Source organism: uncultured Faecalibacterium sp. (assembly GCF_900066275.1).
GTDB classification, from domain to species: Bacteria; Bacillota; Clostridia; order Oscillospirales; family Ruminococcaceae; genus Faecalibacterium; species Faecalibacterium taiwanense.
Genome location: NZ_FMFG01000005.1, coordinates 21,190 through 69,481, shown reverse-complemented (window position 1 = coordinate 69,481; position 48,292 = coordinate 21,190). Strand labels below are relative to the sequence as shown.

Sequence of the window (48,292 nt, the reverse complement as noted above, 5' to 3'; positions counted from 1 at the left end):
ACCTGCGCCTGTGCCGGGGCCTGCCCATGAGCGGCAGCTTTGGCCTGAACATCACGAACCAGCTGGCCGCGCAGTTCTACGCGGACAACGGCCTTGGCTCCATGCTCATCCTGCCCGAGGTGAAGGACAGCGACATCAGCACCATTGCGCCCACCCATAACGGCAGGCCGGTGCCCACCGGCGTGCTGGTGTACGGCCATATGCCGCTGATGATCACCCGTGCCTGCCCGCTGCAGAACGTCCACGACTGCGCCCACTGCGACAAGACCGGCGTGCTGACCGACCGCAAGGCCAAGAAGTTCCCAGTGCGGTGCGGCCTTGGTGTGCGCACCATCTATAACCCTGTACCTATTTATATGGGGGATAAGCCGGGCGCTTTGACGGTGGACTACGGTGTGGCTTACTTCACGCTGGAAAGCCGGGAGGAAGCGGCCAAAATTCTGGAGATGATCCGCACCCATGCACCCTTTGAAGGTGATTTTACCCGTGGGTTGTATTTTAAAGGTACGAACTGAAACTCCTTCCGTCATTGCTGACGCAATGCCACCTCCCTGAGGGAGCTGTCGAGCGTATGCGAGACGGAAGGAGTTGCTATAAAATCAAAACGAGGTATACTATGGAACCCATCACAGTAAAATATAAGGTATTGGACACCCGTGCCAAGGTGCCCTCTTACGCAACCCCCGGCTCTGCTGCCGCCGACCTGTGCGCCGTACTGGACGCGCCGCTCACCCTTGCCCCCATGGAGCGGGCACTGGTGCCCACCGGCCTTGCCATCGAGCTGCCCGGCCCCCACAGCGTGGCACTGGTGTACGCACGCAGCGGCCTTTCCATCAAGCACGGCCTGTGCATGGCCAACGGCGTGGGTGTGGTGGACAGCGATTACCGCGGCGAGCTGAAGGTGCCCATGGTCAATCTGGGCAGGGAAGCCTACACCATTCAGCCCGGTGAGCGTGTGGCCCAGCTGTGCATCGCACCGGTGTACACCGCTGCCTTTGTGCCTGCCGAAGAGCTGGGCGATACCCAGCGCGGCGAGGGCGGCTTTGGCTCTACCGGAAAGTGAGATGGAATCATGAACCTGATCTTAGCTTCCGGCAGCCCGCGCAGGCGGGAGCTGCTCTCCTTATATACCACCAATTTCACCGTCTGCGTCAGTGACTTTGACGAAAGTGCGGTGCAGGCCGCTACGCCTGCCCATCTGGTGGAACAGCTGGCCCGGGGCAAGTGCCTTGCTGTTTCGGCCCAGCACCCGGGCGCTGTGGTCATCGGCTGTGATACGGTGGTGGATGTGAACGGCGAGGTGTTCGGCAAGCCACACAGCGAAGAGGACGCAAAGCGGATGCTGCGCGCCCTTTCCGGTGCCACCCACGAGGTGCACACCGGCGTGTGCATCTCGGACGGTGCGCGCACTGAAAGCTTTGTGGACAGCTGCCGCGTTACCTTCTTCCCGCTGGGTGAAGAGGAGATCGACTTCTACGCTTCCACCGCCGAACCCTACGATAAAGCCGGTGCCTATGCCATTCAGGGACGGGCGGCCCTCTGGCTGGACCGTATTGAGGGCGACTACTACACCATCATGGGTCTGCCGGTGAGCCGCACCGTACAGCTGCTGGCACATTTTGTGTGATAAAACTGGAAAAAACGAAGAAAACTTGCGCAAACGCTTGAGAAATCATTGCCTTGCGGCTATAATAGAACCGTGTTATTCTGCGCAAAGGCGGCACAAAAGGGCTGCCGGATGTTCTGGCGCTATAGATAAAATGGGAAGCATAAGGAGAATTTTTACAATGGGCCTGTTTTCTAAAGATGTAGGTATCGATCTGGGTACCGCAAATACTCTGGTATATATGAAGGGCAAGGGCATCATCATGCGGGAGCCTTCGGTCGTGGCTGTGGATACCAAGACCGACGAGGTACGCTGTGTGGGTGCCGAGGCAAAGGCTGTCATTGGCCGTACCCCCGGCAGCATCGTGGCTGTGCGTCCGCTGAAGGATGGCGTGATCGCTGACTTTGACATCACCACCAACATGCTGGAAAATTTCCTCAAGAAGGCATGCGGCAACAGCATGTTCTCCCGCCCCCGCGTGGTCATCTGCATCCCGTCCGGCGTTACCGAGGTGGAGCGCCGCGCTGTGCGCGAGGCTACCCTGAAGGCCGGTGCCCGTCAGGTGTCCGTCATTGAGGAACCCATGGCAGCAGCCATCGGTGCGGGCCTGCCCATCAGCGAGCCTACCGGCAGCATGATCGTGGATATCGGCGGCGGCACGGCTGAGATCGCTGTGATCTCTCTGGGCGGCATCGTGGCCTCCCGCAGCGTGCGCATGGCAGGCGATATGTTCGATCAGGCCATCATCGCCTTCATCAAGCGCAAGTACAACCTGCTGATCGGTGAGCGCACCGCAGAGCAGATCAAGATCGAGATCGGCTCCGCCTATGCGCTGGACCCCGAAATGACCATGGAGATCAAGGGCCGTAACCTCGTGGACGGCCTGCCCAAGAACATCGTCGTCCACTCGGAGGATGTGCGCGAAGCTCTGCTGGAATGTCTGGTCAAGATCACCAGCGCCATCAAGGAAACGCTGGAGCGCACCCCGCCGGAGCTGAGTGCGGATATCATCGACCGCGGCATCACCCTGACCGGCGGCGGCGCACTGCTGCGCGGTCTGGATCAGCTGATCCAAAGCGAGACCGGCATCGACGTACACATTGCGGAAGACCCGCTGGACTGCGTGGCCAAGGGTGCCGGTGCGGTGCTGGATCATGTGGATGTCCTGCATGACGTGCTGGACACCGACGGCGGCCACATGTAACACGGGCAAGGCCCACACTTGCGGAAAAGGCTCTTTTGCGCAGCGTCTGCGCTGATTTCCGCTGCAAACAATGTCTCTTGCGCGGATGGCAGGGCTGTCCGCGCTTTTCTTATGGCATGGCATCCACCCGAAACAGGAGGGTACTCCCTTGAAGGATTTTTTTGACACATGGAAATTTAAGATACTGGTAGCCGTGGCGGTGTTTCTGGTGGGCATTATGGCCTATGCCGGTGCCAACGGACGGCTGACTGCTGCCCCGCAGGAACTGCTGGGCGTGGTGCTGATGCCGCTCCAGAAGGTCACATCGGCACTGAGCGGCGGCATTGGATCGGTGTGGGAAAAATACACCAGCATCGATGAGGTCATGGAACAGAACGAACAGCTGGAAGCGGAGAATGCTGAGCTGCGCCAGCAGATCGTGGACTACGACCGCATCAAGGCGGAGAACGAAGCCTACAAGGCACTGGCCCGCATTCAGGATTCCAACACCGAAGCAAGCTATATTTCTGCCTTTGTGATCGGCCGCGACCCGCTGGATGAGTTCGGAGGCTTTACGCTGGACTGCGGCACGGTGAACGGCGCAGCCGTGAACGATGCTGTGATCAGCGATAAGGGCTATCTGATCGGCATGGTGGTGGAAGCCGACACCACCAGCTGCAAGGTGATGACCATTCTGCACCCCAGCTTCAGCGCTGCGGGCGTGGTATCCCGCACGCGGGAAAACGGCATTATCAATGGCAGCACCGATTATGCCGGTGACGGCCTGTGCGTGCTGACCAATCTGGAACGCGCCACTGAGACGAAGATGGGCGATCAGGTGATCACCACCGGTCTTGGCGGAGTGTTCCCGCCGGATCTGCTGGTGGGAACCGTGCAGAAGGTGGAGCCGGAAGTCAGCGGCAAATCTTCCATTGCAGTGGTGCGCCCGGGTGCAGACCCGCGCACGGTCAAGCACGTATTCGTTATTACCGACTATTAAGGGGGCGCATTTGTATGGAATCACGCCGCATGCGCAGCCGCAGCCAGATCCTGAAATGGGTCTGCTACGCGGTGGCACTGTTTGTGTGCGCGGCACTGCAGACGACCCCCGGCCTGCTCCAGCTGGGGCAGGCAAAGCCGCTGTTCATTCTGCCGCTGTGTCTGGCTGTGGCCGTGTATGAAGGCGAGTTTGCAGGTGCGCTGTTTGGTGCCGTGAGCGGCCTTTTGTGGGACTACACCGCCGGGCGCACCGTGGGTATGCTGGCGCTGGAACTGCTGTTGCTCTGCTTTGCGCTTTCGGTGCTGGTGCAGGTGTATCTGCAGGGCAGCACATGGAACTTTGCGCTCATCAGCACCGGCACGGCCCTTGTGGTGCTCTCGCTGGACTGGCTGTTCTTCTACTACATGCCCGGCTACAGCTGGGCGCTGAGCCGCTGGCTGACCTTTGTGCTGCCTTCGGCCATGATGACGCTGGTGCCGTCGCTGATGCTGTTCAGTCTGGTGCGGCACATTTACAGCGCATTCAAAATCGACAACGGCGTAGTCTGAACCGCCGGAGGAAACGCGGATGAACCAAAACGAACGAAAAAACGTTGTGCGCCGGATGATCCTGCTCATTGCAGTGGCATGTGTTATCATGGGCCTGTACGTGATGCGGCTGATCTTTCTGCAGCTGGTCAACGGCGACGACTTCAAGGCCAAGGCCACCAATACCACCGACTATAACTTTACGGTCACGGCGGCCCGCGGCGATATCGTGGACAGCGCCGGGCGGCGCATTGCCACCACAACCACCAGCTACAATGTGATCCTCAACAAACTGCTGATGGGCGACCGGGATCTGGATACCATGCTGCAGCAGATCGTGGAGCTGCTGCGTGCGAATGGCGAGAGCTGGAATGATACGCTGCTGATCGGTCAGGCGGACGCAGCAGGCAATTACGCCTTTACGGACGATGACACGTCCACCAGCGACCAGAAGCAGCTGGCAGACATGAAGGAAACGCTTGGTCTGCAGCAGTACGCCACCGCCAACGATGTAATGGAAATGCTGGTGGAAAAGAACGATCTGCAGGATTTTTCGCCGGAATGGCAGCGTGTGCTGGCCGGCATCCACTACGAGATGGATCGGCAGGCGTTCTCCAATGTGAACAATTTTGTCATGGCGGAGAACGTGAGCACCCTCGCGGTGGCCACCATCAAGGAGCACAGCCTGCAGCTGCCAGGTGTGGAGATCGTGGAAACCAGCGCCCGCAGCTACGACCAGAGCGATATCGTCCCGGCGGTGCTGGGCCGTGTGGGCAAGATCACGGCGGAAAAGTGGAAGGTGACCGATTCCAACGGTCAGGTGACCTATCCGCTGCGGGAAAAAGGCTATAACATGAACGATGTTCTGGGCATTTCTGGTCTGGAATCCGTTTATGAGGACGAGCTGCGCGGCAAGGACGGCGTGGAGACCATCACCCGCAATTCGGACGGCGTGATCGTGGATACAAAGCTCACCACTGTGCCGGAGCCGGGCCATACCGTGCAGCTGACCATTGACAGCAACTTCCAGCGTGCCGTGGACAAGGCACTGGCGGACAACATTGATATGATCAACCGCGTATACAATACCGGCACCATGAAAGCTGCCGCCGGTGCGGTGGTGGTGCTGGACGTGAAGGACGGCAGTGTGCTGGCTGCTTCCAACTATCCCAGCTATGACCAGAACCTGTATGCCGCCAACTACAGCGAGTACAGCTCCGACCCGAGCCTGCCGCTGTTCAACCGCGCATTGCAGGGCCTGTATACGCCGGGTTCTACCTTCAAGCCCGCCGTGGCGGTGGCTGCACTGGACAGCGGCCTCATCAACCAGTATTCTACCGTTTACTGCAACGGCGTGTACAACTACTTCAAGGATTACCACCCCCGCTGTACCCGCCATGGCCACAGCGGCAACATCGATGTGGTAACGGCCATCAAGTGGAGCTGCAACATCTTCTTCTATGATGTTGGCCGCCGCCTGACCAGCGATGTGTACGATGCCTATGCCTACAAGCTGGGTCTTGGCCAGCGCACCGGTGTGGAGGTGAGCGAGGCCGTGGGCCGTCTGACCACCAAGAACGACTCCAACTATACGGCATCGCTGGATGTGCAGGCCGCCATCGGTCAGGGCAACACGGTGGTCTCGCCCATCCAGCTGGCTACCTACGCGGCAACGCTGGCCAACAACGGCACCCGTTACCGCACCCATTTCGTCAAGGCCATTCTGGACACCAACACCGGCGAGGTGCTCAGCGAGACCAAGCCCGAGGTCATGGATGTGATCGAAGGCACCGGCAACACCTTTGAGCTGGTGCGGCAGGGCATGAAGCAGGTGCCCAGCACCATCAGCGGCAAAATTTCCAGCTATCCGGTGCCGATCGCCTGCAAGACCGGTACACCTCAGCGCAGTGAGACCTATGCGCCCGGTAAGCACTATCTGAACGCCATGATGGTGGCTTACCTCCCGGCGGATGATCCGCAGATCGCCATTGGCATTAGCATTGAGTACGGAGGCTATGGTGCCCGTACCGGTGATCTGGTGGTGGACATTGCAAATGCCTATTTTGCCCTGAAGGATGGCAGCCTTGCCCAGCAGGCCGAAGCGGAAAAGGAAGCCGAGCAGGCCCAGCAGGAAGATCAGGCGCAGACCACTGACCCAGCACAGGCCGCTGCAGGCCAGACCACCGGCAATGCCGCAGCCCAGCCTGCACAGATGACACCCGCCGCAGACACCGCTGCGCCGGAAACGGCAGCAGAAGGGGAAGCCCAGCCTGCCGTGCAGGACGAGCAGCAGCCCGCCGCAGACACCGAGCAGAACCCCGATGCCATTGCGCCGGAGAACTGAAAACGGGAGACAAAACCGACACGGGAAAGGGCACTGCAGCGGAGTTTTGAATGGAAACATCCCTGAAAAGAAAACAAAATTGAATATTTTGTATAAAAACCAGTTGTAAAAGATTGGATTTTGTGATATCATTTCAAGCAAAGGACTTTTTTACAAAAGCGTTCCAATCGTTTAGGAAGAGGAGAGGGTAACGGATGACGATTGCACTCATTGCGCATGACTCCAAAAAGGAGCTGATGGTTCAGTTTTGTACGGCGTACTGCCGCATCCTGAGCCAGCATAAACTGGTAGCGACCGGCACCACCGGTAAACTGATCGCAGAAGCTACCGGCTTACAGGTGCAACGCTTTCTGGCCGGTGTGCAGGGCGGCGACCAGCAGATCGCATCCCGCATCGCCTGCAATGAGATCGACCTGTTGCTGTTCTTCCGTGATCCCATCAACGCAAAGCCCAGCGAACCCAACGAAATGACGCTGCTGCGCCTGTGCGATGTGCACAACATCCCCATGGCCACCAACATTGCCACTGCCGAGGTACTGATCCACGGCTTGGAGCGCGGCGATCTGGATTGGCGCGATATCGTGCATCCCCAGAACTGACAAAACGATTTGGAATGGCTCCGCGTGTGCTGCGCCATATTCAGCGGAAATTATATTGATAATGCGAAAATCGGGAACATCTGCGGATGTTCCCGATTTTCATTTTCACGGGAATGGGGTCCGAACCGCAGAATGCATTTCTGCCGCCGTGCGGCTGTTTCCGCAGGAAGCAAAAACAGCAGATGCCGTGTGCCGCAGCGGCCTTGCCTGTAAAAAAAGAATTCCGGAAAATCTGCGGATTTTCCGGAATTCTAATATAAAAATAATGTTTCCGCTGAATATGGCCAGAGTGCAACGGAGGCCATTTGAAACGTACGGTTAAACTTTAAAATCCTCGGCCATCTCCGCCACATCTTCCGGGGCAAAATCGCCCAGCGGCAAGATCAGCCGTGCCAGCGTTTCCTGCGGCAGAGCTGCAAGAATCGTGCTGTCATCACTGCCGGTGCCTGCGGGCGGGCAGACGGTGTGCACGCCGTCTGCACCGGTCTCCACCCGGGCACGGTGAGTGGTTGCCACATATTGCATCCCAAGCTTGTCTGCAGCCGTCAGCAGGGCGGCAAACAGCGGCGTGCCGCCTTCGCCCAGAACGTCTGCGTCCTGCCCGGCCAGTGCTTCGGCGTTCAGCACGATGCACTCGATGCCAAGGGCCTCTGCTGCCTTTTTGGAGTTTTCCGCATCGGCGGTCTGTTCTGCTGCCAGCCGCACGGCAGCGCCCGCCACGGCAAAGCCCTGCTGCTGTAAAATGCGCACAGCTACGGCGCATTCTCTGCTGCCGTCCATCTGCACCAGAACCTTATCCTGACTCTCGTAGGTGTCGAACCCACTGCCGGGCAAAAATGTGTCGCTCATGTTCCCTGCCTCCCGCCATGTGCTTTGCTTTGGGCCACGGCCAGCTGGTCGCAGCGTTCGTTCTCCGGGTGGCCTGCGTGGCCCTTGACCCAGACATAGGTGATCTTGTGCCGGGCTTCCTGCTCCAGTGCCTGTGCCCAGAGGTCCGGGTTCAGGGCAGGGGAGCCATCTGCTTTTTTCCAGCCCCGGCGCTGCCAGTTTTTGGCCCAGCCCTTCTGAAGCCCGTTGATGACATACTGGCTGTCGGAGCACAGCCGTACCTCGCACGGCTCCTTGAGCTGGCGCAGTGCTTCGATAAAGGCTGTCAGCTCCATGCGGTTGTTGGTGGTGCTGTCGTCGCCGCCGCTCAGCTCTTTCTCGTAAACTTTGCCGTTAAAACGGTAGCGCAGCACGGCACCCCAGCCGCCCGGGCCGGGATTGCCGCTGCATGCGCCGTCGGTGTACACTTCGACCTGCTTCATGCGGTTCTCCTTCTAAAATGAGTTGCTTCTATTTAGCGCTATTTTCCGGCTTCTGTCAAGTGCGAATGTATATTCCGTGCCGGAGCTGCCAAACCTTGGAATTGACAAAAACGCCGGGAAATACTATACTTATCCTAACAAAATGCGTATAGGGGCGCACCGCAGGCGTGTGCCCGGGCGTTCCAACAGAAAAGCCACGGTCGCATCGAGCAGATGGACCTATCTGGCACAAAACCTCTTACGGAACAGGCAGCGGTTTGCAAAAAACACGCTGAGAAATAAATTCTATACGGTGCATCCAACGGAAGCCGATGCGATTTTTCAAGGTGCTTCCCATGCACAGCGCGGCTGTTCCCACAAGCGGGGACGGCCTGCGCTGTAATTATTTTGGAGGTCAGAATGGCACAGTCGAAAGAAAATACCAATAATTCCGCACGCAGCAAGGCAGCAGCTGCTGCTCAGAGCACCGGCGCACCCGCCGCGCAGACGGGCGAAAAGCGCCCCCGCACCACCCGCCGCCCTTATTATAACCGTCGGCCCCGCCGCCCGCAGCAGCCCAGAGAGGCCGCTGTGCCCATCCACATCTACCCGCTGGGTGGTCTGGGCGAAGTGGGCAAGAACATGACCGTGTACGAGTGCAACGGCGACATGATCATCGTGGACTGCGGCCTTGTGTTCCCGGACAGCGACATGTACGGCGTGGACATGGTCATCCCGGACTTCACCTTTGTGGTGCAGAACAAGGATAAGATCAAGGGCCTGCTCATCACCCACGGCCACGAAGACCACATCGGCAGCATCCCGTATCTGCTGCAGAAACTTGACCTGCCCATCTATGGCACCCGCCTGACCTGCGGCCTGATCCGCAACAAGCTGGAGGAGTTCGGTCTGGCAGGCAAGACCAAGTTCGTGGAGATCACCCCCAGACAGAAGATCAAGCTGGGCTGCTTTACCATTGAGCCCATCCATGTGAACCACTCCATCCCGGATGCGGTGGCCTTTGCCATCGACAGTCCGGCGGGCACCATCATCCAGACCGGCGACTTCAAGATCGATTACACTCCGCTGGCCTGCGGCGTCACCGACCTGTCCACACTGGCCGAGTACGGTCAGCGCGGCGTGCTGGCCCTGCTGAGCGATTCCACCAACTCCGAGCGCCCGGGCTTTACCGCCACCGAGCAGAAGGTGGCTGCAGGCGTGCGCAATCTGTTCGCCCGTGCCCGCAACAAGCGGATCATCATTGCCACCTTTGCTTCCAACATCTACCGCGTGCAGCAGATCATCGATCTGGCTGTGGAGGATGGCCGCAAGGTGGCATTCAGCGGCCGCAGCATGGTGAACAACACCGCCATGGCGCAGGAGCTGGGCTATATGCACATCCCGGAGGGCACCCTCATCAGCGTGGATGAGCTGAACCAGTATCCCCCGGAGCAGGTAGTGCTCATTACCACCGGCAGTCAGGGCGAACCCTTGAGTGCCCTTTCCCGTATGGCATCCTGCAGTCACCGTCAGGTGCGCGTGGGCCCCGGCGACTTCATTATCATTTCGGCAAATCCCATTCCCGGCAACGAGAAGAGCGTGACCAAAATCGTCAACGGTCTACTGCTGCTGGGTGCAGAGGTCATTTACGAGAGCATGTACGATGTGCATGTTTCCGGCCACGCCTGTCAGGAAGAACAGAAGCTCATGCTCACCCTGACGAAGCCCAAGTATTTCCTTCCGGTGCACGGCGAGTACAAGCAGCTCAAAAAGCATGCCCTCACCGCCGCAAGCCTCGGCATCCCCACCAGCAACATCCTCATTGCGGAGAACGGCTCCAATGTCATTCTCAGCCAGGACGAGATAAAGCTGGGCGAGCCTGTCACCGCCGGTGCAGTGATGGTGGACGGCCTTGGCGTGGGCGACGTGGGCAATGTGGTCCTGCGCGACCGCAAGCACCTGTCCGAGGACGGTCTGGTCATCATTGTGGCCACCGTGGACAGCAAGACCGGCAAGGTGCTGGCCGGCCCGGACCTTGTGAGCCGTGGCTTTGTGTATGTGCGCGAGAACGAGAGCCTGATGGACGGTGCACAGAGCATCGTGGAAAATGCGCTGGACCGCTGCGTGGATGAACATGTGCGCGACTGGAACAGCGTCAAGACCCGCGTGCGCGAGGCACTGAGCAGCTATATCTATCGGCGCACCAAGCGCAGCCCGATGATCCTTCCCATCCTGATGGAGGTCTGATCCGGGCACGCTGCCGCAAACAATGCGGCGGAAGGCAGGAGATTTGATGAAACAAAAACCAAGATGGACATTGGAGATGCTCACCGCCAGTCTGGCCGTGCTGTGCGGCCTGCTGGTGCTGGTGCTGCTGATCCAGCGGCCCACGGCATGGCCGGCGCTGCTGGCACTGGTGGTGCTGTGGGGCGTTGTGGTGGTGCTGTTCCGCTGCCAGCTGCGCAAGTGGGTGGCCCGGTGGATGTGCGGCGGCAGCTTTGAAGGCTCCAAGCTGCAGTTCAGTCTGGAACCGCTCTCTCAGCCGGCCGCGCTGCTTTCCGGTGAGACGGTGCTGTGGTACAATGCACAGTTCCGCACCCGCCTGTTGAACGGGCAGGATGCGCTGGTGAGCCGCGTGCAGAAGGTGCTGCCCGGCCTTGATCTGCAGCAGTGCCGCAAGCAGGAGGGCCAGCTGCTGACCCTCGCGGACGGCATGTGGAGCGTACACAGCTCCACGGTGCCCGGCGATGCGGAGAGCATGACCCTGCTGGTGCTGAACGAGGAGACCGCCCTGCGCAAGGTGGAGGCGGAATACAAAGCCAGCCGTCCGGGCTATCTGGTGTTTCTGGTGGACGGCTACGACGATGTGTTCGGTGACATGCTGGACAGCGAGCGTGCCCGCCTGCTGGAAGGCATCAACCGCACGCTGGAGGATATGATCGGCCGGGGCAGCGGCTTTTTGCGCCGTGTGGCCAGCGGCCGCTATATCGCTGTGGTGGAAGAGCGCCAGATGGAGCAGTTCGCCAACCGCGGCTACGATGTGCTGGACAAGATCCGTGCGCTGGATCCCAGCGTGAACCTTTCGCTGTCCATCGGCATTGGCCGCGGGGCCAAGACCCTGCGGGAAGCCCAGGATATGGCCGTGCAGGCGCTGGATATGGCGCAGGGCCGCGGCGGCGATCAGGCCGCTGAAATGACACCGGACGGTTTTACGTTCTACGGCGGCGTGAGCCACGGCGTGGAAAAGCGCAGCAAGGTGCGCAGCCGCATCGTGGCCGATCAGCTGGTGAAGCTGATCAAGGAAGCAGATCATGTAGTCATTATGGGCCACCGCATGAGCGATCTGGATGCCATCGGCTCCGCCGAGGGCGTGCTGCGCATCTGCAAAATATGCGATGTCCCGGCGGTGATCGCGGTGCGGCGTGACGCTACCCTTGCGGGCAGCCTGATCGATGCATTGTGCCGTGCAGGCCAGAAGGACGACTTTATCGACCCGAAGGACGCACTGCCCATCATCTCCAAGCGCACCTTGTGCATCGTGGTGGATACATATCAGGTTGGCCTTGTGGAAAGCAAGGATATTCTGGAAAAATGCGGCAAGGTAGCCGTGATCGACCACCACCGCAAGGGCGTGGGCTACATCGAGAACCCGGCGCTGGTCTGCCATGAGCCGTATTCTTCCTCGGCCAGTGAGCTGGTCACGGAGCTTTTGCAGTACGTGGGCGAGCGCGACGACAAGCCCAACCGTGTGGAGGCCGAGGGCCTTTTGTCCGGCATCATGCTGGATACCCGCGATTTTACCCTGCACACCGGTGTGCGTACCTTTGAAGCTGCCGCTGCGCTGCGCCGCTATGGCGCGGAGACGGAGCGGGTGCGCCAGCTGTTCGATGTGACCATGGTGGAGTACAATGCCAAGGCAGATCTGGTGGAAAAAGCACGCATGTACAAAAACTGCGCAATCTCCGTCAGCGGCGAGGTGGCACCGGAAGCCCGCGTGGCCATTGCACAGGCGGCAAACGATCTGCTGACCATTCAGGGCGTGGATGCCAGCTTTGTGGCAGTGCAGGTGGGCACAGGCGTGAACATCTCGGCCCGCAGTCTGGGTGCCGTGAACGTGCAGGTGATCATGGAATCTTTGGGCGGCGGCGGCCACCAGACCATGGCAGCAGCACAGCTCAAGCATATCACGCCGGAAGCAGCCCGTGCCCGCATCGAAGGTGCCATCGACAAATACTATGCATCGCAGAAAAAGGGCGATGTAGAAGGAAAATAAATGGAACAGAGAGGATCACACCCATGAAACAGTACGATTACCTGATCGTTGGTGCCGGCCTTTACGGCGCGGTCTTTGCACAGGAAGCAAAAAAGGCAGGCAAGAAGTGCCTTGTGATCGATAAGCGCAGCCACATTGCAGGCAATATCTACACGGAGCCGGTGGAGGGCATCAACGTCCACCGCTACGGTGCACATATCTTCCATACCAACAACAAGGCTGTGTGGCAGTATGTGAACCAGTTTGCAGAGTTCAACCGCTACACCAACAGCCCGGTGGCAAACTACCACGGCGAGATCTACAACCTGCCCTTCAATATGAACACCTTTAATAAGATGTGGGGCGTTGTTACCCCTGCCGAAGCCAAGGCCAAGATCGAAGAGCAGAAGAAGGAAGCAGGCATCACCGACCCGCAGAATCTGGAAGAGCAGGCCATCAGCCTTGTGGGCACCGATATCTACGAAAAGCTTATCAAGGGCTACACCGGCAAGCAGTGGGGCCGCCCCTGCACCGAACTGCCGGCCTTCATCATCAAGCGTCTGCCGGTGCGCTTCACCTACGACGACAACTATTTCAACGCACTGTATCAGGGCATTCCCAATGGCGGCTACACCGCCATGGTGGAAAAGATGCTGGACGGCACCGAGGTGCGCCTGAATGTGGACTATCTGGCCGACCGCGAAAATCTGAACGATCTGGCCGAGAAGGTGGTCTACACCGGCCCGGTGGATGCCTACTTTGGCTACAAGCTGGGTGCTCTGCAGTACCGCAGCGTCCGCTTTGAGACCGAGGTGCTGGACACCGACAACTATCAGGGCAACGCGGTGGTCAACTATACCGATGCGGAAACTCCCTACACCCGCATCATCGAGCACAAGCACTTTGAGTTCGGCACCCAGCCCAAAACGGTCATCAGCCGCGAGTACAGCGCCGAATGGAAAAAGGGCGACGAGCCGTACTACCCCGTCAATGACGAGAAGAACGGTGCCCTGTATGCCGAGTACAAGAAGCTGGCCGATGCGGAGCCGGGCGTCATCTTCGGCGGCCGTCTGGGCGAGTATAAATACTATGACATGGACAAGGTCATTGAGGTAGCTCTGGACGTGGCTGCAAAGGAACTGAAATAAGAAAACTCCTTCCGTCATCACTTGTGTGATGCCAGCTGTTCCCCTTCTGGCACTTTGTGCCACCTCCCCCGGCCGGGGGAGTCTGTCTCAAAGAAGGAGCCTCTGGCGAAAAGGACAAGCCTTCGGTTTTGCCAAAGGCCCCATCTCAGAGGGGGCTGTCTGCGAAGCGGACTGGGGGAGTTCACTTGAGGATAATGCTGCAATGCGCGCTTCCTCTTGCCCAAAAGCGACAAATGCGCTATACTATAAACACAACAACTGCACCGGTTTTCCGGTGAGAAGTGAGGGATAACATCATGAAAGTGATTCTCAAGCAGGATATCAAGGGCATTGGCAAGAAGGACGAGATCCACGAGGTCTCCGACGGCTACGCCCGCAACTATCTGTTCCCGCGCAAGCTGGCCGCTGTGGCAGATGCCAGCGCTGTGAACGTTGCCCGCAGCAAGGAAGCTGCTGCCGATTTCCACGAGGCTGAGACCGTAGCTGCTGCCAAGGATCTGGCCGCAAAGATCGAGGGCAAGACCGTGACCATCAAGGCCAAGGGCGGTGCATCCGGCCGTCTGCACGGCAAAGTCACCGGCAAGGAAGTTGCCGATGCTTTGGCTCAGCTGGCAGGCGCACCCATCGATAAGAAGAAGATCGAGCTGGAGACCAAGGACATCAAGGATGCCGGTGTGTTCAACGGCAAGGTCCGTCTGCACGTTGGTGTGGTCGCTTCTTTCAAAATTATGGTGGAAGTGGAACAGGCCTGATTTTTCTGCCATCTGCGCCCCCTCACAGCAGGGGGCGCTTTTTGGCTTTTCAGCGAAATGATGCAAAAGGATAAACTACCATGCCGAACGAACGACATTATTCCAATGAACTGAATCTGGAAAGCGTGGGCATCAACCTGCCCTACAACATGCAGGCAGAGCAGAGCGTGCTGGGTGCGGTGCTGCTCAAACCGGAAACGCTCACCGACTTGGTGGAGATCATCCGGCCGGAGATGTTCTACACCCGGCAGAATGCGCAGATCTACTCCGAAATGCTGCGCCTGTTCACCGCCGACCAGACCATCGACTTTGTGACGTTGCTGGACGCTGTTATCTCGGACGGCGTGTTCCCCAGTGCCGACGAAGCAAAGGTGTACCTGACCGGCCTTGCCGAGACGGTGCCCAGCATTTCCAACGTGAAGGCCTATGCCCAGATCGTGCAGGAAAAGTATCTGGTGCGCCAGCTGATGGGCGTTGCAAAGGACATCCTGCAGGATGCCGGAGATGAACCGGATGCCGATCTGCTGCTGGAAAACGCGGAGCAGCGCATTTATGAGATCCGCTCCGGCCGCGATTCCAGCGCACTGACACCGCTTTCCTCCAGCATGGTGGAGACCCTGACCAACCTGCAGAAGATCAGCGGCCCGGATGCGGACAAATACAAGGGCATCCCCACAGGCTTCCGCCTGCTGGATACGGTGCTCACCGGCCTTGGCCGCGGCGACCTCATCATCCTTGCGGCCCGCCCCGGTATGGGCAAGACCAGCTTTGCGCTGAACATCGCCACCCGCGTGGCCATGCAGCAGAAGGTGCCGGTGGCCATTTTCAGCTTGGAAATGACCAAGGAACAGCTCACGAACCGCATCCTTTCTGCTGAGGCCGGCATCGACAGTCAGGCATTCCGCACCGGTGCCCTGCGCGCCGAGGACTGGGAATATCTGGCCCTTGCCACCGAAAAGCTGCACGATGCACCCATCTATATGGACGATACCTCCGGCATCACCATCACCGAGATGAAGGCGAAGATCCGCCGGGTGAATCAGGACCCCACCCGCCCGAATGTGGGCCTCATCGTCATCGACTATCTGCAGTTGATGACCACCGGCCAGCGCAGCGAGAACCGCGTGCAGGAGATCAGCTCCATCACCCGAAACCTCAAGATCATGGCAAAGGAAATGAATGTGCCCATCATCGCACTTTCTCAGCTGTCCCGTGCGGTGGAAAAGCAGGGCAACAATTCCAGCCACCGGCCCCAGCTTTCCGACCTGCGCGATTCTGGTTCTATCGAGCAGGATGCCGACTGCGTTCTGTTCCTGTACCGCGATTCCTACTATGCCAGCCAGAACCCGGACGGCGCTGAGGTGGATGCCGATACGGCAGAGTGCATCGTGGCGAAGAACCGTCACGGCGAGACCAGCACGGTGCCGCTGGGCTGGGATGGTGCCCACACCCGCTTTATGGATGTGGACTTTAAACGCTGATGAACAATGAAAAAATTCTGGCGCATGTGCGCATGTTTGTTCTGCGAGAAAAGCTGCTTTGTCCGGGCGAGCCGCTGCACTTGGCCGCGGCAGTGTCCGGCGGGGCGGACAGCATGGCACTGCTGCGCATCCTGCTGGCCCTGCAGCCGGAATTCGGGTTTGTGCTTTCGGCCTGCCATGTGAACCACGGCCTGCGCGGTGAGAGCGCCGACCGGGACGAAGCCTTTGTGCGGGCGGAATGCGCCCGGCTGGGTGTGCCGCTGCGGGTGTTCCATGCTGCAGAGATGGCCGACGAAGTGGGCCTGCCGTCGGAACATGCCGGGGAGGACTGGGCGCGCCGCCTGCGCTATGCCTGCTTTGCGCGTTTGTGCGGGGAGGGGATAGATGACGTTGCAACGGCCCATACTGCAAATGATCAGGCTGAGACCCTGCTGCTGCGGCTGGCCCGGGGCACGGGGCTGCACGGTGCGGCAGGCATCCGGCCAAAGCGCGGGTGCTACCTGCGGCCATTGCTGGCCCTTACCCGGCAGGATACCGAAAGCTTCTGCCGTGCAGCCGGGCAGGCATGGGTCACAGATGAGACGAACGCGACCGATGCCTATGCCCGCAACCGGGTGCGCCGTGCGGCACTGCCTGCACTGCAGAGCACCAACGGCGCAGCGGTGGAAAACCTTGCCCGCTTCTGCGAGAAGGCAGCCCGCGCGGATGCCTATTTTGCCCGGAAGGCCGAAGAGCTGCTTTCTGCTGCACGTCTGGATGCGGCACAGGCTGCCATCAAAAGCCCGGAAGCCTGCACGGTGTGGCGGCTGGGCCCACTTTCCGCTGCGGATGCGCTTATTTTGGAAGCAGCCATGCATTCGCTGACGGCTCCCGTGCGTGACGCAGAGGAAAAATATGTGCAGCTGCTGTGCGGCCTTGTGCGGCGCGGCAGCGGTGCGGTACAGCTGACTGACCGGGTGCGCTTTTGTGCCAAAGACGGATGCTTCTGGCAGGAGATTGTGCCGGAACGGCCCCGGCAGCAGGAAGACAAACGGCCGGAAAGCCAGCCCTTTCAGCCGGAAAAACAGGCAGAATACTGCCTTGCGGGCGGCTGGAAGGTGACTGCAGGGCTTTTTACGGCTGATTTTGAAGAAAAAATACAAGTCGTTCATAAAAAAGACTTAAAAAATCAGGCGGATTATGCTAGAATAACTACGTTGTATGCTGGTCTTGTCCTGCGCACCCGCCAGCCGGGAGATGTCTACCGCCCGGCGGGGCGAAGTGTACACAACCGGCTGCGCAAGTGGATGAACGAAACGGGCATCCCGGCCAGCCAGCGCGATCAGCTGCCGCTGCTGGCGGCGGGCAGCGAAGTACTGTGGGTCTGCGGTGCGGGCTTTGCCGAGGGCCTTGCCCCGGATGCAGACACTGCGCAGGTGCTGCAGATGGAAATGGAACATAGGGAGGAAATAACATGAGTATGCATGATGATATCAAGACCGTTCTGGTCAGTGAAGAAGAGTTAAAGGCAAAGGTTGCTGAGCTGGGTGCCCAGATCAGCAAGGATTACGAGGGCAAGAACCTTGTTCTGGTGTCCATCCTCAAGGGCTCGGTGGTGTTTATGGCCGACCTGATGCGTGCGGTGAGCATTCCCTGCAGCATCGATTTTATGGTGGTGTCCAGCTACGGTGGCAGCAACACTGTTACCAGCGGCCTTGTAAAGATCATCAAGGATCTGGACGGTGATCTGTCCGGCAAGGATGTGCTGATCGTGGAGGATATTCTGGATACCGGCGTCACCCTCTCGAATCTGGTGCCCATGCTCAAGATGCGCAACCCCAACTCGGTAAAGATCTGCACCATTCTGGACAAGCCCAGCCGCCGCAAGGCCGATATCCAGCCCGACTACGAGGGCTTCCAGGTGCCGGACGAGTTCGTGGTGGGCTACGGTCTGGACTACGATGAAAAATACCGCAACCTGCCTTATGTGGGTGTGCTCAAGCCTGAAGTCTACGAGAAGTGATTTCTCACACTATAATTCATCCAAGAACTGGAGTTGATTTTTTTGCAATCCAAAAGACCCCGTTTCAATCCGCTGATCCTTGCTCTGGCGCTGGCGGCGGTGCTGATGGTCTGGTCGGTGCTGGGCGGCACCGGCTCTGCCAACAGCTCTTCCATGGAATATTCCACGGTGGTGCATTATTTTGAAAGCCTGCAGGTCACGCAGTTCTCGCTGGACCTGAACACCGGTGTCATCACCATGAACCTCAAGGAAGGCGGCAAGAACAACCTGCCCCTGCCCGATACCACGTCCCAGAGCACCACGCAGGCCACCGGTGGACTGCTGAGCGGTATGCTGTCCTCCTCGGATGAGGATACTGCTGCGCAGAAGAACAGCGACGGCACTGTGACTGTGCGCTACAAGCTGCCCTATGCATCCATGTTCGTCAAGTATGTGGGCGACTACATTGCCGCCTATGACGAAGCAAACCCGGATGCTCCCATGGTGTACGATTATACCCCTGTCAAGGAAAACATCCCATGGATGGAGATCCTGTTCTATCTGGCAATGCTGGGCTGCACCGGCTTCCTGCTGTTCTCCATGATGCGCGGCGGTGCTGGCGGCGGCGGGATCATGAACGTTGGCAAAGCCAAGGTGAAGGACGAGCACGAGAACCAAAAGACAGCCACCTTTGCCGATGTTGCCGGTGAGGACGAGGAAAAGGAAGAGCTGAAAGAGGTCGTGGAGTTCCTGAAAAGCCCGGAGAAGTTCAACACTCTGGGCGCACGCATTCCCCACGGCGTGCTGCTGGTAGGCCCTCCGGGCACCGGCAAGACCCTGCTGGCCCGCGCCTGCGCAGGCGAGGCCGGTGTGCCTTTCTATTCCATTTCCGGCTCTGACTTTGTGGAAATGTACGTCGGCGTGGGTGCATCCCGCGTGCGTGACCTGTTCGATAAGGCAAAGAAGTCCATGCCCTGCATCATCTTCATTGATGAGATCGATGCTGTGGGCCGTCAGCGCGGTGCCGGTCTGGGCGGCGGCCACGATGAACGCGAGCAGACCCTGAACCAGCTGCTGGTGGAAATGGACGGCTTTGAGGCCAACGACGGCATCATCGTCATGGCGGCCACCAACCGTGCCGACATTCTGGATAAGGCTCTGCTGCGTCCGGGCCGTTTTGACCGTCAGGTCTATGTGGGCCTGCCGGATGTCAAGGGCCGTGAGGAGATCCTCAAGGTCCACACCAAAAAGAAGCCGCTGGCCCCGGATGTCTCTCTCAGGGTCATTGCACAGCGCACCGCAGGCTTTGCGGGCGCAGACCTTGAGAACCTTGTCAACGAAGCGGCTCTGCTGGCTGCACGCCGCAACCGCAAGGCCATTACCATGGAGGATATCGAGGAAGCTTCCATGAAGGTGATGGCTGGCCCGGAGAAGAAGAGCCGCGTTGTGACCCCGGAGGAAAAGAAGCTGACTGCTTACCACGAGGCAGGCCACGCTGTGGCGGGCTTCTACTGCAAGCATCACCCCCGTGTGCACGAGATCACCATTATCCCGCGTGGTCAGGCTGGCGGCTACACCATGTACCTGCCCGAGAAAGACCGCAGCTACGTGACAAAGGGCGAAATGTTCGAGGATATCGTTTCCAGTCTGGGCGGCCGCGTGGCCGAACAGCTGATCCTGGAGGATATCTCCACCGGTGCTTCCAATGATCTGCAGCAGGCCACCAACATTGCCCGCCAGATGATTACCAAGTACGGCTTCTCGGAGCGGCTTGGCCCTGTGGTGTACGGTACCTCGCAGGAGGAGACCTTCCTGGGCCGCGATCTGGGTCAGGGCAAGGGCTACAGCGAGACCACCGCTGCCGAGATCGACGGCGAGATGCGGGACATCATCGATGAAGCCTACGAGACCTGCCGCCGCACCCTGACCGAGCACATCGATCAGCTGCACGCGCTGGCACAGGCCCTGATGGAACGCGAGAAGCTCAACGAGCAGGAGTTCAACACCATTATGGCGGGCGGCACACTGCCCCCGCGTGAAGGCGATGAGCCGAAGCCGGAACAGCCTGCTCAGACCGTGCAGGCTGCCCCTGCAGAGACCGCTCAGCAGGCCGAAACTGCTGAATCTGCAGAGACCGCTGAGCCTGCCGAACAGGCCGAAACGGCCCAGCCGCTGCCGGAGACTGCTGCACCGGAAACGCCGGATGCACAGGACCCGCAGAACTGATTTGATCCAAACGGAAAGGAGCGAGTGTCGTGGAGGAAAATTTTAACCCGGTCGCACGGACCCGCGCAAACTATTACACCCCCGGCAGCCCGGTGCAGTTCGTCTGCGTGGAGCTGCTCAAGGGTGATGTCAGCGGGGAGCACGCGGTCTGCCTGACCTTCAAGAATATTTCCAAGGTGACCCTGACCGCGCTGGAGATCCACTTCAAGTGCAAGGGCGTGGACGGCGTGATCCTGTGCGAGGACCGGTTCGAGTACCGTGACTTGGAAGTAAAGCCCGGCGAACTGTTTGGCATGGACGATGCGGTGTTCGTTACCGCAAAGGCCATCACCAGCGTGGATGTTTCGCTGTGCAACGTGTACAACGGCAAGCGGGTGGTGCATCTGGACGGCATCAAGCGCGTGCGCCTGCCTGCCCCCAAGCGCCTGTCTGCTGAGCTGGAAAAGGCGCTGGAGACCCGCATGAACCGCCCGGAGCTGAAGTATCAGCCGCAGGTGTTTGAAAATGGCTGGTACTGCGCCTGCGGTGCCTTCCACCCGAAGGAGGAGGATACCGTGTACTGCTCGGAGTGCGGCTGCGACCGCATCCTGCTGCAGAACGCGCTGAACACCCTGCTGCAGCCGGAACAGCCTGCCCAGACCGAGCCGGAACTGGAAACGCCTCTTGCCCCGCAGGCTGAAGAGCCTACCCGCATTATGGGCGCAGCGCCCGTGCAGGAGGAGCCGACCCGGATCATGGGTGCACCGTGCCGTGAAGCAGAACCACAGCCGGAAGAACCTGCTGCAGAGCAGACCCGTGTGATGGATGCCGGAATGCGGGCACAGTTCCCGGGCAGGGCATCCCATGCAGCTGCGGACGAAGGCACCCGTGTGATGCCTGCTGCAGCCCGCCGTGCACAGCCGATATCTCAGCAGCCGGAGCCTGCCTATGACGACGAGGAAGAATACGAGGACGAGCGCGACAGCGTGGCCGAAGCGCTGATCCGCTGGGTGCCGCCCATCACTGCCATTGTCTGTGCAGCAGTGGCACTGTGCGGCTTCGTGTATTACCAGTTCGTGCTGTAACACAAACAGCAGCGGAGAGGGCGGTATGCCTTCTCCGCTTTTTTGTATGCCAGAAGAAGGGAGAACCATTATGCCGGAAGAAGCCTTACAGGCTGCCTTTGAGATCAAGACTGCCTGCGATGAGATCAGCCGCCGCCTGCTGCGCTGGCACTGGGAGCACAAACCCGGTGCGCACAGCTTGGGTGCATTGCTGGATCACGTTGCACAGCGCCAGCAGGAAAGCCCGGACTACTACGACCGTATGCCGGATCTTTCCGGCAAAAACAGCTGGCAGCAGCTGGATACCACCATTTGTATGCGGGTTCTGCTGGACCCGGAAAAGGATGCCGCCAAACCGCTGGACCTGCTGGGCAATACCAGCAATCCGGGTGCGGCCCGCCGCGCCTGCAATGCTGTGCGCACCGCCCGCAACGAAGCCGCCCACGCCACCGATCACACCGATGCCGCTCAGGCGGCGATCCTGTTCAACGAGGCGGTGGAGAGCTTGGAAGACGGCTATGTGGGCACGGCTTTCCGCGAGAATGAGCTTGCCCGCTATTACCGCGATGCAGAAAATTATCTGGCACGCTGCGGCGCAAAGGAGCCGATCGCATCCAGCCGTGCGCCGGAAGAAAAAACGGCTGCGCACGAGCCAGCCCGCCAGAGCACAAAGCAGGGCCAGAACCGCAGCGCCCAGAGCCGCAAAACGGCCGGCAGCCGTTCCTCCGGCAGCAGAAGCACCACAGCGCGCAGCAGCTCGGCCAAAAGCCGCAGCACGGCAGGCCGCAAAAAGAAACAGAGAAGAACTGGCAATAAAACCGTGTTTATCGTTCTGCTGGTGGTCCTGCTGCTGGGGCTTGCCGTGCGTGCATGGAGCATGGGCGCAGCCTGACCGCCTGTAATGCCCTGCTTCTCAGAAAAAAGCCGTCTTTTGTACACAGTTGCCAGAAAAACAAAAATGCGTTCGGAATAAACCGGGAAAAGCGCATCTTGCGGGATGGATGAAAGCGGTTTATAATAAGCATGAAAACGTTTACACATAACAATGCATCCCAAAAGAGAGAAGTACTGCAAATGACCATCAGTGATATTGCAAAAATGGCGGGTGTATCCAGTGCGGCGGTCAGCCGCTACCTGAACGGAGGCCCCCTGAGCGAACAGAAGAGGGCTGTCATCCACGAGGTAGTGGAAAAGACCGGCTACCGCCCGGATACCGCCGCCCAGACTCTGCGCACCGGAAAAGTGAATCAGGTTGGGGTGATCGCTCCCAGCATCGGCTCCCAGTCGGTGGGGCAGATCACGGCAGGCATTGCCAGTGAGCTGGATGCAAAGAGCTATCTGATGCTGCTGGGAAACACCGAGCTGGACGCTCAGCGGGAATTGGGCTATCTGACTGCCATGCAGCGCAACCACGTGGCGGGCATCATCCTGCTGGGCAGCTATTATACTCCTCAGCTGGCGCAGGCGCTGAAAAACTGCCGTGTGCCGGTGGTGGTAACAGGCCAGCGTTTTCAGGATGTGGCCTGCGTGTACAACGACGACCGCACTGCAGCCCGGGAACTTGCCCAGCGGATGCTGGACCATGGCCGCAAAAGGATCGTTTATATTGGCGGTACAGAGCGGGACGATGCCACCGGCGTGCAGCGCCGTGAGGGCGTGCAGGATGCGCTGAACGCTGCCGGACTGAACGGCGAACAGATGCCCCGCATCTGCTGCAACGCCTTTACCATGGAGGAGGGCCAGCGCTGTATGCAGGAACTGCTGGTGCGCTGCCCGGATCTGGACGGTGTGGTCTGCGTGACTGACACGGTGGCCTTTGGTGCCATGCGTGCCCTGCGGGAAGCAGGACGGCATGTGGGGCAGGATGTGGGTCTTGCAGGCGTTGGCGACAGCTGGGCTGGCAGCATGATGGAACCGGGGCTGGCCACGGTGCGCTTTTACCAGAAGCAGGTGGGGCAGGAGGCTGCCCGGATCCTGCTGCAGATGCTGGAAGAAAATGGAAGCAGCGGGCCTGTGCGTCAGGTGACGCTGGGCTATCAGATCGTGGAGCGAGGCTCCCTTTGATGATAAAGGATAAAAGTATGGGTCGTAAGCTGATTTTTCTGGATATTGACGGCACGCTGCTGCCGCCGGGTGATATGCTCATCCCGGAAAGCACTCTGGCTGCACTGGATCGCGCCAGAGCAAACGGACACAAGCTGTTTTTGTGCACCGGCCGCAACCACCGCATGACCGAACCGCTGCTGCGGCACGACTGCTTTGCGGGCGCAGTGTGCAGCGCCGGCGGCTATGTGCTGTGCGATGGCAAGACGCTGGTGGACATCCCCATGGAGCCGCAGCAGGCTGAAGGCGTGCGCGCGGCGCTGGAGCGCAATGGCGTGGAGTGCACGCTGGAAGCCCGGGATGCCACCTTTGGCGGAAGCAAGATGGCTGAGAGGTGGAAATTTATCCACAAAAAGAACGATGCACCGCTGAACAGCGAAGCAGAACGCTGGCACAAAGCCATGGAAGAGGGCATGTCCATCCTGCCGCTTTCCGATTACAAAGGGGAACCGCTGTATAAGATCGTGTTCATTGCCGACCACGAGAGCGACCTTGCCGAGGCAAAGCAGCTCTATGCCGACCAGTTCGTGTTCTGCGAAAGCAAGCTGGACCGCCTGACCGATGGCTTTGTGAATGGTGAGCTCATCAACCGCAAATTTAATAAGGGCACCGGAATCAAGGCCATCTGTGATCATCTGGGCTGCACGCTGGCGGATACCATCGGCTTTGGTGACAGCGATAATGACCTGCAGATGACCGATGTTGTCGGCATCAGTGTGTGCATGGCCAATGGCTCCGAAAACCTGAAAAAGCGGTGCGACCGCATTGCTCCCTCGGTATACGAGGACGGCATTGCAAAGGAGTTCAAGGCGCTGGGGCTGATCTGAAAAAAACAACAAAGGCTGCGGCAGGGATAAGACCCGGGCCGCAGCTTTTTGCTGCCACAGGGTTTTATAAAACGGAAAAACGTGGTAGAATAAACCAGAATGCCGGGTTCAAAGCCCGGCAAAAAGGGAGGAATTGAAATGCGTTCCGTTCTGGAAGTATGTGTGGACAGCACTGCCAGTGCACTGGCAGCAAAGCGCGGCGGTGCCAGCAGGCTGGAACTGTGTGCCGACCTGATCGTGGGCGGTACAACGCCCAGCCTTGCGCTGGTGCGTCAGGTCAAGGCGGAGACCGGCCTGCCGGTGCGTGCTCTGCTGCGGCCCCGGTTCGGAGATTTCTGTTACGACAGCTACGAGCTTGCCCAGATGGAACAGCTGGCCGCAGAGCTGGTGGAGGCCGGGGCGGATGGTATCGTGACCGGTGTGCTGACCCCGGAAGGGCAGCTGGATGCGGAGGCCATGCGGCCCATTTATGCGGCGGCGCGCAGGGCAGCGGAAAAGGCAGGCCGTCCGGTGGCGTGTACCCTGCACCGTGCCTTTGATGTCAGCGCCGACCCCTTTGCGGCACTGGAAACGGTCCGGAACATGGGCCTTTGTACCATCCTCACCAGCGGGCAGGCGGCGAGTGCCCCAGAGGGAGCGGAGCTTCTCGGCCGACTGGTGGAGCGGGCAGGGGACAGCGTGGAAATTCTGGTAGGTGCCGGTGTCACGGCACAAAACATCCCGGCACTGGCCGCACAGACCGGGGCACATGCGTTCCACCTTTCCGGCAAGCAGGTGCTGCAAAGCCGCATGACCTTCCGCCGCGAGGGCGTGCCCATGGGGCTGCCGGGCTTTTCAGAGTTTGAGGTATGGCAGACGGATGAAGAAAACATCCGTGCTGCACGGCAGGCACTGGATGCGATCAAGAACAACTAAAACGAAAGCGCTCTCCCACCGGGTTTCCGTTGGGAGAGCGCTTTTTTATGATGATGAATTTGAAGGGTGAAGATAGCTTAGTAATGCAGCTCGTCGCCGGTCAGTGCTTCCAGCACCGGCAGCATGGCAGCGGCCTCGGCCTTGGCGGCGGGCAGATCCATATCGCGGTAGTTGCCGCACTCCACTTCGCTGGCCCCGGGCACAGCGCCCTCAAAGCCAGCCATGAAGCGGAAGGATTCCACCGTCAACTCCAGTGCCTCGGCGGGGGTCAGGCCGCGGGTGAGCAGATAGAAGCCGGTGCGGCAGCCCATGGGGCCAACGTAGATCACGCTGTCCTGAAAGGCGCTGTTGCGTGCATAGGTGGCAAACAGATGCTCCAGCGTGTGGGCGGCACCGGTGGACAGGTAATCGCCGTGATTGGGCCTTTTCATGCGGATGTCCCATGTGAGAACATCGCCGTCCTGACGGCTCAGATACATGCCGCGGTCCAGTTTGGTATGGTCAACACAGAAGCTTGCAATGCGTTCCATGATCTTCTCCTTTGGCTTATGCCTGCAGGCGCTGCACGCTGCCGTGCGCGCAGTCCACAGCGACCATCAGGCCGTCACGGATGTGGCTGGTGGCACCGGCAGCACCCACAACGGTGGGCTTGAGCAGGGCCTTGCCGGCAATGGCGGCATGGCTGTTCAGGCCCGGCTCTTCCACCACCAGAGCGGCGGCGTCGCGCACATAGCTCAGCATTTCGTTGCTGGTGGAGGGCACCACCAGCACCATGCCGGGCTTGAACTTTGCACGCACCTCTTCCAGCGTGCGGCAGACGCAGGCCTTGCCGGTGGCGCTGGTCACGTCGGCATTCTCGCGGCCAACGCCCACACCGGTAGCCAGACAGTTGCCTACCATGTGGATCTTGATCATGTTGGTGGTGCCGGACACGCCCACAGGCACGCCTGCGGTCACAACGGCCAGCTCACCGTTGTGCAGGTAGCCGTTCTCCTTGGCCAGAGAGGTGGACATCTCGATCAGCTCATCGGTGCTGTGTGCCAGAGGCATCATCAGCGGGGTGATGCCCCAGCTCAGGGCCAGCTGACGCTGCACCTGCTCCTTCATCACGCAGGCGATGATGGGCTGCTCCGGGCGGTACTTGCTCAGCAGACGGGCGGTGTTGCCGGACTCGGACACGGTGACGATGGCGGCGGCGTTCACGTCCTTGGCGGTCAGGCAGGCAGCGTGTGCAGTTGCATCGCTCACGCTGATCTTGCCGGTGTTCTCGGTGAGGGGAACAAAGCGGGCGTGGTTCTCCTGCTCGGTGCGCTCAGCAATGGCAGACATGGTCTTGAGAGCATCCACGGGGTAAGCACCGGCAGCAGTCTCGCCGGAAAGCATGATGGCAGAGGTGCCGTCGTAGATGGCATTTGCCACGTCGGAGATCTCGGCGCGGGTGGGGCGGGGGTTCACGATCATGCTGTCCAGCATCTGGGTAGCGGTGACGATGGGCTTGCCAAAGGAGAAGGAGCGCTCGATGATATTCTTCTGAATGCCGGGCAGCTCGGTAAAGTCAATCTCAACGCCCAGATCGCCGCGGGCCACCATGACAGCATCGGCTGCAGCCAGAATGCTGTCGATGTTGTTCACGCCCTCACGGTTCTCGATCTTGGCGATGATGCGGATATCGGAATCATACTCGTTGAGCAGGTTGCGGATATCGTACACATCCTGTGCGGTGCGCACGAAGGAAGCAGCGATGAAGTCAAAGCCCTGCTGTGCGCCAAAGATGATATCGTCGCGGTCGCGCTGGCTCATATACGGCATGGACAGATGCACGCCGGGCACATTGACACCCTTCTTGTTCTTGATCTTGCCGTTGTTCAGCACCTTGCACACGATGTCGGTGTCGTTCACGGTGACGATCTGCAGCTTGATCAGGCCGTCGTCCAGCATGATGGTGCCGCCGGGCTGCACGTCCTGCGGCAGGTCCTTATAGGTGATGGAGCAGATCTCCTTGGTGCCTTCCACCTCACGGGTGGTCAGGGTGAAGGTCTGGCCGGCTTCCAGCATTTCAGTGCCGTTCTTGAAGTCCTTCAGGCGGATCTCAGGGCCTTTGGTGTCCAGCAGGGCGGCGACCGGCTTGCCCAGCTCTTCACGAATGGCTTTCAGCTTTTCAAAGCGGCCCAGATGCTCCTCGTGAGAGCCGTGGGAAAAATTAAAACGGGCAACATTCATGCCGTTGGCGACCAGCTCGCGCAGAACGCCTTCCTGATCGGTGGACGGGCCCAGAGTGCAGATGATCTTTGTTTTTCTCATATACTTTTACTACCTCCAACTACAACTTCACATTCTCTATTTTGCGGCAGGCTGTCCGCTGTCATACAGGCAGCTGCACGCGACCAACGGGAAAAATCCCATGCTGTGGTACAAAAGCAGAAAAGTTCTGCTGTTCAAAACTTTTTCCATTTACTATTATATCCGCTTGGATACAATAGGGCAAGAAAAATTTCAAGCTGCGCTGCAATTTTTTTGGCAGCTAAGATGCCTCTGCCACGAAATAACGCAGCAACGAATAAAAACGCAAAAACGCTTCGTCGGATTGTGAACGAAATGACGAACATTTTGGTGAAAATGACGGATATTTGCGGGAAGGCGAAAAAGCTTGCATCCGGCACAGGATTTGCTTATAATGATAAGTAAAGATAGTATCACTTATCCGGGGCAGGTCCCCGGAAGAAATGGAGAAAAAACGATATGGAAAAGCGTGTTTTTCTGATCGTCCTCGACAGCTTTGGAATCGGTGCAGAGCCGGATGCCGCCGCCTTTGGCGACGAGGGCACCAACACCCTGGGTGCCATTGCAAAACATCCCAACTTCAACTGCCCCAACCTGCAAAAGATGGGCATGTTCAACATTGATGGTGTGACCGCAGGCGAAAAGACCGCAGCGCCCATCGGCTCCTTTGCCCGCCTGCAGGAGCAGAGCATGGGCAAGGATACCACCATTGGTCACTGGGAGATCGCCGGTGTGGTAAGCCCCAAGCCGCTGCCCACCTTCCCGAACGGCTTCCCGGATGAGCTGATCCACGAGTTTGAGGAAAAGACCGGCCACAAGGTGCTGTGCAACAAGCCTTACTCCGGCACGCAGGTACTGAAGGATTACGGCGAGCAGGCCATGAAAGAAAACGCCCTTATCGTTTACACCAGTGCCGACAGTGTATTTCAGGTGGCCGCCAACGAAGAGCTGGTGCCGGTGCATGAGCTGTACCGCTACTGCGAGATCGCCCGCGAGATGCTCAAGGGCGAGTACGGCGTGGGCCGCGTGATCGCACGCCCCTTCCTGGGCCACACTGCGGATACCTTCTACCGCACCACCAACCGCCACGACCTGAGCCTCAAGCCGCCCCGCGCTACCATGCTGGATCTGCTGAAAGATGCTGGCAGGGATGTGATCGCTGTGGGTAAGATCTTTGACATCTTCGACGGTGAGGGCGTGACCGAAAAGATCAAGACCACTGGCAACACCAATGGCATCGCCTTCGCCAAGGCACTGCAGACCCGCGACTTTGAGGGCCTTGCCTTTGTGAATCTGGTGGACTTCGATATGCTCTACGGCCACCGCCGCGATGTAGCAGGCTATGCCGCCGCTGCCACCGAGTTTGACAAGTTCGTGGCCGACTTCATCCCCGGAATGCGGGAGGGCGATCTCCTCATGGTCACCGCTGACCATGGCTGCGACCCGTCCTATACCAAGACCACCGACCACACCCGCGAGTATGTGCCGTACCTGATTTGCGGCAAGGGCGTGAAGCCTGGCGTTGACCTTGGCACCCGTCTGTGCTTTGGCACCATCGCCCAGACCATCTGCGAGTATCTTGATGTGGATGCTTCCTCTCTGGACGGCAAGAGCGTCTGGAACGAGATCAAGGCATAATTATTTTGAATGAGAAAGCCGCCTGCATTGGTTCAAGATGCAGGCGGCATTTTTATGCAGTTTATCGGCACGGACTTTCTGGTGAAAAAGCAAAACAGGAAACGACCGCAGTTGTTTCCTGTTTTGCAAATAAAATAATATTTCCGCGATAGAGTCCGGAGCTTGTGCGGAGGACATTTTAAATCGTCACGCGGCGTCGTTCTGCTGCGAAGCAGCATCCTGAATGGCACCCCAGATGGAGGAAGCCGCATTGTAGATGGACGATGCAGCCTGTTCCACCTCTTCCTGTGTGGGCAGGGAGATGGACGGTGCTTCTCCGGCCGTATCACCGCTGCCGGTCTCACCCTCGGCGGGAGCTTCCGGCTCCTGCGGCTGGGTGTCGGCAGGCTGCTCTGCATCTGCAGGCTGGTCAGCCGGGACGGTCTCTTCCGGCAGGCTGTCGGCGGGCACTTCCTCGGGAACGCTCTCGGCAGGCACCTCCGAAACGGCAGCGTTCGGGTCGGTGGTGGGGGTGAACACATCGGTCTTTTCCGGCTTCTGGGTGGTGTCGGCAACGGTGCCCTCACCGCCCAGCACGGACGCGATCATTTCCCTGGCCTTGCTCACAGAAGCATCGTCCGGTTTCATGACGTAGAGCTTCTGTCCCTTGGCAGAGTAGCACTTGGTGCTGCTGGAGCTTGTGCCGGTGACGGTATAGCTTTTAATATCCCACTCGGCAAAGTCGCTCAGCTGCATCCGTACCAGCGCACTGATCTGATCCTGCGAAAAGCTGGTGACGAAGCAGTCGGCTGCGGCATCCATGATCTTGGAAAAGCCCATCAGCAGGGCAGGGGACTTGATCTTGTTCAGCATGGCATCGATCACCTTCATCTGGTTGATGCCGCGTTGGATATCGCCGGATGCAAAGGCGTGACGCTCACGGGCAAAGGCCAGAGCGGCCTTGCCGTCCAGATGGTTCCAGCCCTCCACAAAGGTGGTGGGGTCATAGTAGCCGGGGCTGCCCACAGAAGTGAACGCCTGATCGGAGTAGACATCCACGCCGCCCAGCGCATCGATGATGCTGATGAAGCCCGCAAAGTTGATGCGGATGTAATGGTCCACATTGACGCCGTACAGATTGCCCAGTGTGGCCATGCTGGTTTCCACGCCGTACAGACCGGCGTGAGTCAGCTTATCCTTGCTGTCAGTGCCGGCAAGGTCTACGTAGTAGTCGCGCGGGGTGTTGATCAGGGCCACCCTCTTGGTGACAGGGTTCACGGCAGCAAGGATATTCACGTCGCTGCGGGCATTTTCGGTCAACTCGCCGCGGGTGTCCACGCCGCTGAGGTAGATCACAAACGGCTCCTTGGTGATCTTGTTGGCCTCGGCACCGGTGAGCAGGCCAGAGGTCATGCTGCCCAGGGCAGAAAGGCCCTGCTGGGCCCAGAAGCAGCCCAGCGCCATGGCAGCGCACAGGAACACCGAGAATACCCGGGCCACCTTGCCGGGAACATTGTACTCCTGACAGCGCTTTACCAGCAGCCACAAAAGCGCCAGCAGCGCGGCCAGAATGACCAGATACAGCACCGGAAGCATCTGGGTGCGCCACAGCTGCACCAGTGCCAGAATGCTTAAAATACCTTGTAAGATCAGCAAAATTTTCCCCCACTTGGAAGGTACTGCCACGGCTCCATCCACGGGCGGATGGGCCTTGGGCGGTACGGGTGTGTTGTGGCCGCTGCGCGGCGGCTTCTGGGGAGGCTGGGCCGGAGGCGGTGTGCTGGGCTGTTCCGGCGGCAGCTCGGAAAAAAACGCCGAGCTGTCTACCTCGATGGGCGCAGTATCCTCAGAGCCTTCCTTGCGGCTGATGTGCCGCAGAGAACGGTAATCTTCGTGGGAACGATCGTTTTCATCCATCATTCAAAACCACTCCTTTTTGTCAGGAAACAGGTACAATGGTCAGCACTGCACGGGCCGGAAGGCAGGTGGCGGTCTGATCTTCGTTGGAAAGCCAGCCAAAGCCTTCACAGATGTGATCCGGGCAGGGTGAATCCACGAACCGGGCTGCACCGTCCTTGATCTGGATGTGGACGGTATAGTAACCGGTGTCCACATCATAGGTCTCATCCACGTCCAGCGGCAGGTTCATGGTGGTGTTGTTGTCGCCGTAGATCAGCTCGGCCCGCAGTCCGGAGCCGGAAGCGTGCACGCGGCGTACCACCAGCAGCACAGCGGCAATGGCCAGAATGACCACGGCAAAGAGAAGATCGGTAAGCAGCTTTTTGTTTTTCATGCGTTAATCCTTGATTTGTAATTGTTCCAGCTCGGCCAGCCACAGTGCGGCACAGGCATCGCTGGGCATCCGCCAGTCGCCGCGGGGCGAAAGGGTCACGCTGCCCACTTTGGGGCCGTCGGGCAGGCAGCTGCGCTTGAACTGCTGGGCAAAGAACCGCCAGTAGAAGTTGCGCAGCCACTTGTACAGCACGCTGTCCGGGTACTCCGGCCGGCCTGCGAATGCAGTCTTTGCCAGCCGGAAGATCTTGGCCGGGCCAAAGCCGAAGCGCAGCACCTGATACAGGTAGAAATCGTGCAGCTCGTAGGGTCCCACAAGGTCCTCGGTCTTCTGCGCGATCTCGCCGTCCTTGGCAGGCAGCAGCTCCGGGGAGACGGGCGTATCCAGAATATCCAGCAGCACCGTGCGCAGAGCATCGGTGGCGGCAATGTCGGCTTCGTAGCGCACAAGGTGGCGCACCAGCGTTTTGGGCACACCGGCGTTCACACCGTACATGCTCATGTGGTCGCCGTTGTAGGTGGCCCAGCCCAGCGCCAGCTCCGAAAGGTCGCCGGTGCCCACTACAAGGCCTCCGGTGCGGTTGGCAGTATCCATCAGCTCCAACGTGCGCACGCGGGCCTGTCCGTTTTCAAAGGTGACATCCAGCACGCTCTCGTCCTGACCGATGTCCGCAAAATGGCTGTGCACGGTGTTGGCGATATCGATCTCTTTAAAGGAGACCTGCAGCTCATCGCACAGGATCTCTGCGTTGCTGCGGGTGCGCTTCGTGGTGCCAAAGCAGGGCATGGTCACAGCCAGCACATCCCGGGCGGGGCGGCCCAGCTGCTTCATGGCACGCACGGCCACCAGCAGCGCAAGACAGCTGTCCAAGCCGCCGGAAATGCCGATAACGGCGGTCTTTGCGTGGGCGTGTTCCAGCCGCTTTGCAAGGCCGTCGGCCTGCATTTTCAGAATCAGCTCACAGCGCTCGGCGCGGCGCTTGGGGTCGCCGGGCACAAAGGGTGCCGGGTCGATCCAGCGGGTCAGCGTGGTCTCTGCCGGTTCCAGATCGAACTCCACGGTCTGGTAGCCCTCGCCGCTCAGCTCAATACTGGTGTTGCGGGCACGCTCGGCTTCCATGCGCTGGCAGTCGATCTCGGTCTCGGCACAGCCGCCGTCAAAGGGAGCGTTCTCCGCCAGAATAGTGCCGTTCTCGGCGATCAGGTCGTGGCCGGCGAACACCATGTCCTGCGTGCTCTCACCGTGCCCGGCGGAAGCATACAGGTAGCCGCACAGCAGGCGGGCAGACTGGTTGGACACCAGCGCCCGGCGGTACTCGGCCTTGCCGACGGTCTCATCGCTGGCGGAAAGATTTGCGATCACGGTCGCACCGGCCAGCGCGTGGAAGGTGGAGGGCGGCAGGGCGCTCCACAGATCCTCGCAGATCTCCACACCCAGCACAAAGCTGGGCATCTGGCGGCAGCGGAACAGCAGGGAGGTGCCAAAGGGCACCTGCTGACCACACACCTCCACCAGCTCCACCTCGGTGCTGCCCGGGGTGAACTGGCGCTTCTCGTAGAACTCGCCGTAGTTGGGCAGATAGGTCTTGGGCACAAGACCCAGAATGCGGCCATGGCATAGCACGGCGGCGCAGTTGTACAGCTTGCCGTGCACCAGCAGCGGCAGGCCCACCAGCGTGACAACGTCCAGTGCTTTTGTTTCATCAAGCAGGGTGCTCAGGGCATCCAGTGCACCGGTCTGCAGCGTGCGCTGCAGAAACAGGTCGCCGCAGGTATAGCCGGTCAGGCAGAACTCGGGGAACACGGCCAGCTTTACGCCGCGGGCTGCAGCTTTGTGCAAAGCATCCGTGATCTGCCGGACATTATAGGTGCAGTCGGCCACCCGCAGTGCGGGAGAAAGGGCGGCTGCTTTCAAAAAACCATCTTTCATCGGAGGATTTCACATCCTGTCTTTCTTAGTTGACTGCAATTTCCTGCAGTGCACATAGTATACCACAAACAGACCCAAACGGGAAGTAAAAGAACAATGACAAAAACAAAACAGCCGTGATCTCTCCATCTCGCACTGCCCGACGGAGAAAGCGGGCAAGACAAAAAATAAAAAATCCCACACAAAAATGTGCGGGAATCAAAGACTGAAAAATGGAAAACGAGATAGACCGTAAGCCGGGTTCTGTATTAAACGACGATCTGTCTAGACCTGCCATTGCTGACAGGTTCGTGCCGCCTTCGGGACACGCGAGCAGCGCTGTACGTCCCATATAGGCGTTGCTTCCGGTAGGGTTTACAAAGCCGCATGGTCACCCATGCGCTGGTGAGCTCTTACCTCGCCGTTTCATCCTTACCGCATTGCTGCGGCGGTTTGTTTTCTGTTGCACTTTCCCTAAGGTCACCCTCGGCTGCCGTTAGCAGTTACCGTGCTCTGTGAGGCCCGGACTTTCCTCAGAGCGGTCAAAGCCGCCCCGCCGCCGTATGTTCCACTCGTTTTCCGCTCCTCATGATACCATAAAAAAGCAGGATTTGCAAGTAGAAGCCTTTTTTGATATAATATCTTATATATTTTTATGTTTTTTTGCGCAGGAGGTGGGTGCATATGCGGCTGTTTTTTACGGTGCCCGATACGCCGCAGACCCAAAACGGAGTGCTTCTGCGCAATTTTCTGCGCCAGTGTGCCGTTTCTACCGACCTTGCCCGTGCAGTCAAGTTCCGGGGCAGCGGCTTTTTTTCGGATGGAGATCCTGTCCTTGCCAACCGCAGGGTGTACCCGGGGCAGACGGTCAGCTTTGAGCTGCCGCCGGAAGGGGAAGGCGTGGCCCCGCAGCCGGAGATCCCGGTAAACGTGGTCTATGAGGATGCCTTTGCAGTGGTGCTGGAAAAGCCGCCGCATCTGGCCGTGCACCCCACCCTGAACTACCCCTACGATACCCTTGCCAACGGGTATGCGGCATGGGCTGCGCAGCAGGGCATCAGCCCGGTGTTCCGCCCGGTGAACCGTATCGATAAGGACACCAGCGGCCTTGTTCTGGCTGCAAAGCACGCCTATGCTGCGCCGCTGCTGGCCCGGAATGTGGAAAAACTCTACTATGCCGTTGTGGAGGGAGAGCTGCCGCTGGGTCCGGGCGTGATCGACGCGCCCATTGGCCGCCAGGCGGAGAGCATCATTGGCCGCTGCGTGACCCCGGACGGCAAGCCCAGCCGTACCGAGTATACCATATTAAAGGCAGAAAACGGCCTGAGCCTTGCAGCCTGTGTGCCGGTAACGGGCCGCACCCATCAGATCCGGGTGCATTTTGCGTCCATCGGCCACCCGCTGGCTGGGGATGACCTTTACGGCGGGAGCCGGGAGCGCATTGGGCGGCAGGCGCTGCACTGTGCAAGGCAGAGCTTCCGGGTGCCGGTGTACACCCCGGTGGAGGGCGGAATCCGGGTGGAATGCCCGGCGAATGGAAATAACTGGAAGACTGCTGCGGCGGAAAGCCCGCTGCCGCAGGATATAAAACAGCTTTTTGGTGAAAAGTAAGTGAAAGAACCGCCCAAATTTTGTGACAATGCTTGTTTCAAAGACGGCAGGGTGTATAATAAAATAAGAATGTTGTGTGCATGAGCCTGCTGGAAAGGGCATGTGCGCCCAAGACCGCCGCCGTCTTATCCCGGCACCGTGTGTGCATTGGCGGCAAGGAAGGAGAAAACCCTTTTGATCGAAGACAAGACAAAGGAGCAGCAGCCCGCTTCACCGGTAAAACCGAAACGCGGCCAGAGGCTGCGCTCCCTTTGGGCACAGCTGCAATGCATGGGGCTTTTGCACCGGCACCGGCTGCGCCGTAAAACCCAGAATCATGTGAATGATTTTGGCAGAAAGCTTGCCCAGAATTCTGCCGTGCCAGTCATCGGGGAGACGCTGTATGCACTGGGCTATTCTACAGAGTATGGATTCGTCCGCGTTGGGCGCGGCCTGCGCAGCGGCTGGCTGTGGCTGTGGCAGGCATTTACGACACTGCTGGCAAATGCTGCGGCAATGGCGTTCCCGGGGGCAGCGCAGATGTTCCGGGACCTGTTCGGCCCGATCTGGCTGTTCTTCCGGGGCTGCGGTTCGCTGCTGGTGCACGCCCAACGGGTGCGGAAAGAAAAAGGCTTTGCCGCAGCCTGCAAAGCCAGCGTACATTATCTGGCCAGCGGCGTGCGCCGCAACCTGAAAACACTGCCGCGCATGGCCATGTATGTGCTGCCGGTGTGCGCACTGGCCGTTATGGTGACCGTGTTCAACCATACCGTCCGCCAGCCTTATGCGCTGGAGGTGCAGGTGAACGGTCAGACCGTCGGCTATGTGGCCAATGAGGATGTGTTCAACTCGGCCCGTGAGGCGGTGCAGGAGCGTATCAACTACGCAGACACCGACCATGCAAAGTGGACCGTGGAGCCTACCTACACCGTTACCGTGGCCCACAAGACCATGGATGAAAACGAGATGGCGGACGCGATCCTGAAGAGCGCCAGCGACGAGATCAGCGAGGGCACGGCCCTGTATCTGGATGGCGAGCTGACCGCAGTGTGCAGCGATGGTGTCAGCCTGCAGAGCTACCTGAGCAGCCTGCTGGAACCCTATGAGGACCCTGAGAACTCCAACGTGACCGTGGGCTTCAACAAGGAAGTCACGCTGGAAAACGGCATCTACTTCAACGACAGCTTTCAGGACGAAGCGGATGTGGAAAAGGAACTTTCCGGTGTGCAGCAGCAGGAAAAGATCTACACAGTGGGCGCAGGCGACACGCTATGGAGCATCGCCCAGAAAAACGACCTCACCTTCCGTGAGCTGTGCGAACTGAATACCAATTTCAAGGGCGCGCCCCTGAACGAGAAATCTAACATTCAGGCCGGTGATGAGCTGATCGTGACCAAGCAGGAAGCTACGCTGGAAGTGCGCATCACCAAGGTGGAGACCTGGCAGGAGGAAATCCCCTATACCACCGAGACCACCACCTCCAACGAGTACACGGTGGGTACCAAGAAAACGGTGCAGAACGGTGTGAACGGCCTGCGTCAGATCACGGCGCAGCGTGTTTATAACACCGATGGCATCCAGCTTTCCCAGAAGATCCTGAGCACGGAAGTGGTGCAGGAGCCTGTCACGGAAAAGATCGTGAAGGGCACCAAAAAGGTGACCAGCAGCACCAGCTACATCACCGGCAGCGGTCAGTTCATCTGGCCGGTGCCCGGCTACCGGAACTGCTCGCGCTGGTACGGCGGCAGCCACAAGGGTGTGGATATCTGTGCGGCTGCCGGTACGCCCATCTACGCATCGGCGGGCGGCACCGTGACCAAGGCCGGCTACAACAAGGCCGGTGCCGGTACGGGTTATGGCTACTCCATCATCATCAGCCACGGCAGCGGCTACACCACGGTGTATGCGCACTGTCTGTCGCTGGCGGTGCACTCTGGTCAGACGGTCAAGCAGGGCCAGCTGATCGGCTATGTGGGCAGCACCGGACGCTCCAGCGGCAACCACTGCCACTTTGAGATCCGCCGCAACGGCAGCTACATCGCGCCGCAGAATGTGTTCAACCGCAGAAAGTATAGGTAAGTTTGCAGAGGGCTTTTTCTCCGGAGAAGGCCCATCTGCTGTATTATGTAACAGAAAAGGAGAGATGATCTTATGTCTACCCCTCACATCAGTGCTGAAAAAGGCGATTTTGCAAAGACCGTCCTGATGCCGGGCGATCCTCTGCGTGCAAAATTCATTGCGGACACCTTCCTCAAGGATGTGCGTCAGGTGACCGGCGTGCGCGGCATGCTTGGCTTTACCGGCACTTACGAGGGCCGTCCCATCAGCGTGATGGGCAGCGGCATGGGTATGCCGTCCATCGGCATTTATTCCTATGAGCTGTTCAAGTTCTACGATGTAGAGAACATCATCCGCATCGGCTCTGCCGGCAGCTATACCGACAAGGCCAAGCTGTTTGACGTGGTGCTGGCCGCCGGTGCTGTGAGTGAGAGCAACTATGCCCGTGTGCAGAGCGGCTTTGAAGGGGACATCACGCTGCCCAGCCAGAGCCTGAACGACAAGCTGCGCGCTTCTGCCGCAAAGCAGGGCATCCCCCTCATCGAGGGAAACATCCACTCTTCGGATGTGTTCTACCGTCAGCCCTCCGATGCAAAGCCCACCTACTGGGAAAAGCTGCGCGACGAGCGCGGCTGCCTGTGCGTGGAGATGGAGAGCTTTGCCCTGTTTGCCAATGCACAGGTGCTGGGCAAGAACGCTGCCTGCCTGCTGACCATTTCCGACAGCTTTGTTTCGCCGGAAATCACCACGGCAGAACAGCGCCAGAAGAGCTTTACCGATATGATGAAGGTAGCACTGGGTGCAGAATACTAAGCGTTAAAAACGCATTTCAGCGCGGTTTGCCTGCAAAAGGGCTTGCCGCGCTGTTTTCGACCCCTGAAAACCAAAAAAGGAGTGACGGATATGACAAACCTGACCCTGGAAGAAAAGAAGGAGCTCATCCGCATGGCACTGGCTGCACGGGAAAAAGCCTATGTGCCCTACAGCGATTTTATGGTGGGCGCTGCCCTGCGCGCCAAGGATGGCCGCATTTTTACCGGCTGCAACGTGGAGAACGCTGCCTTTACCCCCACCAGCTGTGCAGAGCGCACGGCTCTGTTCAAGGCGGTGGCCGAGGGTGTGACCGAGTTCACAGACATTGCTGTGGTGGGCAGCCGCCGCGGCGAGGTGAACGAGCAGATCACTTCTCCCTGCGGGGTGTGCCGCCAGGCTCTGTTTGAATTCGGCGGGCCGGAACTGAACGTTATCATGGCAAAGACACCGGAAGACTTTATCGAGCGCAGCATGGACGAACTGCTGCCCTTCGGTTTTGGCCCCTCCAATGTGGCGGGCAACCGTGCCGTGAAGTGACGGGATAAAAACGCAGAGGTGCACTGCAGGACAATAAAGTGACGGCAATACGTGCATTGTGTGCCAAAGCACAGAGAACGCACGGAACTACGGCAAATTTGTGCATAAATACTACTTTTGATAAAAACTTACAAAATTATTGTAAAGATTTTGTAATCGGAATTCGCTTGCATCTGACACGGCTTGCCGTTATACTTGAGCCAGTAAATGTGCAGTTCTGCGCATTTTATTTGTTTGACGCAATTTTATTAAAAATAAAAGGAGAGTTTGATTATGATGATTTCTCGTCGTAATTTCCTGGCTGTGGCTGGTGCCGCTGCCGCTGCCGCTGCTCTGACCGCTTGCGGCGGTTCTTCCGCTTCTTCTACCAGCACCGCTTCTTCCGCTGCTGCTTCTACTGCTTCCTCTGCTGCTGAGGGCGGTGAGAAGATCGTCAAGGTCGCTCTGACCTGCGATACCGGCACGATCGATGATGAGAGCTTCAACCAGGCATGCTGGACTGCTGTTTCCGGCTACATGGGCGATGACTGCCAGTACTACATTCCCGAGGCTGATGCTTCCGATGAGGACCGCGAGACCATGATCCGTCAGGCTGTCAACGACGGCGCTGATGTGATCGTCTGTGTCGGCTACCTGTACGGCGCTTCTCTGGCATGGGCTGCTGACCAGTATCCCGATGTCAAGTTCATCGCCATCGATGTGACTCAGGGCGATATCGGCACCGACGCTATCCCTGCTAACTGCTACTGCATCACCTTCAAGGAGGAGCAGGCAGGCTATCTGGCAGGCTACGCCATCGCAAAGGACGGCAAGACCAAGCTGGGCTTCCTGGGCGGCATGGCTGTTCCCGCTGTTATCCGTTACGGCTACGGCTTCGTGCAGGGCGCTGACGCTGCTGCTGCTGAGCTGGGTCAGAACATCGAGATCAACTACTTCTATGGCGGCCAGTTCTACGGCGATGCAAACATCACCTCCCGTATGGAGGGCTGGTACTCCAACGGCACTCAGGTCGTCTTTGCCTGCGGCGGCGGCATCTACACCTCCGCTGTTGAGGCTGCTCTGAAGAACAATGGCTACGTCATCGGCGTTGACGTTGACCAGAACTACATCGGTGCAAACGGCGTTGCAGATGGCACCTACGCTTATAACCCGTTCATCACCTCTGCTATGAAGGGCCTGTCCGAGGCTGTCAACACTGCTCTGGCTGATATCGATGCCGGCAGCTGGGACGACATCGCAGGTTCCAATGGCAACTTCGGTCTGGAGGACGGCGATTATATCGGCCTGCCCACCGATGCAGACAGCTGGAACTTCGAGTCCTTCACCACCGACGAGTACGAGGAAGTCAAGGGCAAGATCAAGAGCGGCGAGATCACTGTTGATAACAGCTCCGACGACGCTACCAAGCCCACCGTCAGCGAGTTCACCACTGTCAACTACATCCAGTAAGCTGTTGTCCGGCAGGCCTGCCTGCGGACGATCGATAGTTCTTTTCAAAGCGGGGCATCCTGTAACGGGGTGTCCCGCTTTTTTTGTCTTCTATTGGCGTAATGCGGGAAAAATGCAGCGTACTCTTCGTGAAAAGAGTACAAAAGTAATACTATTGTCTGTGCTTTCTGCCAAAAAGCAAAAAAGACATGTGCAAATTGCCGCAAATCAGGTATAATGGAACTTAAAGAAGTATCGGTGTCGAAACGACACGAAAGGAGAGTGAGCAGATTGGCAGAGGATTTTGTGATCGAAATGCTCCACATTACCAAGGAGTTCCCTGGAATCAAGGCAAACGACGATATCACCCTGCAGCTGCGCAAAGGCGAGGTACATGCCCTGCTGGGCGAGAACGGCGCCGGCAAAAGTACGCTGATGAGCGTGCTGTTTGGCCTGTACCAACCGGAAGCTGGTCAAATCCGCAAAAACGGCAAGGAGGTTGTCATTCGCAACCCCAATGATGCAAACGCACTGGGCATCGGCATGGTGCACCAGCACTTCAAGCTGGTGGAATGCTTCAGCGTGCTGGACAACATCATTCTGGGGGTGGAACCCAACAAGATGGGCTTTTTGCAGAAGGCCGAGGCACGCAAAAAGGTGATGGCCCTGAGCGAAAAGTACGGCCTGCGCGTGGACCCGGATGCACTGATCAGCGATATCTCTGTTGGTATGCAGCAGCGCGTTGAGATCCTGAAGATGCTGTACCGCGACAACGAGATCCTGATCTTCGACGAGCCTACCGCAGTGCTGACCCCGCAGGAGATCGACGAACTGATGGAGATCATGCGCGGGTTCAAGAAGGAAGGCAAGTCCATCCTGTTCATCACCCACAAGCTCAACGAGATCATGGCGGTGGCAGACCGCTGCACCGTTCTGCGCAAGGGCAAGTATATGGGCACCGTGGACATCAAGGACACCACCAAGGAAGAGCTTTCCCGCATGATGGTTGGCCGTGATGTGCAGCTGCAGGTGGACAAAAAGCCCGCAGACCCCGGCAGGGTGGTGCTGGATGTGGAAAACGTTACCATGCACAGCGCCCAGCACAAGAAGGACGCAGTCCGGGATGTCTCTTTTCAGGTGCACGCCGGTGAGATCGTCTGTCTTGCCGGTATCGAGGGCAACGGTCAGACCGAGTTCGTCTACGGCCTGACCGGTCTGGAAAAGATCAGCAGCGGCAAGATCACACTGGACGGCAAGGACATCACCAACGAGTCCATCCGTCAGCGCTCCAAGGACGGCATGAGCCATATCCCGGAGGACCGCCACAAGCACGGCCTTGTGCTGGATTACAGTCTGGAAAACAACATGGTGCTGCAGCGCTACTGGCAGCCCGAGTTCCAGAAGGGCGGCTTTATCCGCAGCGATAAGGTGCGCGAATATTCCGATAAGCTCATTGCCCAGTACGATGTGCGCAGCGGTCAGGGCAGCCTGACCACCGTGCGCAGCATGTCCGGCGGCAACCAGCAGAAGGCCATCATTGCCCGTGAGATCGATAAGGACCCGAAGCTCTTGGTGGCAGTCCAGCCAACCCGCGGTCTGGACGTTGGTGCAATTGAATACATCCACCGTCAGATCGTGGCCGAGCGCGATAAGGGTACGGCCGTGCTGCTGGTCAGTCTGGAGCTGGACGAGGTGATGAACCTGTCCGACCGCATCCTTGTGATGTACGAGGGCGAGGTCGTGGGCGAATTTGACCCCAAGACCACCACCGTGCAGGAGCTGGGCCTGTATATGGCAGGCGCACGCAAGCAGGGAAAGGAGAGCAAATAACACATGAACAAGAAAAAACTTTCCCACAGCAGTCTGAACAGCTCCATCACCAGTGTGCTGGCTGCTCTGCTGTGCATCCTGATCGGCCTTGTGGTCGGTTTTCTGGTGCTGCTGGCCATCAACCCGGCCCACGCATGGGGCGACGGCTTTGTGCGCATCCTGAAGGGCGGCTTCCATGACGCACCCTACGGTGTCGGCAAGGAGCTGGCAAATGCGGCTCCCCTCATTATGACCGGTCTGTCCGTGGCCTTTGCCTTCAAGACCGGCCTGTTCAACATCGGTGCGGCGGGTCAGTACACGCTGGGCGCTTACGGCGCTTTGTACTGCGCCATCATGCTCAAGCTGCCATGGTTCGTCTGCCTGATCGTAGCCACCATTCTGGGCGGCATCTGGGGTGCGATCCCCGGCTTCTTCAAGGCCTACTTCAACATCAACGAGGTCATTACTTCCATCATGTTCAACTGGATCGGCCTGTATCTGGTCAATGAGCTCATTTACCAGAACGGCACCGGCCCCATGTACGATGTGCGCAACACCCGTACCATGAACCTGAGCAAGAACGCCGATTACGCTCAGTCCATCATCCCGGATTTCGGCCTGAACAAGCTGTTCCAGACCAACAGCACCACCATTGCCATCTTCCTGGCGGCAGCAGTGGCAGTTCTGATCTGGGTGGTGCTGAACAAGACCACCTTCGGCTACGAGCTCAAGGCTGTGGGCTTGAACAAGAGCGCTGCCCGCTACGCCGGCATCAACGAGAAGAAGAACATCATCCTCTCCATGGCCATTGCCGGTGCACTGGCCGGTTTTGGTGCGGGCCTGTACTATCTGTCCAATGTGTCCCAGTGGAACCCGCTGAACTCCACCAGCCTGCCGACAATGGGCTTCAACGGCATTTCCGTTGCACTGCTGGCAAGCTCCAACCCCATTGGCACCATTTTCTCGGCAATCTTCATTTCCCATATCTCGGTGGGCGGCTCCTTCCTTTCCACCAAGTATTACCCCACTGAGATCTCGGACCTGATCAGCGGTATCATCATCTACCTGTGTGCATTCTCCATGCTGTTCCGCGGCAAGATCCACGCACTGCTGTTCAAGAATGCCGATAAAACCAATGTGAACGCAGAGCCTGCTGCTCCTGCAAAATCTGCAACCGAAAAGGAGGGCAAGTGATATGCTGCTTCTGATCAAATATACGCTGCTGTATGGCATCGTTCTGATGCTGGTGGCACTGGGCGGTATGTTCAGTGAGCACTCCGGCATCATCAACATTGCACTGGAAGGCATCATGGTCATTGGCGGTGTGGCGGGTGTTCTCACCCTGACCATGCTGCCTGCCGAAATGCCGGTCTTCCTCGTGGTGCTGATCTCTGTTCTGGTGGCGGCACTGGCCGGTATGGTGTACAGTCTGCTGCTGGCCTTTGCCTCCATCAACCTGAAGGCGGATCAGACCATTGGCGGCACAGCCCTGAACCTGCTGGCTACTGCTATTGCGGTGGTCATTGCCAAGTATTTCAGCGAGAGCGGCAGTGCAAAGCTGAACTACGCCAACAAGCCCTTCCTGTTCAGCATCGGCGGGCTGGAACTGAGCATTTTTGTGCCGCTGGGCATCATTCTGCTGATCATCAGCTATGTGGTGCTGTACAAGACCCGCTTTGGCCTGCGCCTGCGTGCCTGCGGCGAGCATCCGCAGGCAGCGGACTCTGTGGGCATCAATGTCTACAAGATGCGTTATGCCGGTGTTGTCATTTCCGGTGCACTGGGTGCGATCGGCGGCATGGCCTACATCGTGCCCCCGGTGCAGACCTGGAACTTTGAGGTGGGCGTGGCCGGCGCAGGCTTCCTTGCCATGGCTGTTATGATCTTTGGCCAGTGGAAGCCCTTCAACATCTTTGGCGCAGCCATGTTCTTTGCTGTGTTCAAGAGTCTGGCAAACATTGCAGACTCCACCTTCCTGGCACAGCTGCACTGGTCCAGCAACATCTACAACATGATGCCGTTCGTGGCGTCCATGATCATTCTGGCGTTTACCTCCAAGAACAGCATGGCACCCAAGGCAGAGGGCATCCCCTACGACAAGGGATCCCGCTAAAACGACGATTTGTGTTCCCCAAAAAGGGCGCAGCTGCTTTTTCGGACGGCTGCGCCCTTTTTGACTTAAAATTGGGCAAAGTTTACAGAATAATACTTGCTTTTGTTTGGAATTTTGCTATACTATATCTTATAATGTCGTACTATTGAAAAAACGAGGAGCGTGATACGATGCGCGTTTATGATCTGATCGCAAAAAAGCGTGATGGCGGTACGCACAGCCGTGAGGAGCTGGAGCAGATCGTCAATGGCTATGTCAGCGGAGAAGTGACTGATTACCAGATGGCTGCATGGATGATGGCTGTCTATCTGCGCGGCATGACCGATGAGGAGACCGCAGAGCTGACCGATGTGATGGCTCACAGCGGTGTGATGGTGGATCTTTCGCCCATTCCGGGCATCAAGGTGGACAAGCACTCCACCGGCGGCGTAGGTGACAAGACCACGCTGGTCATTGCCCCCATCGTGGCGGCCTGCGGCGTGAAGATCGCCAAGATGAGCGGCCGGGGCCTTGGCCATACCGGCGGCACCATCGATAAGATGGAGAGCGTGCCCGGCACCAGAACCGCCCTCTCACAGGAGGAGTTCTTTGCGCAGGTGAACAGGATCGGCCTGTCGGTCATTGGCCAGAGCGAGGGCATTGCCATTGCCGACAAAAAGATGTACGCCCTGCGGGATGTGACCGCGACCGTCAGCTGCATCCCACTCATCGCATCCAGCATTATGTCCAAGAAACTGGCTTCCGGCTCGGATGCCATCCTGCTGGATGTGACCACCGGCACCGGAGCTTTTATGAAAACGGTAGACCAGAGCATTGAGCTGGCCAAGCTGATGGTATCCATTGGCACCCATCACGGCCGCCGGGTGGCTGCCATGATCACCGATATGGACACCCCGCTGGGCCATAACATTGGCAACAGTCTGGAAGTCATGGAAAGCATGGATGTGCTCAAGGGCCATGGCCCCGCCGACCTGACCGAGGTCTGCCTGCAGCTGGCGGCGAACATGCTGGTGCTGGCCGATAAGGGCACTCCTGCCGAGTGCCGCGCCATGGCCGAGGCGGTGATTGCCGATGGGTCTGCCTTTGCTAAGTGCAAGGAGATGTTTGCGGCGCAGGGCGGCGATACCCGCGTGCTGGACGATTACAGCCTGTTTGAGCAGCCCGCGGCAAGCTTTGAGCTGCTGGCAGAGCAGGACGGTTACATTGTGGCGAACGATGCCGAGAAGATTGGCTCTGCCAGCGTGCTGCTGGGTGCGGGCCGACAGAAAAAGGGCGACCCGCTGGATTTTGCCGCCGGCATCACCCTGCATAAAAAGCGCGGCGACTACGTAAAGAAGGGCGAGAGTCTGGCTACCTTCTACGGCGCAGCCGATAAGTTTGAAGCTGCCGCCGCCGAGTACCGCAGCGGCCTTGGATACGGCCCTGAGAAGCCGGAGGAAGCCCCGCTGGTGTATGCCCTTGTAACGAAGGACGGCGTGGAGCGCTATTAAATGAAATAAAAGCTTCCGGGACGGTTTCTCCCGGGGCTTTTTTGCGTCATTTGGCAGGTTTTTGTTGCATAATGTGGAAAACAGTGGAACTTTGGCAGGAGATATGGTATACTATGATGGATTTGTGCTGTCCCGGCAGAAGGGACGCGGAAAGAGAAAGGACTTGTTATGAAGATCATTCTGGTGGGCGGCGGCAAGGTTGGTACTGCGCTGGCGCGGCAGCTCAGTGAGGAAGACCATAATGTGACCATTGTGGATACCAACAAAGCGCGTGTAGAGCACCTGACTGAAAGCTACGATGTGCTGGGCATCGTGGGCAACGGTTCCTCGATCACCACGCTGGCAGAGGCCGGCATTGAAGACGCGGATGTGTTCATTGCCGTGACCGGTTCGGATGAGCTGAACCTGCTGTGCTGCATGTTTGCCAAAAAGGCGGGCCACTGTCATGCAATTGCCCGTGTGCGCAACCCGTCCTACAGTCATGAGCTGGACTTTATCAAAAAGCAGATCGGCATTTCGGCCATCATCAATCCGGAAATGGCTGCAGCAAAGGAAATCTCCCATCTGCTGCGCTTCCCGGGTGCAAGCAAGATCGACACCTTTGCAGACGGCCGTGTGCGGCTGATCAAGTTTGCACTCACTGCAGAGCAGGGGCTGGATGGCGTGGCCATCCGCGAGATCCCCACCCGCCTGAAGAGCGATATTCTGGTGTGTGCTGTGGAGCGCAGCGGCGGCGTCATCATCCCGAACGGTAACTTTGTACTGCAGAACGGCGATCAGGTCACCTTCCTTGCAACACAGGAAAAGGCCCACGAGTTCTTCCAGCGCATCCACCTGCCGGTGCGCCCGGTGCGCAATGCCTTCATCGTGGGCGGCGGTGCCATCGCCTTCTATCTGAGCCAGGAGCTGCTGGAAAACCATGTGCGTGTGCGCATCGTGGAGCGCGACCCTGCCCGCTGCATGGAGCTGGCCGAGCAGCTGCCCGGCGCACAGATCCTGAACGAGGACGGCTCCAACCGCGAATTCCTGCTCTCGGAGGGCATGGAGTCCACCGAGGCTTTTGTGGCCCTGACCAACATCGACGAGGAGAATGTGCTGCTGACCCTGTTTGCCAAAAAGCACTCCAAGGGCAAGCTGGTCACCAAAGTCAACCGTCTGGAATTTGATGATATTCTGGCCGGTCTGGATCTGGGCAGCGTGGTCTACCCCAAGTACATGACCTGCGATTACATCGTGCAGTATGTGCGTGCACTGCAGAACGAAGCGGGCAGCAACATCAAGACGCTGTACCGCATTCTGGACGACCGCGTGGAAGCGCTGGAATTTACCGTCCACGAGAAGAGCGCTGCCACCGGTGTCCCCCTGAGCCAGCTGCACCTGAAAAAGAATCTGCTGCTGTGCTGCATCACCCGCGGCCATCAGATCCTGATCCCGCGCGGCGGCGACCAGATCCAGGTGGGCGACAACGTGATCGTGGTCACGCTGGAGCATGGTCTGCATGACCTGCGCGATATTCTGGACAAGGGCGCAGAGGGTTGACGGAGGCAGACTATGAATTATGCGATCGTTTTCCGTCTGCTGGGCTATGTCATGCTGATCGAGGGTGCGCTGCTGCTGCTGCCCGCAGCGGCCAGCTGGATCTACGGCGAATGGTTCGTGCTGGGCGTGTTTCTGATCACGGCGGCAGTCAGCGCCGCCATCGGCTACGCCCTGCGCGGCATCAAGCCTAAAAGCAAGATGTTCTATATGCGGGAGGGCTTTGCTGCTACCTCGCTGAGCTGGATCGTCATTTCCATCGTGGGCGCCGTTCCGTTTGTGGTGGCGGGCTGCATCCCGAACCCGGTGGACGCCCTGTTTGAGACGGTGTCCGGCTTTACCACCACCGGTGCCAGCATCCTGCCCGGGGTAGAGGATCTGCCCAAGGGCATCCTGTTCTGGCGCAGCTTCACCCACTGGATCGGCGGCATGGGCGTTCTGGTGTTCCTGCTCTCGCTACTGCCCCTGACCGGCGGCTCCCACGTCAACCTGATGAAGGCAGAAAGCCCCGGCCCTCAGGTGGATAAGCTGGTGCCCAAGGTGCAGTCTACCGCAAAGATCCTGTACGGCATCTACTTTGCACTCACCGTGCTGGAGGTGGTATTCCTGCTGCTGGGCGGCATGCCGCTGTTTGAGTCCATGCTCACGGCCTTCGGTACGGCGGGCACCGGCGGCTTCGGCTTCAAGAACGACAGCTTTACCAGCTTTTCTCCCTACATCCAGTGGGTCGTGACCATCTTCATGATCCTGTTTGGTGTCAACTTCAATGCCTACTTCCTGCTGCTGCTGCGCAAATTCAACCGCGCCATCAGCGAGGAAGTGCGCGGCTACTTCGCCATTATTCTGGTGGCAATTGGCATTATCACGGCCAATATCTACAGCCTTTATAACAGCTTTGGCGAAGCGGTGCGTCAGGCAGCCTTTCAGGTGGGCTCCATCATCACGACCACTGGCTTTTCCAGCTGTGACTTTGACCTGTGGCCCACCCTCTCCAAAGAAATTCTGGTGGTGCTCATGTTCATTGGTGCCTGCGCAGGCAGCACCGGCGGCGGCATCAAGGTGAGCCGCCTCCTCATTCTGGGCAAGACCTTGGGCAAGGAGCTCAAGCAGGCACTGCACCCGCAGGTGGTGGCCCCCGTCCGCATGGACGGCAAGCTGCTCAACCACGAGACCATCCGCACCACCAATGTGTTTATGGGCGCGTATTTCTTCATCTTCGTGGTATCCTTCCTGCTCATCAGTCTGGATGGCTTTGATATGGTGACGAACTTCACAGCCATTGCAGCTACTTTGAACAACATCGGCCCGGGCCTTGCGCAGGTAGGCCCCATGATGAACTTTGGAAGCTTTACGAACCCCGCAAAGCTGGTGATGATCTTCGACATGCTGGCCGGCCGTCTGGAGATCTTCCCGATGCTGGTGCTGTTCCTGCCGGATACATGGCGCAGATTCTAAAAAGCAATTATAAAAAGCCATCTGTGATCTTCCGCTCGTATTGAGCATTTGGAAAGATACAGATGGCTTTTTTGCGCGTAACGGTAAGC

At 58.6% G+C, this 48,292-nt stretch carries 40 protein-coding genes, 1 other RNA gene and 1 pseudogene; 34 read left to right on the top strand and 8 right to left on the bottom strand.

Features of this window, described 5'->3' with window-relative positions:
- From QZL71_RS03345 to mgsA, 8 genes and pseudogenes are all read left to right on the top strand, one after another.
- Positions 1–515, top strand: a pseudogene (locus tag QZL71_RS03345) (U32 family peptidase); the annotation flags it as partial.
- Between the two features lie 101 nt (positions 516–616).
- The gene (dut, locus tag QZL71_RS03340) at positions 617–1,063 is read left to right on the top strand and encodes a dUTP diphosphatase (RefSeq protein ID WP_005939948.1); all 447 of its coding nucleotides are present in this window, start codon (positions 617–619) and stop codon (positions 1,061–1,063) included.
- 6 nt (positions 1,064–1,069) lie between these two features.
- Positions 1,070–1,627, top strand: a complete 558-nt coding sequence (locus QZL71_RS03335) for a Maf family protein (protein WP_082210837.1) — start codon at positions 1,070–1,072, stop codon at positions 1,625–1,627.
- A gap of 160 nt (positions 1,628–1,787) precedes the next feature.
- Positions 1,788–2,810, top strand: a complete 1,023-nt coding sequence (locus tag QZL71_RS03330) for a rod shape-determining protein (protein WP_005939954.1) — start codon at positions 1,788–1,790, stop codon at positions 2,808–2,810.
- A gap of 148 nt (positions 2,811–2,958) precedes the next feature.
- Positions 2,959–3,789 (top strand): rod shape-determining protein MreC, encoded by an 831-nt coding sequence (gene mreC, locus QZL71_RS03325; protein WP_101956484.1) that lies wholly within the window; start codon positions 2,959–2,961, stop codon positions 3,787–3,789.
- Between the two features lie 14 nt (positions 3,790–3,803).
- Positions 3,804–4,337 carry a rod shape-determining protein MreD gene (gene mreD, locus QZL71_RS03320; RefSeq protein ID WP_044953428.1) on the top strand — a complete coding sequence of 178 codons (534 nt, stop codon included), beginning with the start codon at positions 3,804–3,806 and terminating at the stop codon, positions 4,335–4,337.
- 19 nt (positions 4,338–4,356) lie between these two features.
- A complete protein-coding gene (locus QZL71_RS03315; protein WP_294647734.1) occupies positions 4,357–6,660 on the top strand; it encodes a peptidoglycan D,D-transpeptidase FtsI family protein in 2,304 nt (767 codons plus the stop codon).
- A 194-nt stretch (positions 6,661–6,854) separates the two neighbouring features.
- Positions 6,855–7,259, top strand: a complete 405-nt coding sequence (mgsA, locus tag QZL71_RS03310; protein ID WP_005939970.1) for a methylglyoxal synthase — start codon at positions 6,855–6,857, stop codon at positions 7,257–7,259.
- Positions 7,260–7,577: 318 nt separating this feature from the next.
- On the opposite strand, the gene QZL71_RS03305 is transcribed toward mgsA, so the two are convergent.
- Positions 7,578–8,108: a hypothetical protein gene (locus QZL71_RS03305; RefSeq protein ID WP_154255357.1), complete on the bottom strand. Its 531-nt coding sequence runs from the start codon at positions 8,106–8,108 to the stop codon at positions 7,578–7,580.
- Positions 8,105–8,569: a ribonuclease HI gene (rnhA, locus tag QZL71_RS03300; protein ID WP_005939979.1), complete on the bottom strand. Its 465-nt coding sequence runs from the start codon at positions 8,567–8,569 to the stop codon at positions 8,105–8,107. Before rnhA ends, QZL71_RS03305 begins: the two co-directional genes overlap by 4 nt.
- Positions 8,570–8,968: 399 nt before the next feature.
- Here rnhA and QZL71_RS03295 point away from each other — a divergent pair, with 399 nt between their 5' ends.
- From QZL71_RS03295 to QZL71_RS03235, 13 genes are all read left to right on the top strand, one after another.
- Positions 8,969–10,795 (top strand): ribonuclease J, encoded by a 1,827-nt coding sequence (locus tag QZL71_RS03295; RefSeq protein WP_097781946.1) that lies wholly within the window; start codon positions 8,969–8,971, stop codon positions 10,793–10,795.
- A 46-nt stretch (positions 10,796–10,841) separates the two neighbouring features.
- Entirely contained in the window at positions 10,842–12,821 is a 1,980-nt protein-coding gene (locus QZL71_RS03290) for a DHH family phosphoesterase (protein ID WP_242959357.1), read from the top strand.
- Between the two features lie 23 nt (positions 12,822–12,844).
- Entirely contained in the window at positions 12,845–13,948 is a 1,104-nt protein-coding gene (gene glf, locus QZL71_RS03285) for a UDP-galactopyranose mutase (RefSeq protein WP_294647733.1), read from the top strand.
- Between the two features lie 296 nt (positions 13,949–14,244).
- Positions 14,245–14,700: a 50S ribosomal protein L9 gene (gene rplI / locus QZL71_RS03280; RefSeq protein WP_005939994.1), complete on the top strand. Its 456-nt coding sequence runs from the start codon at positions 14,245–14,247 to the stop codon at positions 14,698–14,700.
- Positions 14,701–14,780: 80 nt separating this feature from the next.
- Entirely contained in the window at positions 14,781–16,181 is a 1,401-nt protein-coding gene (gene dnaB, locus QZL71_RS03275; protein WP_005939997.1) for a replicative DNA helicase, read from the top strand.
- A complete protein-coding gene (tilS, locus tag QZL71_RS03270) occupies positions 16,181–17,638 on the top strand; it encodes a tRNA lysidine(34) synthetase TilS (protein WP_294647731.1) in 1,458 nt (485 codons plus the stop codon). The genes dnaB and tilS overlap by 1 nt, the downstream gene beginning before the upstream one ends.
- Complete coding sequence (gene hpt, locus QZL71_RS03265; RefSeq protein WP_005940003.1) at positions 17,635–18,183, top strand: hypoxanthine phosphoribosyltransferase; 549 nt, start codon at positions 17,635–17,637, stop codon at positions 18,181–18,183. The genes tilS and hpt overlap by 4 nt, the downstream gene beginning before the upstream one ends.
- Positions 18,184–18,216: 33 nt before the next feature.
- Positions 18,217–20,388: an ATP-dependent zinc metalloprotease FtsH gene (gene ftsH / locus QZL71_RS03260; RefSeq protein ID WP_294647729.1), complete on the top strand. Its 2,172-nt coding sequence runs from the start codon at positions 18,217–18,219 to the stop codon at positions 20,386–20,388.
- A 29-nt stretch (positions 20,389–20,417) separates the two neighbouring features.
- Positions 20,418–21,452, top strand: coding sequence for a hypothetical protein (locus QZL71_RS03255; RefSeq protein WP_097774794.1), 1,035 nt, complete (start codon positions 20,418–20,420; stop codon positions 21,450–21,452).
- A gap of 70 nt (positions 21,453–21,522) precedes the next feature.
- Entirely contained in the window at positions 21,523–22,323 is an 801-nt protein-coding gene (locus tag QZL71_RS03250; RefSeq protein ID WP_165852546.1) for a hypothetical protein, read from the top strand.
- A gap of 182 nt (positions 22,324–22,505) precedes the next feature.
- On the top strand, positions 22,506–23,495 hold the full coding sequence (locus tag QZL71_RS03245; RefSeq protein WP_097781943.1) for a LacI family DNA-binding transcriptional regulator: 990 nt from the start codon (positions 22,506–22,508) through the stop codon (positions 23,493–23,495).
- Positions 23,496–23,512: 17 nt separating this feature from the next.
- Positions 23,513–24,361 (top strand): HAD family hydrolase, encoded by an 849-nt coding sequence (locus tag QZL71_RS03240; protein WP_294647725.1) that lies wholly within the window; start codon positions 23,513–23,515, stop codon positions 24,359–24,361.
- 138 nt (positions 24,362–24,499) lie between these two features.
- Positions 24,500–25,276: a copper homeostasis protein CutC gene (locus QZL71_RS03235; protein WP_294647724.1), complete on the top strand. Its 777-nt coding sequence runs from the start codon at positions 24,500–24,502 to the stop codon at positions 25,274–25,276.
- Positions 25,277–25,353: 77 nt separating this feature from the next.
- On the opposite strand, the gene QZL71_RS03230 is transcribed toward QZL71_RS03235, so the two are convergent.
- Together QZL71_RS03230 and pyk are read right to left on the bottom strand one after the other, a co-directional pair.
- The gene (locus tag QZL71_RS03230) at positions 25,354–25,806 is read right to left on the bottom strand and encodes an S-ribosylhomocysteine lyase (RefSeq protein ID WP_005940027.1); all 453 of its coding nucleotides are present in this window, start codon (positions 25,804–25,806) and stop codon (positions 25,354–25,356) included.
- Positions 25,807–25,822: 16 nt separating this feature from the next.
- On the bottom strand, positions 25,823–27,577 hold the full coding sequence (gene pyk, locus QZL71_RS03225; protein ID WP_294647723.1) for a pyruvate kinase: 1,755 nt from the start codon (positions 27,575–27,577) through the stop codon (positions 25,823–25,825).
- A 105-nt stretch (positions 27,578–27,682) separates the two neighbouring features.
- Between pyk and QZL71_RS03220 the strand changes: the two genes are divergently transcribed.
- Together QZL71_RS03220 and QZL71_RS03215 are read left to right on the top strand one after the other, a co-directional pair.
- Entirely contained in the window at positions 27,683–27,961 is a 279-nt protein-coding gene (locus QZL71_RS03220) for a hypothetical protein (protein ID WP_294647721.1), read from the top strand.
- Between the two features lie 54 nt (positions 27,962–28,015).
- Positions 28,016–29,194 (top strand): phosphopentomutase, encoded by a 1,179-nt coding sequence (locus QZL71_RS03215; RefSeq protein WP_294647719.1) that lies wholly within the window; start codon positions 28,016–28,018, stop codon positions 29,192–29,194.
- A gap of 186 nt (positions 29,195–29,380) precedes the next feature.
- Here QZL71_RS03215 and QZL71_RS03210 read toward each other — a convergent pair whose 3' ends face one another.
- The 4 genes from QZL71_RS03210 to rnpB form a co-directional block, all read right to left on the bottom strand.
- The gene (locus QZL71_RS03210) at positions 29,381–31,093 is read right to left on the bottom strand and encodes an LCP family protein (protein ID WP_294647717.1); all 1,713 of its coding nucleotides are present in this window, start codon (positions 31,091–31,093) and stop codon (positions 29,381–29,383) included.
- 19 nt (positions 31,094–31,112) lie between these two features.
- On the bottom strand, positions 31,113–31,466 hold the full coding sequence (locus QZL71_RS03205) for a NusG domain II-containing protein (protein ID WP_154255363.1): 354 nt from the start codon (positions 31,464–31,466) through the stop codon (positions 31,113–31,115).
- A gap of 3 nt (positions 31,467–31,469) precedes the next feature.
- Entirely contained in the window at positions 31,470–33,395 is a 1,926-nt protein-coding gene (locus tag QZL71_RS03200; RefSeq protein WP_294647716.1) for an NAD(+) synthase, read from the bottom strand.
- A gap of 216 nt (positions 33,396–33,611) precedes the next feature.
- Positions 33,612–33,949, bottom strand: an RNA gene (gene rnpB / locus QZL71_RS03195) — RNase P RNA component class A.
- A gap of 109 nt (positions 33,950–34,058) precedes the next feature.
- Here rnpB and QZL71_RS03190 point away from each other — a divergent pair.
- The 11 genes from QZL71_RS03190 to QZL71_RS03140 all read left to right on the top strand — a co-directional run bounded on the left by QZL71_RS03190 (position 34,059) and on the right by QZL71_RS03140 (position 48,203).
- Complete coding sequence (locus tag QZL71_RS03190; protein WP_294647714.1) at positions 34,059–34,985, top strand: RluA family pseudouridine synthase; 927 nt, start codon at positions 34,059–34,061, stop codon at positions 34,983–34,985.
- 174 nt (positions 34,986–35,159) lie between these two features.
- Positions 35,160–37,043 carry a M23 family metallopeptidase gene (locus QZL71_RS03185; RefSeq protein WP_243139181.1) on the top strand — a complete coding sequence of 628 codons (1,884 nt, stop codon included), beginning with the start codon at positions 35,160–35,162 and terminating at the stop codon, positions 37,041–37,043.
- 72 nt (positions 37,044–37,115) lie between these two features.
- Positions 37,116–37,835 carry a purine-nucleoside phosphorylase gene (gene deoD, locus QZL71_RS03180; protein WP_005940061.1) on the top strand — a complete coding sequence of 240 codons (720 nt, stop codon included), beginning with the start codon at positions 37,116–37,118 and terminating at the stop codon, positions 37,833–37,835.
- A gap of 90 nt (positions 37,836–37,925) precedes the next feature.
- Positions 37,926–38,372, top strand: coding sequence for a cytidine deaminase (locus QZL71_RS03175; protein ID WP_005940064.1), 447 nt, complete (start codon positions 37,926–37,928; stop codon positions 38,370–38,372).
- A gap of 273 nt (positions 38,373–38,645) precedes the next feature.
- Positions 38,646–39,821, top strand: coding sequence for a BMP family lipoprotein (locus tag QZL71_RS03170; RefSeq protein ID WP_005940071.1), 1,176 nt, complete (start codon positions 38,646–38,648; stop codon positions 39,819–39,821).
- A gap of 294 nt (positions 39,822–40,115) precedes the next feature.
- Positions 40,116–41,630: an ABC transporter ATP-binding protein gene (locus tag QZL71_RS03165; RefSeq protein ID WP_097782087.1), complete on the top strand. Its 1,515-nt coding sequence runs from the start codon at positions 40,116–40,118 to the stop codon at positions 41,628–41,630.
- A 3-nt stretch (positions 41,631–41,633) separates the two neighbouring features.
- The gene (locus QZL71_RS03160) at positions 41,634–42,803 is read left to right on the top strand and encodes an ABC transporter permease (RefSeq protein WP_294647711.1); all 1,170 of its coding nucleotides are present in this window, start codon (positions 41,634–41,636) and stop codon (positions 42,801–42,803) included.
- Position 42,804: 1 nt separating this feature from the next.
- Positions 42,805–43,722 carry an ABC transporter permease gene (locus tag QZL71_RS03155; protein ID WP_223387850.1) on the top strand — a complete coding sequence of 306 codons (918 nt, stop codon included), beginning with the start codon at positions 42,805–42,807 and terminating at the stop codon, positions 43,720–43,722.
- Positions 43,723–43,892: 170 nt separating this feature from the next.
- Positions 43,893–45,212, top strand: a complete 1,320-nt coding sequence (locus tag QZL71_RS03150; RefSeq protein WP_097774808.1) for a thymidine phosphorylase — start codon at positions 43,893–43,895, stop codon at positions 45,210–45,212.
- A 168-nt stretch (positions 45,213–45,380) separates the two neighbouring features.
- Positions 45,381–46,751, top strand: a complete 1,371-nt coding sequence (gene trkA / locus QZL71_RS03145) for a Trk system potassium transporter TrkA (RefSeq protein WP_097774809.1) — start codon at positions 45,381–45,383, stop codon at positions 46,749–46,751.
- A 12-nt stretch (positions 46,752–46,763) separates the two neighbouring features.
- Positions 46,764–48,203 carry a TrkH family potassium uptake protein gene (locus QZL71_RS03140; protein ID WP_120079498.1) on the top strand — a complete coding sequence of 480 codons (1,440 nt, stop codon included), beginning with the start codon at positions 46,764–46,766 and terminating at the stop codon, positions 48,201–48,203.
- Positions 48,204–48,292 lie beyond the last annotated feature (89 nt).

Coding starts and splice junctions, on each gene's coding strand:
- dut (WP_005939948.1), top strand. CDS start 617: ATGGAACCCATCACAGTAAAATATAAGGTATTGGACACCCGTGCCAAG.
- QZL71_RS03330 (WP_005939954.1), top strand. CDS start 1,788: ATGGGCCTGTTTTCTAAAGATGTAGGTATCGATCTGGGTACCGCAAAT.
- mreD (WP_044953428.1), top strand. CDS start 3,804: ATGGAATCACGCCGCATGCGCAGCCGCAGCCAGATCCTGAAATGGGTC.
- QZL71_RS03315 (WP_294647734.1), top strand. CDS start 4,357: ATGAACCAAAACGAACGAAAAAACGTTGTGCGCCGGATGATCCTGCTC.
- mgsA (WP_005939970.1), top strand. CDS start 6,855: ATGACGATTGCACTCATTGCGCATGACTCCAAAAAGGAGCTGATGGTT.
- QZL71_RS03305 (WP_154255357.1), bottom strand. CDS start 8,108: ATGAGCGACACATTTTTGCCCGGCAGTGGGTTCGACACCTACGAGAGT.
- rnhA (WP_005939979.1), bottom strand. CDS start 8,569: ATGAAGCAGGTCGAAGTGTACACCGACGGCGCATGCAGCGGCAATCCC.
- QZL71_RS03295 (WP_097781946.1), top strand. CDS start 8,969: ATGGCACAGTCGAAAGAAAATACCAATAATTCCGCACGCAGCAAGGCA.
- QZL71_RS03290 (WP_242959357.1), top strand. CDS start 10,842: ATGAAACAAAAACCAAGATGGACATTGGAGATGCTCACCGCCAGTCTG.
- glf (WP_294647733.1), top strand. CDS start 12,845: ATGAAACAGTACGATTACCTGATCGTTGGTGCCGGCCTTTACGGCGCG.
- rplI (WP_005939994.1), top strand. CDS start 14,245: ATGAAAGTGATTCTCAAGCAGGATATCAAGGGCATTGGCAAGAAGGAC.
- dnaB (WP_005939997.1), top strand. CDS start 14,781: ATGCCGAACGAACGACATTATTCCAATGAACTGAATCTGGAAAGCGTG.
- tilS (WP_294647731.1), top strand. CDS start 16,181: ATGAACAATGAAAAAATTCTGGCGCATGTGCGCATGTTTGTTCTGCGA.
- hpt (WP_005940003.1), top strand. CDS start 17,635: ATGAGTATGCATGATGATATCAAGACCGTTCTGGTCAGTGAAGAAGAG.
- QZL71_RS03250 (WP_165852546.1), top strand. CDS start 21,523: ATGCCGGAAGAAGCCTTACAGGCTGCCTTTGAGATCAAGACTGCCTGC.
- QZL71_RS03245 (WP_097781943.1), top strand. CDS start 22,506: ATGACCATCAGTGATATTGCAAAAATGGCGGGTGTATCCAGTGCGGCG.
- QZL71_RS03240 (WP_294647725.1), top strand. CDS start 23,513: ATGGGTCGTAAGCTGATTTTTCTGGATATTGACGGCACGCTGCTGCCG.
- QZL71_RS03235 (WP_294647724.1), top strand. CDS start 24,500: ATGCGTTCCGTTCTGGAAGTATGTGTGGACAGCACTGCCAGTGCACTG.
- QZL71_RS03230 (WP_005940027.1), bottom strand. CDS start 25,806: ATGGAACGCATTGCAAGCTTCTGTGTTGACCATACCAAACTGGACCGC.
- pyk (WP_294647723.1), bottom strand. CDS start 27,577: ATGAGAAAAACAAAGATCATCTGCACTCTGGGCCCGTCCACCGATCAG.
- QZL71_RS03215 (WP_294647719.1), top strand. CDS start 28,016: ATGGAAAAGCGTGTTTTTCTGATCGTCCTCGACAGCTTTGGAATCGGT.
- QZL71_RS03210 (WP_294647717.1), bottom strand. CDS start 31,093: ATGATGGATGAAAACGATCGTTCCCACGAAGATTACCGTTCTCTGCGG.
- QZL71_RS03205 (WP_154255363.1), bottom strand. CDS start 31,466: ATGAAAAACAAAAAGCTGCTTACCGATCTTCTCTTTGCCGTGGTCATT.
- QZL71_RS03200 (WP_294647716.1), bottom strand. CDS start 33,395: ATGAAAGATGGTTTTTTGAAAGCAGCCGCCCTTTCTCCCGCACTGCGG.
- QZL71_RS03190 (WP_294647714.1), top strand. CDS start 34,059: ATGCGGCTGTTTTTTACGGTGCCCGATACGCCGCAGACCCAAAACGGA.
- deoD (WP_005940061.1), top strand. CDS start 37,116: ATGTCTACCCCTCACATCAGTGCTGAAAAAGGCGATTTTGCAAAGACC.
- QZL71_RS03175 (WP_005940064.1), top strand. CDS start 37,926: ATGACAAACCTGACCCTGGAAGAAAAGAAGGAGCTCATCCGCATGGCA.
- QZL71_RS03170 (WP_005940071.1), top strand. CDS start 38,646: ATGATGATTTCTCGTCGTAATTTCCTGGCTGTGGCTGGTGCCGCTGCC.
- QZL71_RS03165 (WP_097782087.1), top strand. CDS start 40,116: ATGCTCCACATTACCAAGGAGTTCCCTGGAATCAAGGCAAACGACGAT.
- QZL71_RS03160 (WP_294647711.1), top strand. CDS start 41,634: ATGAACAAGAAAAAACTTTCCCACAGCAGTCTGAACAGCTCCATCACC.
- QZL71_RS03155 (WP_223387850.1), top strand. CDS start 42,805: ATGCTGCTTCTGATCAAATATACGCTGCTGTATGGCATCGTTCTGATG.
- QZL71_RS03150 (WP_097774808.1), top strand. CDS start 43,893: ATGCGCGTTTATGATCTGATCGCAAAAAAGCGTGATGGCGGTACGCAC.
- trkA (WP_097774809.1), top strand. CDS start 45,381: ATGAAGATCATTCTGGTGGGCGGCGGCAAGGTTGGTACTGCGCTGGCG.
- QZL71_RS03140 (WP_120079498.1), top strand. CDS start 46,764: ATGAATTATGCGATCGTTTTCCGTCTGCTGGGCTATGTCATGCTGATC.